Source organism: Priestia sp. D51 (assembly GCF_053345675.1).
The window spans coordinates 1-57,671 of sequence record NZ_JBLTIR010000011.1 but is presented as its reverse complement, the minus strand read 5'-3'; the positions used below and the strand labels follow the sequence as shown (position 1 = coordinate 57,671).

The 57,671-nt window shown below is 35.4% G+C and carries 60 protein-coding genes and 2 pseudogenes (1 of these 62 running past the window's edge); 33 read left to right on the top strand and 29 right to left on the bottom strand.

What is annotated here, in order from left to right:
• The 19 genes from ACNHOZ_RS25820 to ACNHOZ_RS25730 form a co-directional block, all read left to right on the top strand.
• Window positions 1–2,174, top strand: partial view of a VirD4-like conjugal transfer protein, CD1115 family gene (locus tag ACNHOZ_RS25820; RefSeq protein WP_447697361.1) — the 3' portion only. Its footprint begins 409 nt before the window's first position; 2,174 of the gene's 2,583 nt are visible here — the last part of the coding sequence; its start codon lies off the left edge, out of view; it ends in the stop codon at window positions 2,172–2,174.
• 20 nt (window positions 2,175–2,194) lie between these two features.
• Window positions 2,195–2,401: a hypothetical protein gene (locus ACNHOZ_RS25815; protein ID WP_029325363.1), complete on the top strand. Its 207-nt coding sequence runs from the start codon at window positions 2,195–2,197 to the stop codon at window positions 2,399–2,401.
• Window positions 2,402–2,424: 23 nt separating this feature from the next.
• Window positions 2,425–5,235, top strand: a complete 2,811-nt coding sequence (locus ACNHOZ_RS25810) for a pLS20_p028 family conjugation system transmembrane protein (protein ID WP_447697360.1) — start codon at window positions 2,425–2,427, stop codon at window positions 5,233–5,235.
• Window positions 5,236–5,274: 39 nt separating this feature from the next.
• On the top strand, window positions 5,275–5,565 hold the full coding sequence (locus ACNHOZ_RS25805; RefSeq protein WP_447697359.1) for a DUF5592 family protein: 291 nt from the start codon (window positions 5,275–5,277) through the stop codon (window positions 5,563–5,565).
• Window positions 5,566–5,580: 15 nt separating this feature from the next.
• Window positions 5,581–6,294 (top strand): hypothetical protein, encoded by a 714-nt coding sequence (locus tag ACNHOZ_RS25800; RefSeq protein ID WP_447697358.1) that lies wholly within the window; start codon window positions 5,581–5,583, stop codon window positions 6,292–6,294.
• A gap of 17 nt (window positions 6,295–6,311) precedes the next feature.
• Entirely contained in the window at window positions 6,312–8,246 is a 1,935-nt protein-coding gene (locus ACNHOZ_RS25795) for a VirB4 family type IV secretion system protein (RefSeq protein WP_447697357.1), read from the top strand.
• Window positions 8,247–8,249: 3 nt separating this feature from the next.
• Window positions 8,250–8,885: a lysozyme family protein gene (locus ACNHOZ_RS25790; protein WP_447697356.1), complete on the top strand. Its 636-nt coding sequence runs from the start codon at window positions 8,250–8,252 to the stop codon at window positions 8,883–8,885.
• Between the two features lie 572 nt (window positions 8,886–9,457).
• Window positions 9,458–11,281: a reverse transcriptase domain-containing protein gene (locus ACNHOZ_RS25785; RefSeq protein ID WP_447697355.1), complete on the top strand. Its 1,824-nt coding sequence runs from the start codon at window positions 9,458–9,460 to the stop codon at window positions 11,279–11,281.
• A 116-nt stretch (window positions 11,282–11,397) separates the two neighbouring features.
• Window positions 11,398–11,880, top strand: a complete 483-nt coding sequence (locus ACNHOZ_RS25780; RefSeq protein ID WP_447697354.1) for a C40 family peptidase — start codon at window positions 11,398–11,400, stop codon at window positions 11,878–11,880.
• Window positions 11,881–11,894: 14 nt separating this feature from the next.
• Window positions 11,895–12,476, top strand: a complete 582-nt coding sequence (locus ACNHOZ_RS25775) for a MerR family transcriptional regulator (RefSeq protein ID WP_154974466.1) — start codon at window positions 11,895–11,897, stop codon at window positions 12,474–12,476.
• Between the two features lie 10 nt (window positions 12,477–12,486).
• Window positions 12,487–13,374, top strand: coding sequence for a hypothetical protein (locus ACNHOZ_RS25770; protein WP_394530858.1), 888 nt, complete (start codon window positions 12,487–12,489; stop codon window positions 13,372–13,374).
• A 257-nt stretch (window positions 13,375–13,631) separates the two neighbouring features.
• Entirely contained in the window at window positions 13,632–13,889 is a 258-nt protein-coding gene (locus tag ACNHOZ_RS25765; RefSeq protein ID WP_154992482.1) for a hypothetical protein, read from the top strand.
• On the top strand, window positions 13,886–15,082 hold the full coding sequence (mobP2, locus tag ACNHOZ_RS25760) for a MobP2 family relaxase (RefSeq protein ID WP_394530857.1): 1,197 nt from the start codon (window positions 13,886–13,888) through the stop codon (window positions 15,080–15,082). Before ACNHOZ_RS25765 ends, mobP2 begins: the two co-directional genes overlap by 4 nt.
• Window positions 15,083–15,517: a hypothetical protein gene (locus tag ACNHOZ_RS25755; RefSeq protein WP_116516758.1), complete on the top strand. Its 435-nt coding sequence runs from the start codon at window positions 15,083–15,085 to the stop codon at window positions 15,515–15,517. It begins immediately after the preceding gene.
• 50 nt (window positions 15,518–15,567) lie between these two features.
• Window positions 15,568–15,843, top strand: a complete 276-nt coding sequence (locus ACNHOZ_RS25750; protein ID WP_047751926.1) for a hypothetical protein — start codon at window positions 15,568–15,570, stop codon at window positions 15,841–15,843.
• Window positions 15,836–18,073 carry an ArdC-like ssDNA-binding domain-containing protein gene (locus tag ACNHOZ_RS25745; RefSeq protein WP_394530856.1) on the top strand — a complete coding sequence of 746 codons (2,238 nt, stop codon included), beginning with the start codon at window positions 15,836–15,838 and terminating at the stop codon, window positions 18,071–18,073. Before ACNHOZ_RS25750 ends, ACNHOZ_RS25745 begins: the two co-directional genes overlap by 8 nt.
• A gap of 117 nt (window positions 18,074–18,190) precedes the next feature.
• Window positions 18,191–19,144, top strand: a complete 954-nt coding sequence (locus ACNHOZ_RS25740; protein WP_447697353.1) for a toprim domain-containing protein — start codon at window positions 18,191–18,193, stop codon at window positions 19,142–19,144.
• Window positions 19,137–19,802 carry a restriction endonuclease gene (locus ACNHOZ_RS25735; protein WP_447697352.1) on the top strand — a complete coding sequence of 222 codons (666 nt, stop codon included), beginning with the start codon at window positions 19,137–19,139 and terminating at the stop codon, window positions 19,800–19,802. The genes ACNHOZ_RS25740 and ACNHOZ_RS25735 overlap by 8 nt, the downstream gene beginning before the upstream one ends.
• Before the next feature lie 223 nt (window positions 19,803–20,025).
• Entirely contained in the window at window positions 20,026–20,586 is a 561-nt protein-coding gene (locus ACNHOZ_RS25730) for a L,D-transpeptidase (RefSeq protein ID WP_447697351.1), read from the top strand.
• A 107-nt stretch (window positions 20,587–20,693) separates the two neighbouring features.
• Here the strand turns inward: ACNHOZ_RS25730 and ACNHOZ_RS25725 are convergent, their stop codons facing one another.
• From ACNHOZ_RS25725 to ACNHOZ_RS25715, 3 genes are all read right to left on the bottom strand, one after another.
• Window positions 20,694–21,038 (bottom strand): hypothetical protein, encoded by a 345-nt coding sequence (locus tag ACNHOZ_RS25725; protein ID WP_217599637.1) that lies wholly within the window; start codon window positions 21,036–21,038, stop codon window positions 20,694–20,696.
• Between the two features lie 94 nt (window positions 21,039–21,132).
• Window positions 21,133–21,348: a helix-turn-helix domain-containing protein gene (locus ACNHOZ_RS25720; RefSeq protein ID WP_098315267.1), complete on the bottom strand. Its 216-nt coding sequence runs from the start codon at window positions 21,346–21,348 to the stop codon at window positions 21,133–21,135.
• A 10-nt stretch (window positions 21,349–21,358) separates the two neighbouring features.
• Window positions 21,359–21,835: a DUF2975 domain-containing protein gene (locus ACNHOZ_RS25715; RefSeq protein ID WP_217599638.1), complete on the bottom strand. Its 477-nt coding sequence runs from the start codon at window positions 21,833–21,835 to the stop codon at window positions 21,359–21,361.
• A gap of 400 nt (window positions 21,836–22,235) precedes the next feature.
• Between ACNHOZ_RS25715 and ACNHOZ_RS25710 the strand changes: the two genes are divergently transcribed.
• Window positions 22,236–22,472, top strand: a complete 237-nt coding sequence (locus ACNHOZ_RS25710; RefSeq protein ID WP_217599639.1) for a hypothetical protein — start codon at window positions 22,236–22,238, stop codon at window positions 22,470–22,472.
• A gap of 176 nt (window positions 22,473–22,648) precedes the next feature.
• Window positions 22,649–22,930 (top strand): AbrB/MazE/SpoVT family DNA-binding domain-containing protein, encoded by a 282-nt coding sequence (locus ACNHOZ_RS25705; protein WP_447697350.1) that lies wholly within the window; start codon window positions 22,649–22,651, stop codon window positions 22,928–22,930.
• Window positions 22,931–23,036: 106 nt separating this feature from the next.
• On the opposite strand, the gene ACNHOZ_RS25700 is transcribed toward ACNHOZ_RS25705, so the two are convergent.
• Window positions 23,037–23,309 (bottom strand): HU family DNA-binding protein, encoded by a 273-nt coding sequence (locus ACNHOZ_RS25700; protein ID WP_447697349.1) that lies wholly within the window; start codon window positions 23,307–23,309, stop codon window positions 23,037–23,039.
• A 536-nt stretch (window positions 23,310–23,845) separates the two neighbouring features.
• Between ACNHOZ_RS25700 and ACNHOZ_RS25695 the strand changes: the two genes are divergently transcribed.
• Window positions 23,846–24,100 (top strand): hypothetical protein, encoded by a 255-nt coding sequence (locus tag ACNHOZ_RS25695; RefSeq protein ID WP_049164752.1) that lies wholly within the window; start codon window positions 23,846–23,848, stop codon window positions 24,098–24,100.
• Between the two features lie 39 nt (window positions 24,101–24,139).
• The gene (locus ACNHOZ_RS25690) at window positions 24,140–25,330 is read left to right on the top strand and encodes an FtsW/RodA/SpoVE family cell cycle protein (RefSeq protein ID WP_155008796.1); all 1,191 of its coding nucleotides are present in this window, start codon (window positions 24,140–24,142) and stop codon (window positions 25,328–25,330) included.
• A 259-nt stretch (window positions 25,331–25,589) separates the two neighbouring features.
• On the opposite strand, the gene ACNHOZ_RS25685 is transcribed toward ACNHOZ_RS25690, so the two are convergent.
• From ACNHOZ_RS25685 to ACNHOZ_RS25650, 8 genes are all read right to left on the bottom strand, one after another.
• Window positions 25,590–26,957 (bottom strand): nucleoside recognition domain-containing protein, encoded by a 1,368-nt coding sequence (locus tag ACNHOZ_RS25685; RefSeq protein ID WP_372454552.1) that lies wholly within the window; start codon window positions 26,955–26,957, stop codon window positions 25,590–25,592.
• Window positions 26,958–26,970: 13 nt separating this feature from the next.
• Window positions 26,971–27,702 (bottom strand): FeoB small GTPase domain-containing protein, encoded by a 732-nt coding sequence (locus tag ACNHOZ_RS25680; protein ID WP_154974487.1) that lies wholly within the window; start codon window positions 27,700–27,702, stop codon window positions 26,971–26,973.
• A complete protein-coding gene (locus tag ACNHOZ_RS25675) occupies window positions 27,695–27,952 on the bottom strand; it encodes a FeoA family protein (protein WP_155008795.1) in 258 nt (85 codons plus the stop codon). The genes ACNHOZ_RS25680 and ACNHOZ_RS25675 overlap by 8 nt, the downstream gene beginning before the upstream one ends.
• Before the next feature lie 280 nt (window positions 27,953–28,232).
• A complete protein-coding gene (locus ACNHOZ_RS25670) occupies window positions 28,233–28,460 on the bottom strand; it encodes a hypothetical protein (RefSeq protein ID WP_098113975.1) in 228 nt (75 codons plus the stop codon).
• Between the two features lie 65 nt (window positions 28,461–28,525).
• On the bottom strand, window positions 28,526–29,116 hold the full coding sequence (locus ACNHOZ_RS25665; RefSeq protein ID WP_154974492.1) for an HMA2 domain-containing protein: 591 nt from the start codon (window positions 29,114–29,116) through the stop codon (window positions 28,526–28,528).
• Window positions 29,088–31,202: a heavy metal translocating P-type ATPase gene (locus ACNHOZ_RS25660; RefSeq protein WP_235907436.1), complete on the bottom strand. Its 2,115-nt coding sequence runs from the start codon at window positions 31,200–31,202 to the stop codon at window positions 29,088–29,090. Before ACNHOZ_RS25660 ends, ACNHOZ_RS25665 begins: the two co-directional genes overlap by 29 nt.
• Window positions 31,203–31,205: 3 nt before the next feature.
• Window positions 31,206–31,742 (bottom strand): HMA2 domain-containing protein, encoded by a 537-nt coding sequence (locus tag ACNHOZ_RS25655; RefSeq protein WP_235907432.1) that lies wholly within the window; start codon window positions 31,740–31,742, stop codon window positions 31,206–31,208.
• 12 nt (window positions 31,743–31,754) lie between these two features.
• Window positions 31,755–32,039 (bottom strand): HMA2 domain-containing protein, encoded by a 285-nt coding sequence (locus ACNHOZ_RS25650; RefSeq protein ID WP_154989057.1) that lies wholly within the window; start codon window positions 32,037–32,039, stop codon window positions 31,755–31,757.
• A 398-nt stretch (window positions 32,040–32,437) separates the two neighbouring features.
• Between ACNHOZ_RS25650 and ACNHOZ_RS25645 the strand changes: the two genes are divergently transcribed.
• Entirely contained in the window at window positions 32,438–33,424 is a 987-nt protein-coding gene (locus ACNHOZ_RS25645; protein ID WP_221817021.1) for a permease, read from the top strand.
• A 10-nt stretch (window positions 33,425–33,434) separates the two neighbouring features.
• A complete protein-coding gene (locus ACNHOZ_RS25640; RefSeq protein ID WP_447697348.1) occupies window positions 33,435–34,397 on the top strand; it encodes a TIGR03943 family putative permease subunit in 963 nt (320 codons plus the stop codon).
• 331 nt (window positions 34,398–34,728) lie between these two features.
• Here the strand turns inward: ACNHOZ_RS25640 and ACNHOZ_RS25635 are convergent, their stop codons facing one another.
• On the bottom strand, window positions 34,729–35,100 hold the full coding sequence (locus ACNHOZ_RS25635; RefSeq protein WP_154974500.1) for a DUF1304 domain-containing protein: 372 nt from the start codon (window positions 35,098–35,100) through the stop codon (window positions 34,729–34,731).
• 797 nt (window positions 35,101–35,897) lie between these two features.
• Here ACNHOZ_RS25635 and ACNHOZ_RS25630 point away from each other — a divergent pair.
• Window positions 35,898–36,098, top strand: coding sequence for a hypothetical protein (locus ACNHOZ_RS25630; RefSeq protein WP_080963444.1), 201 nt, complete (start codon window positions 35,898–35,900; stop codon window positions 36,096–36,098).
• A 381-nt stretch (window positions 36,099–36,479) separates the two neighbouring features.
• On the opposite strand, the gene ACNHOZ_RS25625 is transcribed toward ACNHOZ_RS25630, so the two are convergent.
• Window positions 36,480–36,827, bottom strand: a complete 348-nt coding sequence (locus ACNHOZ_RS25625) for a hypothetical protein (RefSeq protein WP_047751948.1) — start codon at window positions 36,825–36,827, stop codon at window positions 36,480–36,482.
• Window positions 36,828–37,414: 587 nt separating this feature from the next.
• On the opposite strand from ACNHOZ_RS25625, the gene ACNHOZ_RS25620 reads away from it, so the two are divergent.
• The gene (locus ACNHOZ_RS25620; RefSeq protein WP_299634175.1) at window positions 37,415–38,056 is read left to right on the top strand and encodes a hypothetical protein; all 642 of its coding nucleotides are present in this window, start codon (window positions 37,415–37,417) and stop codon (window positions 38,054–38,056) included.
• Between the two features lie 132 nt (window positions 38,057–38,188).
• On the opposite strand, the gene ACNHOZ_RS25615 is transcribed toward ACNHOZ_RS25620, so the two are convergent.
• From ACNHOZ_RS25615 to ACNHOZ_RS25595, 5 genes and pseudogenes are all read right to left on the bottom strand, one after another.
• Window positions 38,189–38,989, bottom strand: a complete 801-nt coding sequence (locus ACNHOZ_RS25615; protein WP_221817023.1) for an ABC transporter ATP-binding protein — start codon at window positions 38,987–38,989, stop codon at window positions 38,189–38,191.
• Between the two features lie 14 nt (window positions 38,990–39,003).
• Entirely contained in the window at window positions 39,004–39,990 is a 987-nt protein-coding gene (locus tag ACNHOZ_RS25610) for a FecCD family ABC transporter permease (RefSeq protein ID WP_154974509.1), read from the bottom strand.
• On the bottom strand, window positions 39,987–40,994 hold the full coding sequence (locus tag ACNHOZ_RS25605; RefSeq protein WP_447697375.1) for a FecCD family ABC transporter permease: 1,008 nt from the start codon (window positions 40,992–40,994) through the stop codon (window positions 39,987–39,989). Before ACNHOZ_RS25605 ends, ACNHOZ_RS25610 begins: the two co-directional genes overlap by 4 nt.
• Before the next feature lie 80 nt (window positions 40,995–41,074).
• Window positions 41,075–42,025, bottom strand: a complete 951-nt coding sequence (locus tag ACNHOZ_RS25600; protein WP_221817024.1) for an ABC transporter substrate-binding protein — start codon at window positions 42,023–42,025, stop codon at window positions 41,075–41,077.
• 344 nt (window positions 42,026–42,369) lie between these two features.
• Window positions 42,370–42,597: pseudogene (locus tag ACNHOZ_RS25595) on the bottom strand (His/Gly/Thr/Pro-type tRNA ligase C-terminal domain-containing protein); the annotation flags it as partial.
• A gap of 144 nt (window positions 42,598–42,741) precedes the next feature.
• Between ACNHOZ_RS25595 and ACNHOZ_RS25590 the strand changes: the two are divergent.
• Window positions 42,742–43,008: a hypothetical protein gene (locus ACNHOZ_RS25590; protein WP_447697347.1), complete on the top strand. Its 267-nt coding sequence runs from the start codon at window positions 42,742–42,744 to the stop codon at window positions 43,006–43,008.
• A gap of 404 nt (window positions 43,009–43,412) precedes the next feature.
• Here ACNHOZ_RS25590 and ACNHOZ_RS25585 read toward each other — a convergent pair whose 3' ends face one another.
• Window positions 43,413–43,991, bottom strand: a complete 579-nt coding sequence (locus ACNHOZ_RS25585) for a TetR/AcrR family transcriptional regulator (RefSeq protein ID WP_447697346.1) — start codon at window positions 43,989–43,991, stop codon at window positions 43,413–43,415.
• Window positions 43,992–44,304: 313 nt separating this feature from the next.
• On the opposite strand from ACNHOZ_RS25585, the gene ACNHOZ_RS25580 reads away from it, so the two are divergent.
• Window positions 44,305–44,508: a cold-shock protein gene (locus ACNHOZ_RS25580; protein WP_447697345.1), complete on the top strand. Its 204-nt coding sequence runs from the start codon at window positions 44,305–44,307 to the stop codon at window positions 44,506–44,508.
• 754 nt (window positions 44,509–45,262) lie between these two features.
• Here ACNHOZ_RS25580 and ACNHOZ_RS25575 read toward each other — a convergent pair.
• On the bottom strand, window positions 45,263–45,706 hold the full coding sequence (locus ACNHOZ_RS25575; RefSeq protein ID WP_447697344.1) for a hypothetical protein: 444 nt from the start codon (window positions 45,704–45,706) through the stop codon (window positions 45,263–45,265).
• 1,348 nt (window positions 45,707–47,054) lie between these two features.
• Here ACNHOZ_RS25575 and ACNHOZ_RS25570 point away from each other — a divergent pair.
• Together ACNHOZ_RS25570 and ACNHOZ_RS25565 are read left to right on the top strand one after the other, a co-directional pair.
• Complete coding sequence (locus ACNHOZ_RS25570) at window positions 47,055–47,237, top strand: hypothetical protein (RefSeq protein ID WP_098113480.1); 183 nt, start codon at window positions 47,055–47,057, stop codon at window positions 47,235–47,237.
• Between the two features lie 175 nt (window positions 47,238–47,412).
• On the top strand, window positions 47,413–47,592 hold the full coding sequence (locus tag ACNHOZ_RS25565; RefSeq protein ID WP_202188196.1) for an aspartyl-phosphate phosphatase Spo0E family protein: 180 nt from the start codon (window positions 47,413–47,415) through the stop codon (window positions 47,590–47,592).
• Between the two features lie 322 nt (window positions 47,593–47,914).
• Here ACNHOZ_RS25565 and ACNHOZ_RS25560 read toward each other — a convergent pair whose 3' ends face one another.
• The 7 genes from ACNHOZ_RS25560 to ACNHOZ_RS25530 form a co-directional block, all read right to left on the bottom strand.
• Window positions 47,915–48,079 carry an IDEAL domain-containing protein gene (locus ACNHOZ_RS25560; protein ID WP_306460857.1) on the bottom strand — a complete coding sequence of 55 codons (165 nt, stop codon included), beginning with the start codon at window positions 48,077–48,079 and terminating at the stop codon, window positions 47,915–47,917.
• 155 nt (window positions 48,080–48,234) lie between these two features.
• Window positions 48,235–48,606, bottom strand: a complete 372-nt coding sequence (locus ACNHOZ_RS25555; RefSeq protein ID WP_098113481.1) for a DUF1304 domain-containing protein — start codon at window positions 48,604–48,606, stop codon at window positions 48,235–48,237.
• A gap of 389 nt (window positions 48,607–48,995) precedes the next feature.
• Entirely contained in the window at window positions 48,996–50,096 is a 1,101-nt protein-coding gene (locus ACNHOZ_RS25550; protein ID WP_098113482.1) for a GerAB/ArcD/ProY family transporter, read from the bottom strand.
• 12 nt (window positions 50,097–50,108) lie between these two features.
• Window positions 50,109–51,227, bottom strand: coding sequence for a GerAB/ArcD/ProY family transporter (locus ACNHOZ_RS25545; RefSeq protein WP_098113483.1), 1,119 nt, complete (start codon window positions 51,225–51,227; stop codon window positions 50,109–50,111).
• Between the two features lie 93 nt (window positions 51,228–51,320).
• Window positions 51,321–52,430, bottom strand: a complete 1,110-nt coding sequence (locus ACNHOZ_RS25540; protein ID WP_098113484.1) for a GerAB/ArcD/ProY family transporter — start codon at window positions 52,428–52,430, stop codon at window positions 51,321–51,323.
• 21 nt (window positions 52,431–52,451) lie between these two features.
• Window positions 52,452–53,681: a Ger(x)C family spore germination protein gene (locus ACNHOZ_RS25535; protein WP_447697374.1), complete on the bottom strand. Its 1,230-nt coding sequence runs from the start codon at window positions 53,679–53,681 to the stop codon at window positions 52,452–52,454.
• Complete coding sequence (locus tag ACNHOZ_RS25530) at window positions 53,671–55,293, bottom strand: spore germination protein (protein WP_447697343.1); 1,623 nt, start codon at window positions 55,291–55,293, stop codon at window positions 53,671–53,673. Before ACNHOZ_RS25530 ends, ACNHOZ_RS25535 begins: the two co-directional genes overlap by 11 nt.
• Before the next feature lie 132 nt (window positions 55,294–55,425).
• Here ACNHOZ_RS25530 and ACNHOZ_RS25525 point away from each other — a divergent pair, with 132 nt between their 5' ends.
• Window positions 55,426–55,659 (top strand): hypothetical protein, encoded by a 234-nt coding sequence (locus tag ACNHOZ_RS25525; protein WP_447697342.1) that lies wholly within the window; start codon window positions 55,426–55,428, stop codon window positions 55,657–55,659.
• 58 nt (window positions 55,660–55,717) lie between these two features.
• Here the strand turns inward: ACNHOZ_RS25525 and ACNHOZ_RS25520 are convergent, their stop codons facing one another.
• Window positions 55,718–56,512, bottom strand: a complete 795-nt coding sequence (locus tag ACNHOZ_RS25520) for a hypothetical protein (RefSeq protein WP_098113487.1) — start codon at window positions 56,510–56,512, stop codon at window positions 55,718–55,720.
• A gap of 438 nt (window positions 56,513–56,950) precedes the next feature.
• On the opposite strand from ACNHOZ_RS25520, the pseudogene ACNHOZ_RS25515 reads away from it, so the two are divergent.
• Window positions 56,951–57,275, top strand: a pseudogene (locus ACNHOZ_RS25515) (tRNA-binding protein).
• Window positions 57,276–57,671: the final 396 nt, after the last annotated feature.

Here is a 57,671-nt window from a genome sequence, read left to right as displayed (position 1 = left end):
CTGTTTCACGTATTCAAACCTATGACCTCATTCAGAATTGGAAGGAATATAAAGCTTTAAAGGGAATAGAGAAGCTTCTCAAAGCCCATAAGCTTTTTTCAAAAAGAGGATATTTACTTATCGATGATTCACCCGTTAATAATTTGATCATTGGGATTACACGATCGGGGAAAGGGGAAACGTTTGTTTTTCCAACAATCGACGTATATTCTAGGGCTGAAAAGCAACCTGCTCTTGTACTCAATGATCCAAAAGCTGAGATCCTTGCAGCTTCTAAAGAGATTCTTGAAAAGAGAGGGTATCATATTGAAGTTTTAAACTTACTAAATCCATTAGAATCAATGAGCTATAACCTTTTAGAAATGATAAAAGAAACGTATAAAGACGGTGATTATTCTACTGCCCAAGCATTGTGTAATACGTTATCCTATACGCTTTACTATAATCCAAATGCCAAAGATCCGTTCTGGCAACAATGTGCCATGAGTTTATGTAATGCCATGATTCTTGCTGTAACGGATAAGTGTATTAAAGAAAAGGAAGAGCATAAAATTACGATGTACACAGTAGCGAATATGTTGTCGGAGTTAGGCTCTAAAGAGGTTGTGATTAATAAAAAAGGAGATACTCAAAATGCGTTGGATTTGTATTTTGATGGGCTTCCCACAGAAAGTGTAGCCAAAATGCAGTATGCGACATCGAACTTCTCAAAAGGCACGACAAGAGGAGGGATTTTCACTCAAACAATGAATGGTTTATCCATTTTTACGTTTGATGAAATTGCCAAGATGACCTCTAAAAACAGCGTCGATTTAAAACGTGTGGGTTTTGGAAAAACAATCAAAGGAACAGCAGCACCTCTTACTCGCTTAGAGATCATCTTTCCAGACGGTCAAACGGAAACCATTAAAACGGATGGAAAAGGATTATTCGAACTCAACTTTACAAGTGATTTGAAGCAAAATGATGAAATTATTCTAACCGAAAAGTTGAGTGATAAAATTGTTACTTCGTCCAGACTACAATCGGTTATTTCTATTAACAGAATCACGAAAGAGACAGGAGCTACTGCATTTACAGTTGAAAAGCAGCATCCAACCATTCATGTAAAGGAAGTGACGTATTTTACAAAACCAATTGCTATATTCATGGTCACACCTGACTATGATTCAAGTAATCATGTGATAGCGTCGATTTTTGTTCGTCAGTTGTATTATATACTTGCCAAAAATGCTTCATTAGCAAGAGGAAACAAGTGTCATCGAGAAGTCATTTTTTTACTTGATGAGTTCGGAAATATGCCTGCGATTGAAGGAATGTCGAACATTATCACCGTTTGTTTAGGTCGAAATATACGTTTTAATTTAGTTATTCAAGCATATCCGCAGCTGAAAAATAAGTATGGAGATGACGCAGCAACAATTGAAGGGAACTGTGGGAATACGATCTACGTTCTCACAAACAACTATGATACAGCACAAGAGGTTTCGAAAAAGCTTGGAGAAAGCACGATTAACTCAACATCTCGAAGTGGAAAAGGACTTTCTACTGATAAGAGCAAGACTGAAGGTGTCGATAACAAGCATCTTTTAACACCTAATGAGTTAATGGAATTAAAAGAAGGAGAAAGTGTCGTCATTCGAGTTGTCAAAAGACAAGATAAAAAACGTCGTAGAGTCAAAGCACATCCCATCTATAATACTGGAAAAACATCGTTGAAATACCGTTGGGAATACCTTGGAGATTATTTTAACACAGATCGTTCGATTCTAGATATTGATATTTCGTCTTTACATGAACAAGTCAATCCAAGATCCTTGGTGATTCATAATTTCTTTCCTTTTCAATCACAAGCTCCATCAGTGGAAAAAGAAGAGGAACTAGCCGACGATCCGTTTGCTTCTCTAACGTATGAGAACTATAAAACTAAGACAGTCAAAGAGTTTTTCGGTGGAGATAAGAACGTTTCTACTGCTCTAAAAGAACACTTACCAAAAGCGATGAATAAAACGGTAGAAGAGATTGAACAGCAGTCCATGAGTGATTTTGAAGAGGAATTAACGATGTTAGGAGTTAGTGACCAATTGAATAAAAATGTCCACAAACTTCTTGAGGTAAAAATAAATACCATCATTAAGAAGTTACAACATGAGATGGAAAAACAAGAAGCTTAATATCAAAAGGGGGAGAAAGAATGACAAGTATTTCAAAGGAATTAGAGCGTATTTTAGAGGACTATGCACCGATTGTAAAGGAAGGACATCAAGTGTTAATTGGTTTACTAGATGGCACTATACATTTGGAAAAAGGGCAGGAAGGAGAAGCACCTGTACAAATTCGTGTTTCTCCTCTGGATGAAAGATTAGAGATAACCGTTGATACGTTGTTTCAAGGCATGTAATACCTTCGTAAGGAGATGAGCAGATGAAGGATGAAGAAATTCTTAAAAAGCTACGTGAGTTTTCAGAGTACTTAGATGTTGGAAATATCGTCACCTATATGTTACGGAAAGTTGGGTGGGCGTGTATTCAGCTTCTTTCGTTTCTAGTGGATGGATTGGAAGGAATTACAGATAGTATTTTAGGAATCAAATCGTTCTTTAATTCACCCGAAATTCAAGACTTTATTACCAAGATTCAACCCTTTTTATATGTGTTACTGGCTTTTTCCTTTCTGTATATCGGCTATATGTTGATTATTCAAAAGAAAGTCAATCGTGAACAGATTATGATTAACATTTTTATCTCAATGGCAGTCTTACTTTTATTAAATACAAGTATGTTAAAGGCAGATAAATTCACCGATCAAGCCATTGAAGCCGTTGATTTGAATGAAAAAGGCACCGTCAGTGAAAAGATTATTAAAAGTAATATAACAGATGTAGCGCAATTCGATCTTACAAAATGGAAGAGTCCCAAATTAAAAGAATCGAATAAAGTGCCACAAAAAAATATTATGATGATTGATATTACAGAAAAGATAGATGAAGATTTTAAAATGAATGAGAAAGATAAGCTATCGGATGATGGACAAAAAATCATTACACATAAGGCAGATATTACACCTGATGGAAAAGAAGGATTAGTTGAATTAAACAATGGATGGTTTGATTTCTTTCCTGAGCTTTACTATCGATGGTCATGGAACTTCTGGACAATTGCTATTTCCCTTTTTGTCATAGGGATGACGTTGTTATTTACGTCTATTAAGTTGGCAAAATTATGTTATGAGCTAGGATTCAATGCGATTTTAGCCCAACTAGTCGCGCCTGCCGATGTAGCAGATGGGCAGAAGTTAAAAGCCGTTCTAAAAAATATCCTGAACACATTCCTTGTGACGATTATGATCTTCATATCCATGAAGGTCTATTTGATGGGAACGGTCTTTATTAGCGATAAATTAGAAGGTATTCCATACCTGATCGCATTGATTGCCTTTAGTATTGCTGTTGTAGATGGGCCTGTAATGTGTGAACGTCTCTTTGGCATCGATGCCGGACTCAAAAGTGGTTGGGGCGCTCTGGCAGGAGGGTTTGCGATGGCAAAAGGACTTGAAAGTGGCATCAACATGATGGGCAGAACAGCAAAAGGAGGAGCCAATCTTGCCAAAGGTATTGGTGGTGTTGGAAAAAGCCTTGGTAGTGGTGCTCTTCAGACAGCAGCAGGAGTTGGAGGTTTTGGTAAAGGGTTAGCTACACAAGGAAATAAAGAAAAACAACCAGCTCTGCATGAAGAAATGAAAAAGGCAGGAATGGCAGGTGAGAAAGGAAACGCTGCCTCTAAAGGTCAAAACGCAGGAAATGAGCAAAAGGCTCAACAACAGGGATTATCCTCTACTGAAAAACAAGAAGGGGGTAAAAATACTGAAGGAAATTCTTTAGAAGGAAAAGGATCAGGTCAAGGCACATCTTTACAAGATGAAATGGAGGCAGCAGGTGTTGCTACTGATAGTCAGGGATCAACTTCCTCTGTAGAAGGTGGAAATGCATCTCTCCATGATGAAATGGAGGCTTCTGGCTATAGTGAAAGTGCAAATGAAGGCATTGGATCTTCTGTAGAAGGTGGAAGTGCTTCTCTACATGATGAAATGGAGGCTTCTGGTTACAGTGAAAGTGCAAATGAAGGTACTGGATCTTCTGTAGAAAGTGGAAGTGCTTCTTTACATGATGAAATGGAGGCTTCTGGTCATAGTGGAAGCACAAATGGAGGCAGCTCTTCTGTAGGAAAAGTAAGTACTCCTCTTCATGGTGAAATGAAGGCTTCTGGTCATAGTGGAAGTACAAATGGAGGCAGCTCTTCTGTAGGAAAGGCAAGTACTCCTCTTCATGGTGAAATGGAGGCTTCTGGTCATAGTGGAAGCACAAATGGAGGAAGCTCTTCTGTAGGAAAAGCAAGTACTCCTCTTCATGGTGAAATGGAGGCTTCTGGTCATAGTGGAAGCACAAATGGAGGCAGCTCTTCTGTAGGAAAAGCAAGTACTCCTCTTCATGGTGAAATGGAGGCTTCCGGTCATAGTGGAAGTACAAATGGAGGCAGCTCCTCTGTAGGAAGTGTGAGTACGCCTGTTCATGAAGAAATTCAAACTTCCGGTTACGGTGGAAGTACAAGTGAAGGCAGCTCTTCTGTAGGAAGTGTGAGTACGCCTGTTCATGAAGAAATCCAAACTTCCGGTTACGGCGGAAGTACAAGTGAAGGCAGCTCTTCTGTAGGAAGTGTGAGTACGCCTGTTCATGAAGAAATTCAAACTTCCGGTTACGGCGGAAGTACAAGTGAAGGCAGCTCTTCTGTAGGAAGTGTGAGTACGCCTGTTCATGAAGAAATTCAAACTTCCGGTTACGGCGGAAGTACAAGCGAAGGCGGATCTTCTGTAGAAAGTGTAAGCTACCCTACACCAACAAGAGAACCTTCTGTTTCTATGCCGACAGGGATGGATCAAGCACAAGCACAAGTGGCAGCTACACAGGAACCTCGACAAGGAAAACAACGGATTGAAAAAGACACAGTTCCTACTTCAACAGACGATATTCCAATGCCAGATCAGAACCGGATAGAAATACGCAATATTGCACAAGTGGTAAAAGATAACTTTAAGGGAGGGGTAGGAAAGGTAAAAGAACGTATTGATAATTCGCAAACAATCCATAAAACAAAACGTTCTTATCAAATTGGACGAAATACAGGGCGAGATTTACGAAACCTTGGATCAAAGAAACGAAATAAACCAGAAGAGAAGTAACAAGCGTTACTTCTCTTTTGTATGGGAAGGAGAAGAGTCATGGAAAACTATAACATTCCAAAAGAAATCTCAACGGAATTAAAGATTAATAAATCTCTGTATCTCTTTGATTTGTTGTTCATTATTGGCTTACTTATGGTCACAATGATGTTACGTTTTTTTATTCATCCTACACTTCAAATTCCCTTTTATATCTTCATGGGCATATTTGGGGTATTGATGATCGTTAGACCGAGTACGAACCCTAAAAAACGAATGTATGAGGCGCTATTGCTTACATTGGTACGAAAGAAGAGCACGTATTGTGCGATAGATCGAGATCAAGAATAAAGGAGGGTATGATAGATGGCATTATTTGATGAAAGAATCCTAGAAAAAGAGAAACCTATTTTAAAAGAAAAAAAGACAAGTAACTCCCTTCTCTTTGATGAAAAGGAACTGGATAAACGGATCGCTCAAACAAAGAAAAAGAATCCTTTTTCTCTGTTACAAACTCCAAAGGCTGAAAAGGAAAAAAAGAAAGAGAAACTACCGGAGGTAAAGAAAAGTGTAGCTGACATTATTCCCATCATCGATCAAACAAATAGTGGGTTATTTCAACTAAAAGATGATGGTGGCTTTTTTGGGATCTGGCAGCTTCAAAGTACAGATATCAATGCCATGCATGACCAAGAGGCAGGACGCAATATTTATACGCTGGCCAAAACGTACCAGGGCGATAAAGATCCGTTTAAAATTATCTCGTTAAACTTGCCTGTTTCAACACAAAAGCAACAACAGTATCTTGAAAAGAAAATTCTAGAAGCAAACAATGCGTTATCCCTTCGGTTCTTACGAAAGAAATTAAAAGAACTTCAATATTTAGAATGGGGGCGAACCAATCGAGAATACTTTCTTTTTCTATATGGACCGACTGAACTCGCTGTAAAAGAGCGAAAAGATCAATTTATGCGAGATATTCAACTGGCTGTCCCTCTGTTACCTGTTTCGGATGAAAAACAAATTAACCTTCTTTACAAACTCTACAATCAAAACGCCAAGCTTGGTAATAAACAATAAGAAAGGATGATAAAACCATGATAACTTTACCTTTTCGTAAAAAAGAGAAAACACCTCAAGAGATCAAGCAGAAAAAAGGATACAATCCCTATTTTGTTGCACAGATTCAACCACAAGGAGGCGTGAGCTTTAAAGAAAACCTTGTTCGAAATGGCGATGGGTATTCGACGTGTATTCATATCTATGAGTACCCAACGAACGTGAATGATTTTTGGTTGGAACCGATTATGAACATGCCAAATGCCATTACTACCTTAGATGTGGTAAGCGATGAGCGAAAACAAGTCGTAGAAGCGATCAATAAAAATATGTCAGAACAAAATGCACGGCATGTGAATGCCAAAGAAAACATTGATCGTATGGATGCCCAAGAACAGTATTTAGATATGAAAGAGTTATACCGTCAAGTCACAAATGGAGAAGTAATCAAACGGATACACCTTCGCATTTATATTGCAGAAAAAACGATTCCTGACTTAGAAAAGCGATTAAAAGAAGTCATTCATCACCTTGAAACGCATAACTTCAGAGGATCCATTTTTTTAAATGAACAAGAGTATGAGTGGGAATCATTAGTGACGCATTTTGATATACAGAAGAAATACCCTAATAAGCGAAAAGGAAAGGAAATCCCCGCATTAGCACTAGCCGGAGGGTTTCCTTTTCATTTTACTCACTTAGATGATCCATACGGCACGTATCAAGGAACAACCCGTACAGGTGGCAGCGTCATCTTTGATTTGTTTCATAAAGATCAACAACGAAAAAGTTATAATGCGGTGTTGATGGGCTTAATGGGCGCAGGTAAGTCCACGTTTTTAAAGAAAGTCACCACAGATAATGCCATTAAAGGCTATAAGATTCGAGGCTTTGATATTGTAGGAGAGTTCGAAAGTCTCGTCAGAGAATTAGGAGGTAAACAGATTGCGCTAGATGGATCAGAAGGGCAAATTAATCCCTTACAAGTGTTTAAAACGCATGTACATGAGATTAATAGCTTTACGCAGCATTTATCCAAACTAACCGTTTTCTATCGCTATATTGCACCAGAAGCAAAAGATGATGAATTAAAAGAGTATGAAAAGTTACTTCGTAAACTCTATATCCAAAAGAAGTTATGGAATGATGAAAAAGGCGCAAGCAATCATATTACGGGACTTTCACCAGAAGCCTATCCAACCTTTAGTGAGTTTCTACAGCTCATTCGGAAAGAGCTATATGCAAATGAGAAAACAAGAGAGCATCATCCAAACTTAGGGGAGTATCGGAAACGTCGTCTTGAACTAATCGAGCTTAACATTGAAAACTTGGTTGAAACGTACGCTCATTTGTTTGATGGCATTTCAACCATTGAAGATTTTAATGATGAACAAGTCGTATTCTTCTCGATCCGTCATTTATCGAAATTAAAAGATGAAATTGCACAAGCACAGCTTTTCAACGTCATGAGTTTATTGTGGGATGGGATGCTGCAGAATGGAGAAGTACAACTGGCAGCCTTTACGAAAGGGACATTGACCTTTGAAGATGCTGTTCGTTATCTCATTGTTATTGATGAGGCTCATCATTTGATTAACACGAAAAAAGGAAATGAACATACCTTAGATTTCTTAACCGAGTTTAGTCGAGAAGCACGAAAATACTTTGCAGGCTTGATTTATGCGAGTCACTTAATTAGTGATTTTGTTCCAGATGGTTCGGAACAAACAGCGATTGAAAAAATTAAAAAACTCTTTGATTTAACGCAATATAAATTCATCATGCAGCAAGATGATAACAACTTAGATACCATTCAACGAGTGTTTAAAACAGGGATTACTGATAGTGAATTGGCTGAGATTCCGAAGCTGCCAATTGGGGATGTGCTGCTTTGTATTAAGTCCGTAAAGAATATTCTCTTTCATATTGAAATCGATGAGGAAGAAAAAGTGCTGTATGGTGGAGGTGCGTAAGCCTTGCATATCGTTTTACAGCTCATTCCAAAAAAATATTTGATTGGAGGCACGTTGATCCTGTTAGGATTATCGGGCCTCTTAATCATGAGTACGATTGTAGCCATTACAGGTGAATTTGAAAAAGACAGTCAACAAAGTGAGGTAACAGAGATTGAAGGCGGAGGCATTGGTGTAGGAACAGCTAATGTGTCACCAGAGGTCATGAAGTATCAACCCTTACTTGAAGAGTACGCACAAAAACATGGGCTAGACGCTTCGTATGTGCCAATTATGATGGCATTGATGATGCAAGAAAGTGGAGGAAGAGGAAACGATCCGATGCAAAGTAGTGAGTCGTTTTGTGGATCAGTTGGATGTATTTCTAGTCCTGAATTATCGGTCGATAAAGGAGTTTTACATTTTAAAAGTGTCCTAGAAAAGGCTCATTATGATTTGAAGCTTTGCCTTCAGTCGTACAACTTTGGTGGTGGCTTTATCAATTTTGTTATGAAAAATGGGGGCAAATATACACCAGAATTAGCCATTAAATTTTCTCAAATCCAATATCAAAAGGTAAAACATACAGGGATTTATCACTGTGTACGTCCTGAAATGGTACCGTATCAAGCTTGCTACGGCGACTCAGTGCGCCCGTAATGGGTGATAAGAGAACATGGTGATTGCAAACCATTAGGTCTTCCCTAACTGACCTAGCATCACTTGACTAACCTTGGATGGAAACTGAAAGGGGACAATAGCATGTCAAGAAAGCCGCAAGTTGACTAAGCATCAAGTCAAGACTGAACGGCAAGATGTGAAGTATGGATAAGGATGAAAGCTAAACTGCTTTAACGATAGCACAAGGAAGGCTACCGTAACTCATTTCGGAAAGATGCTTATATACGAAATGTGGTAAATGATATAGCGATAGTTGTGTCGTCGTTATATATAGGGACATTTATCATCCTTCATTATAGATGGAAACGTGTGAAAGTCGCATCCGAAACCATACGAGCAAGTCTCTTATCTCCTAAACGGGGATTACCTAAGTTAGGGTGCCAGAAGGCTATTGAGGATGATTTCAAGGTTCTGCCAAGAAGTGTGGCTCATGAATACCTAATAAGGTAACGGAGCCTTCGTAGTAGTCTGAGCTAGGGAAAGCCTAGTACATGGCGAAGGAAGGCAGTCTGTCAGCTTAAAAACGAACTTGGGGAGGTGCGAAAGGCATCATGCAAAGTCCAACAGTAGTATTAAGCAACCTGCAAAAACAGAGTCAAAAGCCAAATTACAAATTTAGAAGACTTTACAGAAATCTATACAATCCTGAATTTTATCTCACGGCATACGACAATCTTAGTAAAAATGATGGTGCTCTTACAATGGGTGTTGATAAACGCACTATTGATGGTTTCTCAATAGAAGATATTGAAAAACTTATACCCACTCTTAAGGACAGAAGTTATCAACCCTTTCCTTCTAAAAGAGTGTATATCCCGAAGAAAAACGGCAAAAAGAGACCGTTAGGTCTACCAAGCTTCACAGACAAATTGGTGCAGGAAGTAGTGAGAATGATATTAGAGGCTATTTATGAACCAACGTTCTCGGCGTCATCTCATGCTTATCAAAAGAAGAAAAGTTGCCATACTGCACTTCAGGAAATTCAACGAACATTTACAGGAAGCCGGTGGTTTGTCGAAGGGGATATCAAAGGTTTTTTCGATAATATTGACCATCATACTCTCGTTAATATCTTGCGAAAACGTATTGATGATGAGGCATTTATTGAACTGGTATGGAAATTTCTTCGTGCTGGATATATGGAGGAGTGGAAGTTTCATAATACATTTAGTGGGGCACCACAAGGTGGTATTATCAGTCCTCTCCTTTCAAACATCTACCTGAATGAGTTGGACCAATATATGAAAAAGTCCATAGAAGAATTTAGAAAAGGTAGAAAAAGAAAAGATAATCCAGAATACGTAAGAAAATATACTCAAATGAGAAACGCAATTCGAAAATATAAATTGGCATTAGAGAATGAACTCTATGATGAAGCTCAGCAGCAGTTAAATAAGGCAAAAGAAATAAGGAAAGAATTGCGTTACATTTCTTTTAGTAATCCAATGGATTCCACTTATAGACGTCTTACTTATGTACGATATGCTGATGATTTTCTTATTGGTGTAATCGGATCAAAGGAAGATGCCAGAGGTATCAAAGAAGCTTTAACAAATTACCTAATGAAGACACTTAAGTTGGAACTATCTCAGGAAAAAACATTAATTACACACGCATCCGAAAAGCATGCGAATTTTCTTGGTTATAAAGTTCGTGTTTTCTCAGGGAGTGAGCCTCGAAGAGACGCCATTGGAAGAGTATGTAGATACCTAAATGGAAAAGTTCAATTGAAAATGCCTCATGAAGCTTGGGTTAATAAATTAAAGCAATACCAAGCCATTACAATGAGTACCGATGGTACTTGGATGCCAAGAGAGAGAGTATACTTCATGCACAATGAAGATTTAGAGATTGTTTCGCAATATAACAGTGAGATAAGAGGATTGTACAATTACTATCGGCTAGCAGAAAACGTGAGTAACCATATGCATCGTTTCGCTTACTTTATGTACTACTCTATGTTAAGAACCTTTGCATGTAAGTATAGAGTAACCACAAAGAAGATTCGCAAACGTTATGAGAGAAATAAACGATTTACTATCACTTATAAAACAACTCGTGGAGAAAGAAAACTATCTTTCATCGAAAGAAGTTTTCCACGACAAAAGAGTCTAAAAGAAGCAGAATTAGACCTTTTACCAAACAATCGTTATGTACAAAGTACAACTAAACTCTCTGACCGAATCAAGGCGGAACAATGTGAATTGTGTGGGAAGACAAATACAACTATTCACATGCATCACGTTAAAAGATTAAAAGATATAAGGAATAAGCCGAACAAGTCTTCTTTAGAAAAACGAATGGTCGCGAGGAATCGCAAGACTATTGCGTTATGTAAAGAATGCCATATTAAAAGGCATAAAGGTGAAGTCTAGCAGGTGACAGATGGAGAGCCGGATACATCGAGAGATGTAAGTCCGGTTCGGTGAGGAGCATTCGAAAACCTACTACAGAAATGTAGAAAGGCGTTGGATGCTTACTCTACAAGTATGTGGATGCGGTCTTAAAATATTATACGGGAACGATCACAGCTGACGGAAAGCCAGCTGCTCCTGTGAGTGGAGGAAGTGGTGGGAAATCGGGAGTGAAAGTGATTGACGCAGGCAAAACGTTGATTGGTAAAACACGCTATGTATTTGGTGGTGGACGCTCTCAATCTGATATTAACGCAGGACGTTTTGATTGTTCAAGTTTCGTCAGATGGGCATTCGAACAGGTAGGAATGAATGTTGGTCCAATGTCAGGCGTAACAACCGATACACTCAAAACACAGGGGCAAGCAATCAATCCAAAAGACATGAAGCCTGGAGATGTAGTGTTTTTTGATACCTATAAAATAGACGGCCATGTCGGAATATATGTTGGAAATAATCAGTTTTTAGGCTGCCAAGGAAAAACAGGTGTAGCCATCGCAAGTATGGCAAAAGGAACGTATTTTGGTGAACGATTCAATGGAAGAGTAAAACGATTTTAAAAGGAGAAAAGGCGATGAAAAATAAAGCAGCACTACTATTTGGAGCGCTTGCCGTTGTGGTGGCAGGCGTGACCATTTTCAATATCTACCTTAACCATAATATCTCCAACACAACAGCTTCGAAACAAATTCAAGTCACGAATGAGAGCTTACAAGAAGAAAATAAAGAGTTAAAAAAACAACTAAGTGAAGTTCGCCCTTCTGCCCAAGAACAACAAAAACGAGATTACTTGAATACGGTTAATCAATTCATCGATGTGTCTTATCATCGTGAAAAAGAAGGATTTGAGGAACGAAAGAAGGTTGCAAAATCCATCATGGACAAAGAGCTTTATGAGCAATTTTATCCTTCTGAAAAGTTCGTATATGGAGATAGTTACACTTCGATTCCAAACGATGTACAGCTTTATGTACAACAATATGATGGAGGGCAAGAAGAGGTTGAAGTCATTGCAGAATTTACAAATCATCTTGTCATAAAAGATGAAAACGTCGACGATCAGACGCATGACATTATTAAAGTTTCTCTACGAAAAGAAGAGAATAAATGGATGGTTTATAGTATCGAAGAATTGAAAACAGAAATCATGAAATGAGGTGGTAGAAGTGGCACTTAAAAAGCAATTGGAAGATTATCGATTTAATTTAAATCGTAATCGGTCATGGAAGTATACAGCGATGTTGATCTTTTTCTTTATCGGTTTTTTATCCTTACTGACATCGAAATTTTATTTAAAAACAGAAGATCCTTTGTATCATACGAATACCTATGAGGCGGTTTCTTCTAACATAACAGGAACCGTCACGATTGAAAATCGTGTGTATCATCCGGCTAATGCCTCACTGGATATGGTCATCAAAATGGATCAAACAGATGAAGAAGAAGTAAGTTTTGTTGCACAAGAAAAAGCGAACCCAAACATCAAATTACCTGTTCATTTATTGTATGAAGATGATGGCTATTACGTCGTAAGAATCAGCGATTTGTCTCCAAATTGGGAAGCACTTGCCTTTGATCTTTATCAAGAAAATGAAGAGAAAGAAACGGTAAACGTGGATGATGTAACGAATGATTCAGAAACAGATTCAACAGAGGAAATAGACGCTCATGCGTTAATTACAACGCTCTATTCTGACCAACGAAAAACGAAAAGTGAAGAAGGAAAAGGAACAAAAACCAAACAAGATTATGCACTTTTAGTCAATGAGTTAGAAAAAGATTTTGTCAAAAAGAAAATGAAAAACTATGAAAAAGCCATCACGGTAGAAGCCAAACATAAGCGTCAAACTCAACAAGAAATGAACGAATTACAACGTGATATGAAGTACCAAGTACAGGAGGAAAAAGCCGATACTGAATCAAAAATTGGGATGAAAAAGGATGCCATTCAATCGAGTGATGCAAGCATTCAGCTCTATAAAGATGAACAAAAAAGTTTACAAGAAAAGCTTCAAAAATTGAATGAAAAGCAACAAGATTTAGCCATGAAGTGAAAAACACAGGGGGACGCAAAGGGGACATGGCTCCAAAATAGGGGGACATAAAGGGGACATCGGGATTTTAAAAGGGGACGTAAAAGGGACGTACACCAAAAAAAGGGGACGTAAAGGGGACATTTAGCGATTTTCTTTGTACCCACGGTTTTGCTAGGCTCTGCCTAGCCCCACACCTATGGTGGGGGCAAAAACCCCTTATGCTCTTCTCTCTTTTTAGGGGGGAGAGCACTACTACAAAAGAGAGGTCGGATAAAATGGAAATTAAAATTCGATATATTGATCCAGTTGCACTAAAAAAAATTGATAAAATCGCAAAAGAAAAAAAGATTTCTCGACAGGAATTCTTAAAAGGTCAGATTGAAACACTCGCTGTTTTTCAAGAACAAAAAGATCGTGAAGCAGAGCTAGAACTTCTCATTGATCGAAATATAAAGATGATGGAAAGGTGTGCAGTCGCAATTGAAACAATCAATGGATTTATTAGAGATATGACAGGAGAAGATGAGGAATGAGTACGCCTCCTGTTATTCCAGGGGTGGTGTTGAAAACAAAATTTGTTACATCTGATAAAAAGGCTTTTCAAGATTATGTTGATTATGTAGATCGTGATGATGCGAAAAAAGAACAGGAAGCCCACGAGAAACTATTTACTCTTTATCAAGATTATATGGATAACCCTGATAAGACATCTTCTTTGTTTACCCAACAGTCGAATCAATTGAATAACGAGGAGAAAAAGAAATTAAAAAAGTTGTTTGAAAAAGCACAGAAAAATAACAGTATTATGTGGCAAGATGTCATTACATTTCATAATCCTTGGCTCCAAGAAAATGGTTTATATGATGCTGATACTCATACAGTGGATGAGAAAAAAATAATGGAGATTACCCGTCAGTCTATGAAGGAAATGCTTAAAAGGGAAAGGCTAAATGAGTCGGCTGTTTGGTCAGCTGCCATTCACTACAATACGGGAAACATTCATATTCATATTGCGACAGTAGAACCACAACCTACTCGTGAACGAGGCAAAAGAAAGCCTAAAACATTGGATGCGATGAAGTCAACAGTCGTGAATCAAATTTTAAATCGAGGTGAGCAGCACCAGAAAATAAATGAGCTAATTCGAAAGGATATGGTCGGGAAAAAGAAGCAGGATTCTTCATTAAGGTGGAAGAATCGTGACATTCAACCATTGTTTCTACAAATCTATAATCATCTTCCAGAAGATAAAAGGCAGTGGCAATATAGTTACCGAACATTAAAGCCAATGAAGCCATTTATTGATGTGTTGAGTCAAAAATATATTGAAAAGTATCATCGTAATGAGTACCAACAATTACTTGGAAAATTAGATAAGGAAGTAGAGGAATTAAAGAAAGCATATGGAGAAGGAAAGGTTGATGAGAAACGATATAAGGACTATAAGCAAACGAAAATTGATGATCTTTATAAGCGAATGGGCAATGCTTTCTTAAAAGAAATGAAAGATTATGATAAGCAGCAGCAACAGATTAAAAGAATGGTAGAGAGCAGGAAACAATCAAAGCGTCCTGAAAGTTTTAATCAACATGTCTCCATGCATTTTGCATTAAAAAAGATGGAGCGAGCGTTTAAATCAGAATATGAAAGTTGGAAAAACCAAAAACATTATGAGCAATTGCAAAAAGATATTGAACATCGTCATGAGGAAGAGAGGAGTTATTAAATGAATAAACAACGCATGAAATTATCGTTAAATGAAGAAACAAAAAAATACATCCAAACATATATGGAAGAAAAGAATATTGGGTTTACGGGTGAGGCTATTGCTCAAATTTGCAAAGAACATAAAGAAGCAAGAAGTAATGAATGGTCATTGAAATACATTTCTGAAGTGGTGAGTAACAACTTACATCAGGTTTTAAAAGAGGAGTTAACAAAGATTCGTCTTGGAGCAAACAGTGCTGATAAAAACACACAAATTTTAATTGAATATATGAACGGTCTTTTCTTCCATCATGGTTTTGATGGATTAATGACCACCGATTTACAAGAGTTAGATAGCACAAAGGTTGCGAAGGAAGCTGTTGAGAAGCGTATTGCAAATCAACGTCAAAAACGGATTGATTGGGAAGAGTCCAAAGGGAAACAACCATCTTAATGATGGATTTATATAAAGGTAGTTTTAAACATGTAGAGGAGGAATCAGATATGTTTTTTAACAAGGATTTAGTGTTAGCTTCGATTAAAGCTGTAGGAGAGGATCATGCCATTGTACAGTATCAAGACAAAGAAGTAGAGGTGAATTTAAGTCCAGAAGAAGCGAAAGAGTTTCATCAATATGTGGTGCATCAAGAAAATATGTTGGTGCCCATGAATATTAAAACACAGAAGCTTTTTGTGGATTTAGAGGAGCCTTGGTATGAACAAGAATTAGAAGAGCTCAAGGGGATCTCCTATGAAGAAGAGGAGGGAGAAAATGAGTAAAACCTATGCGAAAAAATCCATCGAAGATAAGCGTAAAGAGGTGGAAGAGTTAACGAATGGGATGGAGAAAAAGGTGGAGCAGCATTTTCATTCTGCCGAAGAATTAAAAGACTACTTATCTTTTATGGGTAAGTTTTATCAGTACTCCATGTTGAATTCGGCTCTCATCCAAAAACAGTTTAGAGGTGCGCAAGCTGTTGGGTCATTTAAGTTTTGGAAAGATAAAGGGTTCTCTGTCAATAAAGGAGAGAATGGTATTAAAATTCTTGTACCAAACAAAACCGTTCCCAAATTTAAGGATGAAAAAGGAAAATGGAAGTCGGTTAATAAAGCCACTCCTCAAGAAAAAAAACTCATTCAAGAGGGGAAAAATGAAGTCACTCAAGGTCAACTATATTTTTCAGTCGGCAATACGTTTGATATTAGTCAAACGAATGCGAAAGCAAGTGATTTACCTAAGATATTTCCCAATCGTTGGTTAGAAGGAAACGTGGAGGACTACACGGTGCTTTATAAAGGGATGGAAGCCATTGCGAAAAAAAACGGTATTTCCATCATTGCACCTAAAGAAGAACTGGGCAGCGCAAAAGGCGCGTGTTATCCACTAACGAAGGAGGTTGCGTTAAATCCTCGTAACTCTGAACGTCAAAATGTAAAGACGCTTCTTCACGAAATGACGCATGCTAAGCTGCATACGGCTGAATCAAGAGCAAACTATACGGATGCGGAAAGAGAATTTCAAGCAGAAATGACAGCTTATACGGTTTCTTCTTATTTTGGGATTGATACGAGTGAGTATTCGCTTAATTACCTGTCACACTGGACAAAAGGAAAGAGCTTTGAAGATAAAACTAAGCTTTTAAAAGAAGTACATGAAACGTCCTTTGGCTTTATTGAAACAATAGAAGAAACGTTGGTAAAAGAACGAGAAAAAAATCATTCTTCAGAAAAAAAGGATGAAAAACAGCAGCAGACAGATCCTCTTTCTTCTGAAAATGAGAAGGGGATCATCAATGGTCAAGTTCAAGAACCACCTCTTACTTTTCAAGAACGTGTTGAATTGGATAATCAAATGCAATTCCAAACACCTACAGATGCCATCCAAGAGAAAAAAGAAGAACAGGAAATCAAAAGGAAAGGGAGCTTAAAAAGCTCTCTTTTTTATCGTCCAAATACTACTTTAACGGAGGAATATATGATGAAAAGAATTACGTCTCTTTCAAATGACCAATTTAAAGCGCTTATTTCCAATAAACGAGAATTAAAAAAGTTTATGAAGCACCCACAAAATGAAAAAATCCAGGCAGATTGGGCCAACATCAGTGAGAAACAGCTGCAAGACATTCCTTCTGATGCTGTTTACTTAACACAATCAGCTCTAGGAGAGGAAAAACCGAAGGTTTTACTTGTTTCTACGGATGAAAAAGGGCAAAAACAAGCCTATAAAAGTGAAGCAACAGTGGATTTTTTGAGAAGTCATGATGTGAATCCTGTTTTAGAGAAAGATCGAGAAACGCAGCTTAAAACAAGCTATCTTACATTTTTACAAGCCCGTGAAAAAGAAAAGCCTCAAGATATTGATAGCATGTTAGCCCGTGTAAATGCAGAAAACGATTATGTGATGTTGAAATCAAGTGCTTTAAAGGAAAAACAGTTCTCCCCTGACCAATTGAAAGGAATGGAAAATGAACTTTCTCATCAGTTTCAAGCACGAAAACAGGCACAGGAAAAGGATCAATATCAAGAAGATTACAAACAAGAAGTACTAGAAGTTATGCAGCAGCCTAGTGAAGAAACACAGTATAAGCAGCTATTTAAACAAAGCTTGTTGGCCCAATTAGGCATATCAGATGAAAAAGATTCTTCTAAAGAAGTGAAAAAGGAAGCTGAATCAGAAAAGGCTCCTGTCGAAAAGCAGCTCAAGCAAGAAACATCTCAAGAGAAAGAACAGCGTTTGGCCAAAATGAAGGAATTTGAACAAAAGCATTCCTTTGACAAGGTGTACAAATTGAAAAAAGAAGTGCTGCAGGAATTAAAAGAGCTGGATTTGACTGATTCTCAACGTGAGAAATTAACGAAGCTCGAAAAGGCTTTGGACACAGAGAAAAAGGATCACGACAAGCAGAAAAAAGAAGAGAAATCACAAAATGGATTCACAAAGTTTTTTGCACGGAATAATGGAGCATTTTCTTCAAAAAAACGGGACCAGACACAAGAAACGGAACGATAAAATAAGCAAAAGGTGAAAAGAGATGGGATGAGGGCTGAAAAGCCCTCTTTTTTCATAGATTGAAAGAGAAGGAGGGATTAGGTGGGAGAACGAAAACACGTCAATGAGGGGGAAATCATGAAAGCACGAGATGTTGATTTGTTGTCGTATCTGGAAGCCAAAGGCGAAACCTTTGTAAAAGAAGGAAAGTACTATCGTCATACGGAACATGATAGCTTACTCATTAAAGGAAATATGTATGCTTGGAACAGCCGGAATGAAACAGGGTATGGAGCGATCAGTTTCGCTCGCATGTATTATGGGATGTCGTTTCCACAAGCTGTATTAGATATCAACAAAGGCAATTATAAAGAGCTTTCTCAGTCGCAAGAGCAACCGTCGGTTTCACCATCAAAAGAGCCTTTTCGCTATCCAGTAGAGTTAGAAGTAAAGGATCAAAGCAAAATAAAGGATTATCTCATAAAAGAACGTAAAATAGATTCTCGGTTAGTTGACTGGCTTCTTCAAAAAGATTTAATCGCCCAGGACAAACGGAACAATGTCGTGTTTAAATGGCGTGAACATGGAGGTAAAGGAAAAGTAATTGGGGCGGATCGGCAAGGAACAGCTTCTATAAGTAATAAGCGTGGTTCCTTTAAACAAGTCTTACCGAACGATAACCCACATACAGGCTTTTCAGTTGACGTTGGTCGCCCAAATAAAATTCATTTTTTTGAAAGTCCAATTGATTTGCTTTCTTATTGGAGTATACAAGAAAACCAATTGCAGAATACACGCCTTATTAGTATGAATGGCTTAAAGCCTAAAACTGTTGCACAGTCTTATATCGAAGCTCGAAAAGAAGGCTTAGGCATCAAAGAAATGGTGTTAGCTGTCGACAATGACCAAGGTGGAAAAGAATTTATTGACAAAATGAACCAAATCGTTAATGCTGATTTAATAAGAGCAGATATTCCAAAAGGAGCGAAAGATTGGAACGAAGAATTAAAGAAGAATGGAAAAAGCATTCAACCTGTAGCATCACGTCTCCGGAATAAACAAACTGAACAGGAGCTTTCAATGAATGGATAAAGTGTTTCAAGGTGTATTTTACCTCTTTCTTATCATGATTTTAGTGAAACTTTCTCAATTTGCTTACCGTGTCCTTCGTGAACGGAGGTATATGAAAGAGTTAGCCCAGTCGGGTATGCCCTATATTGATAAAATGGATGGTTATCAGTTTGAAATTTATTTGCAGGCCCTTTTCCAACAGTTAGGATATAAACCTCAAGTAACTAAAAAGTCTGGTGACTTTGGGGCTGATTTAGTGATGAAAGGCAAAGAAAAAATTGTCATTCAAGCTAAACGATATGGAATTAAAAATCGGGTCAGTATTTCAGCTATACAAGAAGTATATGGGGCAAAAGCGTATTATAAAGCGAATCAGGCGTGGGTTGTGACCAATAGCTATTTTACGAAACAAGCAAAAGAGCTGGCAGCTGCATGTGATGTGACCTTATTGGATCGGGCGGATCTTCAAAAGTTTATTAATGAAGTAAATCCTGTTTTTAAGGCACGGGAAATCTTTGAAAATATCACACCAGAACCTCGTAAATGTCCAAAGTGTGGGCAAGATCTAGTCGTACGAGATGGGAATGGCACTCGCTTTTTTGGCTGTTCATCTTTCCCTTCTTGTCGTCATACAGAGAAAATTAATAAGGAAGTAAGTAAGAGCAGACCTTCAGGATAGCAAGGTCTGTTTTTTCTTGCTCTAAATTGGTACTGAAATTTGCATCGAATGAGCAGTTATACGCAAAACAAAAGTTAACTTCGTCAGAGAGCGTTTCTCTGCATGTCAAAATCGTCAATTAACTAGGTTTTTTATTTATAAATAATTGTGACGAAACAGCACTTTCTAATTAGAAGGTGCTGTTTACGTTTTCTATAAAAATATAAAAAAGAGGAGAGTTTTTATGAAGAACATTTTCATGAAATCAATGACCGTTCTTACATTATTAATGGTCGCATTATGTGGAGTAAATCAAGGGAAAACAGAAGCAGCAAGTAAACCAGCGAATAAAGATTTAATCATTATTAGCAAATACTACAATAAGCTTGCTTATTTCCATGATGGAAAATTAGAAATGGTAGAACCAGTTGCGACAGGTAAGACATGGGAGAAAACGCCGGTTGGTTTCTTTAAAATCGTCAATAAAATTAAAGATCGTCCTTATTATACGGGTCATATTCCTGGAGGAGATCCTCGAAATCCATTAGGAAAACGTTGGTTAGGATTGAATGCAAACGGTACGTATGGTGATACATACGGCATTCACGGCAATAACAATGAAAGTAGCATTGGAAAATATGTGAGTCAAGGTTGCGTGAGAATGCATAATACAGACATCGAAAAGCTTTATGATAAAGTTCAAGTAGGCACACCGGTTGCGATTACGTATTCTTATAAAAGCTTCGTTGATCTTACGAGCGTATATGGATATAAATTCAAAGGCTACAAGATGAAAAATAATTAATATCTGAGCAGCATTCCATGGTTTTTTTATCATGGAATGCTGCTTTTTAGCTTAAAGTTCTATTTAAGACCAATTAAAATACTTAAAAAAAGACATATCAATAATGGTTACATAGATGTGATGAACAACAATAGAAGCATAAAAATTGCTAATAAAAGACTGATGAAAATATTTAGCATAGATAGAATTACATTATTTTTAAATTTTCGTATTCCGACGATAAGACCGGATACAACTATGGTCCACCAAAGGATATCAAAGAATAATTCATTAAATTTTGCTGTAATTTCAGTGAAAAATAATACGATGAGTAGCAATTGTAGTAAAAGTACTCCAATTCCCAATAACGATGGTGTATTTTGAGTATTTCTACGATAAAAAAGTACCCCAACTACTACAAAAACCAACATAAGAAATAAAACAAAGAGCATAACTAGACCGATAAAACTCATTAAATTTCTCCTCTGTTTGATATTTGTCTTTGACTAACTAACCTCCTTAAGCAAACCCGTTAAATTTCGTTCTAATGCTTTATTTGTGACTATTTTAAGCATCTTCTTCATCTTTGTATTCTAAAATATCGCCAGGCTGACATTCTAAGGCTTTGCAAATAGCCTCTAAAGTTGAAAATCTAACTGCTTTTGCCTTGCCATTTTTTAAGATAGAAAGATTGGCCATCGTTATTCCTACCTTCTCTGAAAGTTCCGTCACACTCATTTTTCTTTTAGCCAACATGACATCAATATTAATTATAATTGCCACTTTATCCACCTCAAACTGTGTAATCGTTCTCCGATTTTATATCAATCGCTTGCTGTAAAAGTCTTTTAAGGACCGCAGCAAAGACTGCAATTACCAACGAAGCAAAGATAGGTACCATTCCAACTATTATAAGGCCTGGCGCATCGTCTTTATCTGCTATTAAAAAAACGAATGGCATCATTATCACATACAGGCCACTAATTACAATTGCATAATATTTTATTTTCTTTAATGCTATTACAGAAATGCTAGAAAACGCTTTGTTCTTGTCAATATAGATAAGAAGTCGAAAAGCCTGATACAACGTAAGGAAATAAGGGATAACTGAAAGATACATAATGCTTACAGCAGGATATAGTATGTAGGAGTAGTCTGAATTTGCTGTATTGTTAGCTAAATAAAATAAACCAAATATGCCTAAAGCAAGAACCGGAGCTCCCATGAGAAAAAGAGCTATTTTTAAAAATATTGTTGAACTTTGTTTCATAATAAACACCTCATTTATTAAATTTCAAATACGAATTTAACATATAATTTATCGTTTTACAATAAAAATATATCATTTTACATTTTATTCTTATTGTTTCTATAAAATGACTCTAACTTTAAAGTGGCAGAAATATTCTTTTATACAAAGGAAGGATTTAATAAACTAGAAAATGTATAGACGGAAATTCCATAAAATAAACAGGAGACTCTTAGACTTTTACAGCTATACATACTAAATTGTTTAGATTTAAATGAAAATGGTACATACGGCGTTTATGAAAACAACAATAAAAGCAGTATCTCGTGTCAAAACACAAGGTGCTGCTTATTTTTTGTATTATTACCGTATAGACCTTATTATAGAATTATATGAAATATATGGGTAAGGAGGAATAGGATTGAGAGCCAAAACCGAAAAAGCCAATCATGTAGTGATGTTTACAGCAACTGGTGAGTTTTATGCACATGAGGTGCCCGGTGAGCTAACAATTGGCTTCTTTGCTTGTCCATCTTGTGGAGTAAAAGTGTACCATAAAAAGGATCACTTCTTTTCCCGTGATCATGAGCGTACGTGTACGTATGTGAAAGAACAATTTAAAAGAAACAGCGAAAGAAATGTAAGGGGACAGTATTAAATGATTTGTACAACTCTTTATTCTCGTGCTAAATTACTTTCTTAAAAAAGAAGAATTAACAAAACACCTTTGCTTTACTATAAGAATGAACAATTGATGCAGCAAAAAATTTAATTCTATAAAAGTAATATCTAGAGTTCATGTCCTTTATTTTATCTTTGGAGGTTAGGAAAAGTATGAAAACAACGGGTATTGTGCGAAAGGTAGACGAGTTGGGCCGTGTTGTAATTCCTGTGGAGTTACGGAAGGTTCTTACTATCAAAGAAAAAAATCCTGTAGAAATATTTGTTGATGGCAATCACATTATTCTTCAGAAATACAAAGCCCAAAATGAATGTATGATTACCGGTGAAGTGACCTCACAAAACAGGGAATATGCAAAAGGAATTGTGTTAAGCCCGCGAGGTGCGGAAATTCTAAAGCATGAGATTGAATTTAAATTTGGTATTAAAGCGTAATATAGACGTGTATTCCATAGGAAGTCTATGTTTCACCCTTTGCATTTGGATTTATGTAAACTCTCCAGAATCTTGTTCTGGAGAGTTTATATAAATCCTCTTTACTTTATTTTACAGCTTCTTTAAATTCTTTACCTGGCTTGAAGGCTGGAGCCTTTGTAGCTGGAATAACAATTTGTTCACCTGTTTGTGGATTACGTCCTGTACGCTCTCCACGTTCACGTACTTCAAATGTACCAAATCCAGCAATTTGAATTTTCTCTTCGTTTGCCAGTGTGGAAGAAATCGTTGCAAATAGTCCATCAATGGCTTTCTTTGTGTCTTGTTTTGTTAATTCTGATTTCGACGCGACAGCATCAATTAATTCAGCTTTTTTCATATCTACTTACCTCATTCTCTACTATGTATAGTGGTGTATAGACAAGAAATATATCACAGCCTAATCAAAAAAGTCAAACGTATGTTCTTGTATGTCTCCTATATTCTAAAAAATAGTATATTTTAATGTAAAATAACTAAAATTCATAGTTCGTAAAGTTATACCTTTACGGACTGCATCTTTAAATGTATGTTAAGACGCTGAATCAGTTGTTTAGCATCGTATCATATCTGAATCCAAAATCATTTCCTAAACTGTGATATGTATAAAAGGTTTACTTTTGATGCACTAAGCTATAATAAGAAGGCTTTTTAAACTCCTGATGGTAAAAGGAGTTTTTTTCGCTTGCTTTGATATACGAGTATGTTGACTGCTAACGAACAACCTATATACAAAATGACTATTATATGTTTGGCTAACATACTTTGCTTATTTAAGGAATTATTATGGTATAATTATAACTTCGTTTACATTTATGGTTAATACATGGTAATTAACCATATGATAGGAATTTTATTTGGCGGTAGGAGTGTTATATGAAGTACGTAGAAGTTGTCACGGAAAGTAGAATAAGAACAATATCTTTAGTACTACTACTTATTTTTATGAGTTTAGGGTGGTATTTAGATAGTTCTTTTTGGTACAAGGCAGTCATCATGGTTGTCTCAGTTGCATTTATCTTACATAGTTTACATTATTATTTAGCAGGAAGGAACAAAACAGTAGGTACTATGGCTATAGTAGCAAGTTCAACCTTTGGGTTGTTTAATTTATTGAGAGTTTTTCTCTAAAAACATATTTTTTATATTGCAAGGAATGAGGATCTTTCTATGTTTAAAAAGGTTTTAAAGTGTTATGACTACAAGTTTATCATAGCCTTAGTTGTTTTAAGTATTATTGGTTTAATTATGGTTTACAGTGCTAGTATGGTAACAGCTATCGCTCGATATGGATTCACGGGTGATTACTTTTATCAAAAACAAAAGTTTGCACTTTTAGCAGGGCTTTTCTTTTTCTGCGTCACAGCCGTTATTCCTTATAAGATGTACCAAGAAAAAAGGTTCTTGATGCTTGCATTAGGAGGAATCACTACCCTTTTAGTTCTGGTACTTGTATTCGGACATACGGCAGGAAACGCAACAAGTTGGCTTGTACTTGGTCCAGTTAGGATACAGCCATTAGAATTAACAAAACTCGTCATTATTGTCTATTTAGCAGCTGTTTTTACAAATAAACAGGAATATATAAATGACTTAAAGCGTGCAATTATTCCACCTATTATTATCGTCTTTTTCCTTTGCATTTTAATTGCCATGCAACCTGATTATGGTGGAATTCTGCTTATTTTAGGCATCGTTGCAGCGATTGTCTTATGTTCTGGTATTTCTAGAAAATCAATGCTGAAAATTGCGATGCTAGGGGTAGTAGGCATAGGGATTATGCTTGTCGTTTTATTAGTAACTGGCCATATTGATACAGTCTTCTCTCCTGTACGTATCTCTCGTTTTACAGGATACCTACATCCATTTGAAAATCAGCAAGGCGATGGATATCAGCTTGTTAATTCTTATTTGGCTATAGGAACCGGGGGGTTACAAGGTTTAGGTCTAGGACAGGGTGTACAAAAAGCTGGTTATCTACCTGAATCTCATACAGATTTTATTATGGCTGTTATTGCAGAGGAATTAGGTTTTTGGGGTGTACTTATCGTTCTGGGTTTATTATTTTTTATTGTTATTAAAGGTCTAAGAATTGCACAGAAGTGCAAAGAACCTTTTGGAGCATTAATGGCTATAGGTATTTCAGTTATGATTGGTATTCAAGTATTTGTGAATCTTGGCGCAGTAACGGGTATTTTACCTATTACAGGTGTAACTTTACCGTTTGTGAGTTATGGTGGATCTTCACTCACATTACTGATGTTATCTATGGGCGTATTAACAAATATCTCTATGTTTAATAAGTTCGAAGAAAAGTATAAGGTTGAATTAGTTAAACAACGTAAGCTAAAGAGTGTTTAAATCGAGTAGAAAGGCGTCTTATTTTATAAGACGTCTTTTTCTAATTTGAGATAGTATGTTTTAAAAATGTATACTACAGCGTAAAAAACAGAAAACCACCTTCTCTCTAAGACGGTTTTCTGTTTATGAGACTTTATCCTATGATGCCTTTTGGCATCTTACTTAGTATGCTCCCTATTATAAATGTTATTCAATGTGGGCAAATAAAATATAAAAACTAGACATTATCTCTCAACTCATTGATTTGTATATGTTCCGACTAAATTAAATTGAAACTTTTAACGATTTGAGCAACTACAAAAGTAACTCCAGTGGCTATAACTGTGGGTATTGCAAAGGCAAGAAACGTCCACTTTATGTTCTTTGTTTCTTTATAAATATTCACAAGGGTTGTTCCGCATGGATAATGTAGAAGCGAAAACAGCATCATGTTAAGAGCCGTTAGCCACGTCCAGTGGTGATCCAGAAAAATTTGCTTGAGTCTTGTTGCATCTTCAATTTCAATTAATGATCCTGTTGATAAATACGCCATTAGTAAAACTGGTACAACAATTTCATTAGCCGGCAAGCCAATAATAAAAGCAGCTAGTATGTACCCGTCTAGTCCCAGCATCTTGGCGAATGGATCAAGAAACTGAACGAAGTGCATTAAAATACTTGTGTCATTGACATAGATGTTGGCCAGTATCCATGTTAGAACTGCTGCAGGTGCTGCAACAATAATCGCGCGTTTTAACACAAACAGCGATTTATCCAGCGTCGCACGCACAATTGTATCTACAAATTTTGGCTTACGGTAAGGCGGGAGCTCGAGCGTATAGTGGGTTGGTACTCCGCGCAGCGCTGTTTTAGACAGTGTCCACGATACGAACAACGTCACCACAATTCCAAATAACACGGTTCCCACTACAACAAGCGCCGTTACGAATGTTTTAGCACTCCCTGTAAAGCCTGTTGCCATAAATAAAGAAGCTAACAAAATCAGCGTAGGCCATCTGCCGTTACACGGAACAAAGTTATTTGTTAAAATCGCCATCATACGTTCACGCGGCGATTCAATAATACGTGTTGACATAATCGCTGCGGCGTTACATCCAAACCCCATCGCCATCGTCAGGGACTGCTTGCCGTGTGCGCCTGCTCGCTTGAACAAACGATCCATATTAAACGCGACGCGAGGCAAGTAGCCGTAGTTTTCTAAAAGGGCAAACACCGGGAAAAAGATGGCCATTGGAGGCAGCATGACGCTAATAACCCATCCCGTACCGCGAAACAGTCCTAGTACAAGAATTCCGTGCAGCCATTCTGGCGTGTGCATCGCTTGAAAGAAAGCTGTTAAATATCCTTCCGCCCAGCCAAAACCTTGTGCGATTAATCCAGAAGGAACGTTTGCTCCGGCTATGGTGATATAAAAGATCACCGATAAAATACCAAGCATAATCGGAAAGCCCCAAATTGGCGAAGTGAAGACTTTATCTAGCTTTTCCGTACGCTGAAGCTTTGAACGGTCTTCGTACACAACGGCTTTTTTACATATTTGCTGTGAAGACTGATAAATACTTGCGACCATATTTGAACGATGATCTTTTTCTTTTGCCTGCTGCGCATAGCGCGTTAGCTGTTCCATCGCTAATGAGTTTTCAGGAGTTAACGGATTTCCCATATGCGCTGTTCCTCCTTTCTGTGTGACTGATATCTTGCTTCTGGCGCTGCTGAATGGTTTCTAAAAATGACGTGTCTCCATCAAGAACTCGTAAAGCAATCCAGCGGAGAGGAAACTGGTTTCCAACAATAGAAGCAACTTGAGGCTCTAGCTCCTTTAGTGACGCTTCAATTTCTTTTGTATACTGCACCTGGTAAGGAGTAAGCTTTACTTCCCCGCGCACGACTCCTTCAATCGCATCCAGCAAATTCGTAATTCCTTTTTTATTGCGAGCTGATATAGGCACAACCGGTACCCCTAACGATTCAGCCAGCTTTTTTTCGTTAATCACAATTCCTTTTTTCTTTGCTTCATCCATTAAGTTCACACAAATTACGACGTTTTCCGTCATTTCCATTACCTGCAGAGCTAGATTAAGATTTCGTTCCATCGCCGTTGCATCGACCACAACAACCGTCACGTCAGGTCTTTCAAATAAAATATAATCGCGCGCTACTTCTTCGTCCGCCGAGTTTGAATAAAGTGAATACGTTCCAGGCAGATCGACGATTGTGTAGAGCTGCTCGTGATGTTCAAACGTCCCTTCTGCCTTGGCCACGGTTTTTCCTGTCCAGTTTCCCGTGTGCTGCTTGAGACCGGTTAACCCGTTAAATAACGTACTTTTTCCTGTATTCGGATTTCCTGCTAGTGCAATGCGATACTTACTCATCGTCGTCACCTACTTTTTTTACGTACATTTTTGAGCTTTCTTCTTTTCTGAGACCAATCGTTGTATGACTGACTTGATAAGCAACAGGATCTCCTAACGGACTTTTCTGAAGTACCCTAATTATGGCTCCTGGAATAAAGCCTAAATCTAACAAGCGTCGCTTTAAGGAACCTTCAACTTCAATTCGCTCTAGCTGCACCGTTTCACCTGTTGTAAATGTAGACAACGGACCAGTTTTTACATCAACCATCTAATTTTCTTCCTTTCTTATTTTTTTATCTTAGGTTATTTTGTTTCGCAAAGGAAACTTTATGAACAAAAAGTGGTTTATATTTAGAATTTTCAGAAATAAAAATTTATAAATCCTTAATTTTATTGATAATCCTTTGCTTGTGGAATATAATGTATATAAATAGTTTACCTAAGGAAACTTTTTAACCTAAGGTAAATATTTATTATTTAAACTAGCCCCCATTAGAAGATAAAAAGAATGAGAGGTAGCCTGGAACTATCTCTCACTCTTTTTATCATTATTTTACTTGTAATTCAGCAATCATGTCCTCTAAACGTTCTTTCTGCGCTTGAAGCTCTTCCATAGAAGGTTGATAAGATGTAATTGCTTGTTGTTGGCTACCAAAACTTTGTTTAGGTTGGACAAGGCGTTGTAATTGTCCCCCATTTTGTTCATATAGACGATAACCTACTGCACCTACCACTGTTCCTGATACAAATCCCATTAGAAAATCGCGATTAATCATTATAAAACTCCCCCATAATCCTAAGTTTTTTATATCAATTCATACAAAAGGTATGAATGAATATCTTACGTAATTGTAGATAACTTTTGTGATTGCACTTTCTGCTTTTCATGTAACAATTCCAACACATTTACAATCCATGTAATCATCGCTACATAGAGCATATTTGATGGCCCTAGAGATAACATCGTAACAATTCCAGTTAAAATATCTGGGTGCCTCATTTTATTGCTCGTGCCGTGGGATAAGACCGTATAGCCTGTCGCAACTACTGCTCCATATACGAGTGCATCTGGTTTATAAAAAGATGCTTTTCGAATACCTGCCAGTAGAAGTAATCCCCCGGAAAACAATGTACGTAGCCAATCATTTCGTGTGGCAGGATCCATTTGAATCATAATATCATCTAATGGATCTAAACGCGTTTGCTGAAAAAAGATAGATACATAACGAAAAATGGTATTGCGAGAAAGTTGTGAGACATCATAGTAAATAAGCATGGTTTGAATGATGGGTTCTATTCTCACACTCGTTATACCTTTTAAAGCAGAAAACATATGCTCTATTTCCACATGATTTTTCTTATCTCTCAATGCTGGGATATGAAATCGAATACGACCTGGTATATCATGCAGAACGTAGAATTTGGGATTCATTGGTTTCCCTCCCTACCCATAAAATTCTTGCACTATTTATTACTACACCAATAGTGGCCGCATTATGAATAGCTGCTCCCACGATTGGAGAGAAGATACCTAAAGCACCGAATAAAATTGCAATACCATTAATAGCAAACGTGGCAATAAAGTTTTGTTTAATAATGTTCATGGTCTTTTTAGATAGTCCAACTAACTCAGAAAGCATTTCTGGGTTATCAGACGTAATAATAACGTCACTGGCTTCTGAAGCAATGTCTGTTCGTTTAGCCCCCATCGTTACACCTACATGGGCATGAGCTAGAGCTGGAGCATCATTGATGCCATCACCTACCATCATGACAGCCCCTGTTCTCCCATACCTTTTTACATAAAAGGCTTTATCTTCTGGCAAAGCCTCTGCATGATACCAGTTCAGTTTTAAGCGACGCGCCATTTCTCTTGCGACCGTTCTTTTGTCTCCAGTAAGCATAATGATGTCGTTAATACCTTGATGTCGAAGATTGTTCACTGCGCGGTGCATACCGGAACGTATTTTATCAAAAATGCTGACTATTCCTACGAGTGTTTGATCGTAGGCTACGTAAATAACATTTTCATCGTTTTGCATGTGTTGAAGCAAAGTAGTGGTTTTGATCTTTAATTCATTCATAAAGCGTAAACTGCCAACGACTACTCTTTTGCCGTCTAACCAAGTAGAAATCCCTTTTCCTACCGCAGTTTCTATTTGAGCATTCTTGTCTCTAGTAGGAATTAAAATGTTCCAGTCTTTCGCTTGCTTCATAATTGCATCAGCAATAGGATGGGTAGAATTTTTCTCAGCTGCTGCAGCTAAACGAATGACATCTTCTTGATTAAAACCTTTAGCAGCAATTACTTGCTGAACCACAGGCGTGCCTTCTGTAATAGTTCCGGTCTTATCAAGAATAACTGTATTTAGTTTAGACATCTTTTCAATATGATCACTGCCTTTAACAATAGCCCCTTCTTTTGCAGCACGTCCGATGGACGCGTATAAAGCTGTGGCTGTTGATAATTTAATTCCACAAATAAAATCAATAACTAACATACTCATCGCTCTGTTAAGATTTCGAGTGAAGAAAAACGTAACTAGCGCCAAACCAAAAGAGACAGGAACCATTTTTTCAGCTATTGTATCGGCTATATTTTGAATAGGAGCACGTTTCTCTTGTGCTTCCTCCAACAGTTTCACAATTTTAGAGAGGGCTGTATCTTCTCCTACTTTTTCGACTGTCACAGTGATATGTCCACTTTGCAAGACACTTCCAGCATACACATTATCTCCGCCACTTATCTCTCGTGGCATATACTCCCCAGTAATGGAAGCTTCATCTGCTGTACCGTTTCCCTCTATTATAATGCCATCTACAGGGATTTTTTCTCCAGTAAAAATGACAACCTGATCGCCAACTTGAATTTTCTCGACTAAAACCTTTTCTTCAACGCCCTTTTCTTTTACTCTCCAAGCATATGAGATATCTAATTTTAGGACAGAGTGAATATAATGCTTGGTTTGTTCAGACGTGTAGTCTGTTAATAGCTCACTAATTGTAGACATCAAAGTGATAATTAAAGCCGATCCTGGATTCTTCATATATAAAGAAGCAAATATAGAGGCAGCAGTTAATGTATTAGCATTCCCTTTTCGCTCTTTTAGGACATGAACAACACCGTCTTTAATGACCTCATAGGAAGTACTGATAGCAGTAAGAGAGCTAATCCAATAAGAAACTGCCTTTACTATAGGAGAGTATGAAGAACGTTGCAGGTACCAGTTAATTAAAAATACGGTTCCACAAGCTATAACAGGGACGAACTTTTTCCATGAAGATGTTACTTGACTGATTGTATGTCTATATTTCCTAATGAAAGACTTTAGATTATCCAAAGAAAGGTTAATATGATGATAGATAAGTAGACTTCCGGTTACTTGTTTATAGTTTACAGAATATACGCCTGGGAAAGAGCGTAGCCAAGCTTCAATACGACTTATTTCTAAATGTTTAGGTATATAAAATCGGGTTCTTCCAGGAAGAGAATGAGCTACCTTTACCCCAAACATCATCACCTATTCTTTTCCCCCCTTCTCCTTAATGATATTGTATGACCAATAAAGTAGGCTTGCAGAGAAAGCAGGCGCACTTCCAAACGTCTGAATTCCTTTTCCTAATAAAAAGAGAACAAATAAACTATCAAAGTCAGCAAAACCGTTGGTTTGCTTTTTAATTCCTTTATCTACAAATCTAAGTGTGTTAGTCATACCATTCATTAATGTCGCATCTTTGTTTAAGATGGCATTAGATGCGATTTGTACAATATAGCTCATGAGTTCGTCTAGCTCTTCTTGGTTGATATGCGGAACAACAAATTGAAGCACTAAACTTCCGGTTAGCTCTGAAGCTTTCGATGTTAGGATAAGAGGGTGTTTTTTTACCTCTTCCGTTAAAGTCTTTGCAATAATACGATGCTTCCAACTGTCGCATTGTATGCGCAGGCGACCTGGCATGGCATGTATTACTTTTATTTTTTGATCACGGAATTGAGACATAATTTTTGGGGCAATAAAGGAAGCACCTAAACCTATTACAGTGGGAAGCATGCTCATTCCTTCCTCTCCTTAAGATCTATATTCTTTTTGATATATTTGTTCAATAAGGTAAAACCACTCTTCAATTTCTTTGTTATTTGTCATGTGAGAAGCCTTATATGTAATAAGTAAACTTCCGGTATCTGGTGTAAATATAGCGTCGTAGACAAGGGGTTGAGATTTCAAATTTAAAATAATTAATTCGACTAGCTTACTATTATCTTTCCAAACAGTTGAACGAAGTCTAATTCTTCCTGGAATGAAGTGCACAAGATTAATCTGTAACTTATTTAATTTCTTCTCTGCAAATTTCATTAATACCTTCTCTTTAATACTCATTAATATCCAAATACCACCAATCATTTTTCTTTATTTTACCAACTTATATATTTTATAACAATATAATTATTAAAATACTGTAAATTTTATTACGTACAAGTAAGTACTAAAATTTACAGTATTCTAGTACTGATTCTCAACAATAAGATAAGAAATTGCAAAACTAAACGTATCTGTATTTCTCAGTTCTATACCTTATGCTTTTTACATAATATACAACAAATCGTAAACATTACGTTTTGTTGAAGGGATAATTATTGTTTTTGAGGTTTTTATCTTTTAAATATTTTTTATATTAACTCTTTCTTATTAGCTGCATAATGTGTTTAAACTCTATCATATAGTTTTAGTAATTGGAGGTGAAATGATAGATCATGACAACTCTATCACAGTTAAGTAAAGACCTAATAGGTGTGCTGTTACTAGTACTTTTTGGTTATTGTTTTTTCTTTGTCGATATAAATACGCACGATTTAGCTATCCCAGCATCTCTATTAAATGTAAACTCCATTTTTTTAAGCATTGTACTTGAGGCTATACCCTTCATTTTAATCGGAGTATTTGCATCTGCCCTGATTCAAGTATTTGTCTCAGAAGAATTCATTCAACGTCTAATTCCAAAAAATCCGTATATAGCTCTTTTACCAGCTGTTCTAGTAAGTGCTCTTTTACCTGTTTGTGAATGTGCCATTATTCCAGTTGTAAGGCGTTTATTAAAAAAAGGAATGCCTCTTCATATCGGTATTGTCATTCTAGTTGGTGCACCTATTTTAAATCCTGTTGTCTTTGCTGCTACTTTTTATGCCTTTCAATCAAATACATCCATCGTCTACAGCCGTATGGGACTAGCTGTTGTTGCTTGTTTATTAATTGGTCTATCCGTTTATTTCTTTTTTAAAAATTCGAATCAGCTACGACATGTACACGTTCATGAACATGAGGACGCAAAAGTAGGTAATAAGTTAAAGCAAACGTTGTATCATGCTAGTGATGAATTTTTCGATATGGGTAAATATTTATTATTCGGGGCGCTTGTGGCAAGTCTATTTCAAACCTTTTTAGATAGACAACTATTAACGAACCTTGCAAGCAATGACTATATGTCTTCTGCCGTTATGATGGGATTTGCTTATGTACTGTCACTTTGTTCAGAAGCAGATGCTTTTGTTGCTTCATCTTTTTCTCATACATTTTCACCTACAGCTCTTCTTGCTTTTCTACTATATGGACCAATGATGGATTTTAAAAACACCATTCTGCTACTAGCTTTTTTCAAAAAACGTTTTGCATGTAGTCTAATTCTTATCATTACTGTGAGTGTGTATCTCATCACCATCACTTATGGAATAGTTAGTAGATAGGAGAAATGATATGAAGAAAATTGATCAGCAATTTATCATTTATATAAGGGGGATATTACTAATTGGTTTTTCCCTCCTTATGTTTAAACTCATATTAACAGGTAAAATCATTCAATTTATTGCGCCTAAAATGATGCCTTTTATATGGTTTTCTTCTGGTACCTTTTTTTTGTTAGGTATTATACAAATTTGGCGAAGTAGCATAAATAAAGATTTATCTTGTGAATGCGGTCATGATCATACGGAAAAAGGAAAAATTCGAACAGCGTTGATTTACTCTTTATTTCTATTGCCTATTATGACGGGCTTTTTATTTTCTAATCATACACTTGATAGTTCGGTTGCAGTAAAAAGAGGGTTAAGTTTCTCAGTTGCGAAACTTGATACTCAACAACAAACCGAAGATGATAAAAACATTGAAGCCACTAATTCAGAACTAGGAAAAGATACGAATGATTTATTATCTGGAATTTCAGATGAAACACCAAAGAACGTTCCAACAAGACACCAAAATAGTCTTGCTGCTAAAGTGGCACCTGAAGGTTTTTATAAAATACTTGAAAAGAAACTGCTCGAACAACCGAAAATTTCTATAAATGACACGGATTATATTCCAGTCATGAACATTATTGAAAACAACACAGATCAGTTTATTGGAAAGAAAATTGAGGTCAATGGCTTTGTATATCGTGAAAAAGGATTTAAAGATAATCAATTCGTTGTTGCTCGCTTTGGCATATCTTGTTGTGCAGCAGATGCATCTGTATACGGCTTATTATCTACACTAGAAAATGCCTCAACATTAAAAAAAGATACTTGGGTTCATATAAAAGGAATTATACAAAAAACTACGTATAACGAAGAAAATGTCCCCTATATTCAGGTTCAACAGATTGAGTCCATTGACCAGCCTGACAATCCGTACGTATATGAACTTTATCAAGGTGAACAACTAATAGGCCCTGAAGAATGAAAAGACTATAAGATATATGTATGCTACCAAGGGCCAACTACACGTAATTTATTTGTTACGTTAGATACTTGGGAAGTACAATGTTGTCTAAAAACCTATACTTTTACGGACTTTTGTATTCAAAATTATTAATGTTAAAGTAATTATTATCGTTAACAAAATAAAAAATAATATAAATTATTTGTGTCAGAAATCATAACAAAGTTATAGCTTGCTTATATCAGTTTTTAGTAATATAAAATTAGTTGATTAAAGATTCAGAAGTCCTTCTTTTCATAAAGACAGCACCCAAATAGTTAGGTGCTGTCTTTATGCAGATTGGGCGGACATCCTATATAACAGACCAAAGAGTAATCAGTGCTAAAATAGCCGGAAGTCCTTGTTTTATAATAATTGACTTGTTGGATGTAAAACCACCGTAAATGGCTGCCACCACCACACAAATTACGAAAAACAATTGAATCATATAGCCAACTGAATTGGATCCTAGTATGAGCCCCCAAATGAGTCCCGCGGCTAAAAATCCATTATATAATCCTTGATTTGCAAACATAACAGCTACATTCCGATCTCCTTCTAAGTGCTTAGGTAATTTGAATGCTCGTTTTGCTATCTTTGAATGAATAAAAAACATTTCAAGAATCATAATGAATAAATGTTCTAAAGCTACAATTCCAACTAAAACTGCTGAAAATATTTCCATGTGCCATTTCCACCTTCTGTTTTCTGATTTTTTTGCATGTGCGAAAACTCATGAATGAACATAATGAGTTTTTTCTAAAATAAAATTTTCTAGCAGTTCCTTTTGGCATTAAAATAACTTGCTTTAAAATCAAGTTATTTATTCAGTCATTTCCAAATTGTAACCACATTAAATGCTAAACTATGAGAATTATGCCTTTCGTTTGCTATTTTCCCCATTGAAATTAGCTTGGAGGTAAAGATCTTTATCTAGGCAGAATATTTTTAAGATTAACTCTTTTTCTTATCCCCGAGATACGGCAATCACAGTCGAGGCCGTGTTGACTTATTCAGTGTTGAACTTTGCAAACTCAATTAATTTTTTTATTTCTCTTCCTGTTTTGATAATTGACTACAAATATTATAAAAAATAAATGGTTGAAAATTAAATTCCACAAAAGCATTTGATGTATCAATTAATATAATGTAACTATAGGGTAATTACAAGTTCAAGTGTAATTTAAAGAATATCAAAAATATTAATAACTAATAAGTTATTAATTGACTTATAGAATTGGTTTAAGTTAACATTGAACAAACTTAATACTCCAAAGGGGAGTAGCTGTACAACAAAAGTCGTCACTACGAAACAACATGTTTCCGGCTTTGTTGGCAATCTTAATTGTTAGCAAGACCTTTGCCTATTTTTTTAGTGGGGTGAAGTCTTTGTTTGTACATCAAGCGCTTTTATCTACTAAAAGGATAAAAGCGCTTTTTGTTTTTTATAGATTTAAAATGACTATGAGGAGTGGTTAAATCATGTTCAAGAAACTGTTTGATTCACTAATGAATAATAAGCACAAGCGTTACAGTAGCAGTGATTATAAAAGAGGAAGATCAAAGCCTTTTAAGAGTTATAGCAGTAGTGATGATTATAGGAAAAGACGTGGTCATCACGGAAGTTATGGACATCATCATTATAAGAGGAAAAGAAAGAGTGGAAGTTTCTTTAGCAGTTAAATAAGAAAAGGGTACCTCGTTCTAATGGCATTGGAGAAGGAGGTACCCTTTCAAAAAATCTATAACTGAAAATAAAGCATATCATATTCTTACCATAAACAGTAGAGTTCTACTGTCTGAGCATATGTATTAAAAGGTTTGGTTGTTAAGCATCTCTTTAACCAACAATCATTAGCATGTTCTTCATCTATAAAAAGCTGCACACCTCATAATAGTGATTTTTCTTATCACCCTTGTGCATGAGTTGCACGAAAAGGCATTTTTTTTTACTATGATCAAAAAGAGTGATTGTAGTAACTAAAGCTTTACTACAATGTTCTCTAAAAAGAAGTTGTCTATTGTTTAAGTTTACCAATATAGATTTTAAAACCGTTTAAGGTTCTATTTTATTTTTGAAACAATAATGCCTACAATCATAATAAAAAAACCCAATGCTGTTTTCCAAGTAGGAACCTCTTTAAAAAATAGATAACCCATTAATATTGAAATCACTATCTCTATTCCTTTAGATGTAACTAAAACAAATGTTAAATTCTGAATCGCTTTAAATCCAAATTTGATGCCGTATCCGATGAGCATATTGGCTATTAAAAATAGTGGGAAGGCAAAAAGTTGATACTTTAAAGTCGTCCAAAAGGCCGGATCAATATGCTTACTTTGATACGAAAATAACAGGTTTATTAGAAATAAACCCGAAAATAAAAAGGTAGCACCATAAAAATAACTCATACATATACACTCTCATCATAATCATATTTGTTAGTAGTTTACCCAACGATTGTTTCTTTATGCTATAAAAATTGCATTAGGTAAAAATGGTAGCCTTGATACAAAAAACTATGCTCCTTAAATAATAGTTAGGAGGTTATTTCTTATAAATGATCTTGAAAAATTAGGTTATAATCTAACGGTCTTCTTTGTAAATTGACTATCATCAGATTAAAAACAAGAAAAGCCCTCAAATTATGAGGACTTCCTTTGCCTATGAAATAAGAAATGGAATTTTTATTCGCATCTACAAAACGTATTGTAACATGTATTAGGTATAAAAAATGAGCTATTCAGACCCTGAAAAAGGTATTCTAGGATTTTAATTGGGTTTAATAGGGAAAATGTTGTTATATAGTGGAAATTTAGTTATCGTTAAATAAAAAAGAAACAACTTAGAGAAATAGGTGCTTGGATAATTGTACACATATAAATATAACAATACTTTACGGTATAAAACGCTTTTAATTTTATAATCGTAATTTCGTTTGTTTTTTTAAAGAATAGGAAATATAAATAAAAACAGATAAAAAGGAGAAATAATCTATATGAACAAAAAAATGGTAGTTCTTTGTATTTCATTAGCAGGTGCTTTAGCTACAGGTTCTCTCGCAGGATGCTCTAACAAAAATGATTCATCGCAAAATGCATCACAAAGTAAGAATGGCTCTTCGGAAGATAAATTAAATTTACAACAGTACTCCAAGGATCCAGATAGTAAACAGCAAGGTGAAGATTTTGATTTAATAGGAACATTAGACAAAGAAACGAATAGTGAGTTAACAATTGTTATTGATGGTGAAAAAGTAAAGATACCTAAAAGTAAGTCGTTTAAAAAAGAAGAAGATACACCTAAGGATATTGATGGAAAACAAGTAAACGTAGAGATTGATGCTAAAGATAACAATGCAGAAAGTCTAGAGTTAACTCCTCAAGCAAAAGCAGATTCAAATGGTATATACGAAAAAGATGCTGATGGAGATTATAGCATAATTGGAAAATTAATCAATGAAACCGATAATGATGTAACAATAGAAGTGTCTAGTGGAAAAAAGACTTATAAAAAATCTAAAGACTTTGAGCAAGATGACGACAATATGTCTGGAGATAGTAAAAATAAAGTTGTGCGATTAGAATTAAAGAAGAATGATGAAGTTGAAAGTCTCGAGTTAGATCCAGAGGATCAGTAAATGGAACAGAAAATTTAAGTAACCTATTTGTTATAAGAACCATAACAATTTCCATAGGTCCCTTTTATATAAAAAGAGCTACTGAATGACTATATTGGACACAGTAGCTTCTTTCTACGTATATTATTTTGTCTATTTAGTGAAATTTTTCTTATAAATCCCTGTTGGTATACATAAAGGTGAATGATCTACGGGATTGTCTATTATTTTACATGAAAGTCCGAATACCTCTTCTATCATTTCTTCAGTAAAGACTTGCTTCGGAGATCCTTCTGTATAAATCTTTCCACTTGAGATACTAATTAAGTGATCAGCGTAACGAGCAGCCTGGTTCAAATCATGTAGAACCATTACAATTGTTCGGTCCTGTTGCTTATTTAGGTTACGCAATAATTCGAGTACTTCAATTTGGTGAGCCAAGTCTAAATATGTTGTCGGCTCATCCAAAAGTAATAATTCCGTTCCTTGTGCTAAAGCCATAGCAATCCATGCACGTTGACGCTGCCCTCCAGATAAAGCATCTAAAGTTCGGTCACTTAAATATTCCATCTTAGTAGATTTCAAAGCGTCACTTACAGTTTTGTGATCTTCATTAGAATAACGTGCAAACAGTCCTTTATGGGGATGACGTCCGTAATAACAAAGCTCTTTAACCGTTAGATCTTCAGGTGCGTCAGGAGACTGAGGCAAGATAGCTAATTGTTTTGCGACCTCTTTTGAAGAGTGCTGGTGAATATCTTTTCCATTTAAATAAATACAACCTTGTGTTGGTTTTAATAGACGTGCTAAAGATCGAAGAATTGTTGATTTTCCACAACCATTTGAGCCAATAATGATACTTATTTTGCCTTCTGGAATATGAAGATCAATATTATTAATGATCGACGTTGAATCGTATGAGATCGAAAGCTTCTCTGCAGTTAATTTTGTCATACATACTCTTCCTCTCACTTATTTTTTTGTTCGCGTCGCAGTAAGTATAAGAAATAAGGAGCTCCTATAATCGCTGTTACGATACCAGCTGGAATTTCGATTGGAGGAACTATACCTCTCCCTACAGTGTCAGCCAGAAGTAAAAACAAGGATCCAATTAGTGCTGATACAGGTAATAAGAATTTTGAACGACTACCTACTAACCTTCTCCCTACGTGAGGAGAAATAAGTCCAATAAAGCCTATTGATCCAACAACGGCTACTGATGCCCCTATTAAAATCACGGCTATACTCAATAAAGTATAACGAACATATTTTATTCTTTCTCCTAATCCGACTGCCATTTCATCTCCCAAATTCAAAATATCTAACTTAGAAGTAAAAATAACAATTAAAGGAATAAGGACAAGACAAGGAATTAAAAACCACATTTCATTCCAGCCTCTTCCCCATAAGCTTCCAGTTAACCATAAAAGCGTTGTGTTGACGTTATCTGGAAACTTAATCATAAAATACTGAATGCCGGCTTGGCAGATAGCCCCTAAAGCAACGCCTATTAACGCTAATGAATGAGTTTTTGTACCTTGTGTATATGAGAATAGCATAAGAGCAATTGCAATTACTGCAGCTCCTAAAAAAGCTGAAAATGGTAATGCTACCATAGAAGCCCCTGGAAAAATAATTAAAACAGCAACTGCGAATAAACCTGACCCTTTTGTTACACCGATTACATCTGGAGACGCTAATGGATTTTTTAAAATTCCTTGCAAGATAGCTCCAGAGACAGCTAAAGATGCTCCAACTATAACAGCAAGAAGCATTCGTGGAATTCGATAATTAAATAAAATAAAATGATTACTTTGTGATGATCCTATAAGATTAGTAAAAACTTCAACTGGTGAAGTGTATACAGCTCCAATACCCAAACTTATGAATGCCATCATAACTAGGATGAGGAGGAGTATACTGAGTATGCCATAAGGATGTTTTTTTGCGTTCATTGTTTAATCTTCCTCCCCTTTCTAGCAAGATATAAAAAGAAAGGTGCCCCAATAAGAGCTGTTACAATCCCTACCGGTGATTCGAACGGGTATGCAATAAAACGTGAAAGTATGTCTGCATAAACAAGTAGAGTCCCACCTAAAAGTGCGGAAAATGGTAAGATACGTTGATAATCTCCTCCCACTAACTTTCGTGCAATATGAGGAACCATCAGACCAATAAAGCCTATTGGACCAGCAACAGAAACGGACGAACCAGCAAGGATAATAACAATTACTCCAGCAACAAGCCTTATCCACTGTACTTTTTCACCTAAACCGGTTGCCATATTTTCCCCTAGAACTAATATAGAAATTGAGCGCCCCATGATGAAAGCTGCTAAAAGTCCAAATACAGACCATGGAAGTAATACTAAAACATGAGACCAGTTCTTTCCATTAATTGACCCTACAAGCCAATATAAAACGTCCGTAGCATCTTCATTTAACACAATTACTCCCTGTGTAAGGGAAGATAAAAATAGATGAACAGCCATACCAGCAAGAGCTAACTTAATATGTGTTACTTTCCCCCCAGACGCGAATAAGTAGACGGTTATTCCACCTAATGCAGATCCTAAGAATGAAAAATAAACAGTTGTTTTTGAATATAATTCTGGAAATAAGATTGTTGCCACAACAATAGCTAAAGAAGCTCCGGCATTTACGCCGAATACTTGAGGAGAAGCTAGAGAGTTTCTAGTAATAGCTTGCATCAGTGCTCCAGCTACAGCAAGACTAGCCCCAATTAGTGCTGCAAGAACGGCTCGCGGTAGTCTCAGAGTTTGAATAATCGTTGTTTGTTTGGAATCGTCTGGGTGCAATAGGGCTCTTATTACATCAGTTATACTAATAGAAGAAGAACCTACAGAAACGTGAATAAATATTCCAGCTATCAATAAAAAAACACCAATAAATCCTGTTATGTATCTACTTGTTCGTTGTTTCTTGATATTCATGTTTATTCACAACACACTTTCTCATATACTTTGCTATACAAATAGAAGCAAGAATAGAAAACTATTCTCACTTCATAGTTACAGCTTTACTTTTGTTGATCATGTAAAAGCTTAACTGTATCCTTTCCAATTGCTTCTGAAGAAACAACACCTCGGAATCTTGTCCATAAGTTACGATCTACTACGAATACCTTATGATTTTTAACAGCTTTTAAGTTCTTCCATAGAGGATTTGATTTCCATTCATCTGTTAATAATTTTCCTTCATTATTAGCTAGAATTAAAATATCTGGATTAATGTCTGACAACTGTTCTAAATTCATTTCAGCGTAAGCCTCTTTACTTTGTACAGCATCTTTAAAACCAAGCTTTTCAAGGAATCCACCGTCATATGAAGCAGAGGTATGAGCTTGGAATGAAGTGTCTCGAACTACAGCTGGTAAGATTGTCTGACCATTTTCCTCTTTTACTTCCTTTTTTAATTTCGCAATGGTTTCCTCATGTTTATTTAATCGCTCTTCTGCTTTTTTATCTTTTCCAGTTGCTTTCGCAATTGTTTTAAAAGCATCTATATTCTCTTCATATGTAGATTCACGACTATTCAACTCAATCGTTGGAGCAATTTGTTCTAAGTCTTTATAAATTGCTTTATGACGTTGAACATCTGCAATAATTAAGTCAGGCTTTAGTGAGCTGATTACTTCCAGGTTTGGTTGTTGACGTGTCCCAACAGAAGTATACTTCATTTTTCCATTTACCAACTGTTCAATCATATCTTTTTTGTTGTCATCAGCTATTCCAACAGGCTTAATACCTAAACCGTGAAGTGCATCAACAAACGACAATTCAAGAACAACAATTCTTTTTGGATTTTTAGGAACCTTAGTAGTGCCTAATTCATGTTTAACAGCTACCTTTTGATTGTTAGAAGATTTTTCATTAGTAGAATCCTGCTTTGCCCCACATCCTGCTAACACTAATAATATAGAAAGGATTGCCATTACACTTACTATTTTCAATTTCTTTCGAGCTTTCATTTTCTCATTTCCTCCTATTAAATCCACTAAAATGATAATGATTATCATTAACGTAATGTTCTAAGCATATCTTTTCGTATTTATATAGTCAATAGATTTCCAGTAATAATTTACTCTCTTTCATAGGTTATGAACCTTTTAAAGTAAAGTTTCATTATCTTAAAATGGATAATACTTTCACAAACTTTGCATTTTAAAACGTTAAGTGAATAAAAGACCTAGTTTCTTCATTAAATAAAAGGTCTACTCATTGTCTTTTTCTACTTTAAAAAGCATTGACGAAAGCTATGCTATGGACATTAAAAGAAGGCTTCTTATTATATGTTAAGGAGCCTTCTTTGTTATTATTTAAGTTTCTTAGAAGTAATTTCATCCTGAAGGTTTTCAATAAAGCTAGTTATGTTGCATGTTTCGGATTTCTCTTCTCCATGCTTTCGTACATTGACGGAGTTGCTCTCCATTTCTTTATCTCCTAGTACTAAGATATAAGGAACCTTAGCCACTTGAGCTTCGCGAATTTTATATCCGAGCTTTTGTTCTCGATTATCTAACTCTACTCGAATGCCCTTTTGCCCTTGAGCCGTATGACGGGAAATCTGTCACGTACGGTTCTTAGGGGGGCGGGCGCTCGTGAGAGTGCCTGCCTACCCGACGTAACTGATTTTTTACCCAAACTATTACTTTAATGTTATTTTTAGTGATAGGGAGAGTGAGATATGAATTTCAAAAAAAGCCAATCTTATATTGATTTGACAATAAGGAATTGGGATAACACAGAGTTTGGCAGTACATTGAGAGAAATGTGTGAATCAGCTAGAGAGTATGAAAATGATCAAGTTGAAGTTCATCAAGTAGTAAATTTAGGGAAACGTAAAGGAGAATGGCATTACTTAATTATCTTAAATATTAGTCAAGATTTAGACAATTTAGGTGCACTTGTAGAAAGTAATTATAGGGAACCAAAGCCCCTTTATTCTACATAGAATAAAGGGGCTTTGGTTCCTGTAATGCAATTTATGTTTGTATATGGTATACAGATTAAAACAGAAAAACCACCGGACCTAATCAGTGGCTTTTTCTATCCTTGTAAGGAATGGAGAGCTATTTTATGATGACTCACGGCGTCTTTGGTAGTTTGCTCAAAGTTTTAATTATAATGCATACTATTTCTTCTCATTTTCAAACGGCTTTGTATTTGTAACTAACAAGAGTCCTAATCCTAAAAGGATTACATAGATTGTAAGTGAAATAGGACTCGGAAGCTGGAACAAATTAAAGATTGCCCCGTGACCAAGGAACAGATTGATCAAAGGCCTTAAAATCCCTTGAACTGAAAATATAAAAAAAATAACTCCTGCTAGTCTGAGCAAATCATTTTTACTCATTTTTACTCACTTCTTTCGGTCGCTTTATTAAATATTCCTTTTATTTCGTTTATTGTCGAATCAATATCAGTTATTTCACCCTTTGCAATTGTTAAACTAAAATTATCGATAATGCTTCTAACAGCTCTGGCCATTATTTCGGGAGGGAATTTCCTAAAACTTTTGTCAACATCTTGGCCATATTGAAATATCTCAATCAATGGCATGAATATGTTTTTATTTTCATCCATAAAAGTCAATTTTCCATCTTCATTTCTTGCATTTAACATTATTTCAGTTACTGCCAATATTCCTTCTTTGTTTTCAGATGCAAATTTTAGGTTAGACTCAATGTATGATTCTAAAGTGCTTTTTGCATCCTTACTCAAGTCCATGTGCTCTCCCATATAAGTGGCTGCTTTTTCATAAAATTGGGTAATTAGTGTTTCTAATAACATCTGTTTTTGAGGAAAGTGGTAATTAACAACTCCTTTACTTATGTTTAATTCTTTAGCAATATTTCCTACCGAAAAATTAGCATAGCCATATTTAGAGATGAACTCCATCGATTTTTGAATGATTTTATCTTTTGTTTTTGTCATGAGATCATTATAGTACGTTCGTACTGTTTTATCAACTATGATGCAGGAATTCAGTGCCTATTTGAGAATTATCTTTTTAGTAAACGGAAAATAACATCAAAATCTAACTTCGCTAACTTTCCTTTAATAAATAGGGTCTTGAACATATTATTTCCGATAAGGTACATTATGGTAACTAAAAATGTATAGGGTATTCATCATCAAAATAGAAAAAAACCTGGCGTATGGGTTTTTTTTTAGTTACATAAAGCATTTTATTTTTGTGTTCATATATAATTAATTGCTAAATAAAATTTTTAGGAGATTATTTATATTGGAAAGTAAAACAGGCACAGTAAAATATTTTGATGATGACAAAGGTTTTGGATTTATTTCACCTGATAATGGTGGTGAAGACCTATTTGTTTATTTTAGTTCTATTCATAACGCCAACTCTTTAAAAGTAGGACAAAAAGTTTCTTATGTAGAATATATGGGTCAAAAAGAGCCACAAGCAGAATATGTAGTAGTGCTCTAATCGTATATTTTTTATAATAAAAAAGACATTCCTCTACTATTCTGATATGCTTTTTTTCTGTTTTTAGATAAATAACTTATACATAATACGTTTTATGTTAACTTCGCACACATAAGATCTATACTTACGAAACAGAAAAACTGCCATCGGGGAGGAGGCAGTTTTTCTGTTTTGGATGTTATACAATTTTGGCCGTAAAGAGATACTCCAGAGCGTACGAAGCATCTTGGATAGTTTGCTCGTGTTGTTCTGCATTATTCGTTTTATAAATAAAAGCAGCAAAAACTCCTGACTAACAATCAAGAGTTTTTGCTGAGATAAATGAATGTTGTTCTTTTCAGGTGATGCTTGAAACATCTAAAATAGGCGAGCTTATACTTTTATATTATAATTACCGTTAGATCTCATAGTTGTACCAAATTCAACGTAAGGCACTTTTCTATAGTTTTTTGGATAGTAATATTGTCGTTTGTATTTGGTAAGAAGGACGTGGAGTATGTAAGCAAAGAGGCTGGTGAAACATATAAAACCCACTCCAGAAGCAATTGTATTTATGAATAAGTCATCTACATTAAAGCTTCTGTATGTAAATCCTATAATTGAACAAATACAACTCTTCTTTCCTGCTATTATTAATAAGGTGGTAAGCATACATTCCTCACGATTTCCTTATTACCTAAGGGTTTCTTTTCTGATAATACCATGTATCTTTAATTTTAAATGTATGGCCCAATAAACGTAGAATTGATTTACATTAAGTACCCAAAATGGTGATGTATGATTGTGTTTGACAGATTTTTTTCAACCACACTGTAAACTCCTCAATCATGTTAATTAACTCACGAATGTACTTTTTTTTGTGACGATTAAACTGTTTGTACGTTTCCTCCACTTTATTAAAATCAATCCATTTCTTTAGTTTAATCATAGGAGGGTCGCTACCCAAAAAACATGCGAGTTCTTGCAGCTGATTACTGATACGTAGCCATGTTTCTGTTTTAATTTCTGTCACTTCCGTAGGTTGATACTGTGGCACATACTTGCAAATCGTGGTGTAGAAATAAGCAAAAGCTTCATCAGCAATATAGACCGAGTCTTTATTCCAATACTTTGCATTGTACTCACCTGGCTTTATTTCTACATAATAAGCATTTTCCACTTTCTCCACATTTGTTATCATTTCAAAAGGGGATTCCATAGCAGCACCTCTTTATTTAATAACGTTAGTATACCCTTTTTCACAAAAACCTCACACACTCGTTCCAACAACACATGTTAGGTTTCAGTTTATAATTGTATAGAGAAGAAAAACTTGAACTTATTAGCCCAAGCTCTTTTGTGCTCAAAATAAGTTTTATGTTAAATGGTTCTGTACATCTTACACACTCACAAGACAAAAGCTCCCTATTTCCGTAGGGAGCTTTTTGCTACAAGAATTATCACATAAGTTGATGCGTTGCGACATCTTTGGTAGTTTACTCTTAGAAAAGTGTTTCCATTCAGAAAATAAATTAATTTATGATCTTGATGTCCATTTCTATAAGCATTTCACTTCCCAACAGGAATAGGATTGTATCCATTCAAGTGAGCAAGATCTGTGTAGATAGAAAACGCTAGGAGACTGATACAAATAACTCCACCGATTAAGAAAAACAGATAATTGAAAAATAGTTTCATCTATAAGTCATTCCTTCCAACTAAAAAAGCACCTTCTCTTTAAGGTGCTTTTTTAGCTCTTATCATCAATACTTTACATTGTAATTTTGAAGCATTACTCATTCTTGAGTAGCTTGCTCTCTACAAGATATTTCTATTCAAAAATAGAAATATCTTTTTAAATCGTTAAAACAAAAAAACTCTCAGTTAAGGATATCCCAAGAGTTTTTTTGCTTATAACGAAATACTTTAAGTTATAACGTATAGAGACTTTATGCCATCATAAGTATCATGCTCAAGTATCAATGAAATTATGTAATAGAGGACTATAGTTACACATCGTATTGTTAAATGCCAATGTTTATATGAGTGTATTTATACCTTATGTAAGTTGAAGAACAGAAAAACTACTTTAACTAATTGTTTGATTAATTTTTTAAGGTAGTTTTTCTGCTTTACGCTCTTCAGTTTGAAACAGTGAGAATTACCAAATAGACGCTTCACAGCGTCTTTTCTAGTTCAAAGAATAAATGGTAGATGAACATAATATCTATACTTTTAGCTATTCTAATCTCTTTTCTATTAATTGATCTGTTGTTAAGAAAGTAAAAAAAGTGCTCGCAGTTTAAATAAAACTGCGAGCACTTTAGGAATTTAGAATGTTACTCTGCAAAAAAAAGAAAAAGTTAAAGTGTGATTTAGGTTATTTTCATAAGAAAATAGGTTAGCTATGCTAGTATATCATAATGAGATAAAGCTTGTAAGACAAATTGCAATGATTTTTATAGTTAAGTGTATATAAAATAACTTGAAAAGGGAGAATTTACCTCTTTTATATATTCATACTCCGTAGTATAGTTAGGGAAATTTGATTTGAAGGATTGAAATGATTGAAAGAAAAAGAACTTAAAGATGTTACTCAACACATCAATGATCTCTTTACTAAGTTAATTAATGGAATGATTACGGAAGGCGAGTTCATAGAACTGTCTGATGAACTTTATAAAAAGCAAACAAGATTGAGATATACAATTGAATTAGAAAAAGGGTTATATCATAGGAAATATTATTAATAAATATAAAAAAGCGACCTTGCCTCTCATGCTGTTGACTGGGAGAAAGGTTGCTTTTTATTTATCAATCATTTCTCCAATTAGTCTTTTGTAATATATTGGTCGTTGATACAAATGCAGAATACATTTATTGTTATATTAATGGAAAAATTAACATTAATGGTAAGAGGTGATGATGGATTGGATGGGTGGGTACAAGATACTTATAAAACAGAGGTTAATTACTGAAATAGAGGTTATGAGAGAGAGAATGATTGTTACAGCTTTAGAAGAAGGTATGGATAGTCATAATACGATTAGAATGAGTAAACTATTGGATCAACTGTTAAACGAATTAGATAAGTTGGATAAATAGACCTTAGCCTCTTACATAAAGTAAAAAGCAACCTCGGCATTGGCAAGCGAGGTTGCTTTTTTATAAGGGTTTGTTCATACGTATTCGAAGTATGAAGCATATATAGATTACCACGTTTCATAATGAGATACTATTTCTAATGTGTTTCTGCTTATAAATAAAAGTGTTCCTTTTAGACCCCTTACTTTATAAGAGGGGTTTTTTTTCGTGTGTTCCAGAAAAAACATTATGTTACCTTCTGTTGTATATATTTTCTTACTTTTGAGGAAATTAAAGCATCTAATTTTAGGCTAACTAGTTTCTTCTATTTATATCGTTTTTGCTAAGATACGGATTTAAGTTCTTCTGTTAAGCGAAAAAAAGCTTCTTTATCTTTATTTTTTAAGGACTGATCGATTTCTCCAAGAATTTTACTTTTTTTGAAGTTTTTCATCATTTGGTTTAGAAACAATTCAGCCAACATTTCATCACGTATATTATTCTCCACCGAACGTCAACCCCTTTATCTTTTTCTGTTTTGCCAACAGTATTCCCTTTCATACTCTTTTTAAGCAAGGTTAATAAAAGAAGCGAGACATATAGTTATATGTAATATACATGATTAAGGTCATATATTCCTTTGTTCCTAACAAAAAAATGTCACTATATAACGAGCAAAAGAGTAATCAGTGCTAAAATAGCCGGAAGTCCTTGTTTTATGATAATTGACTTGTTAGATGTAAAACCACCGTAAATGGCTGCTACTACCACACAAATTATGAAAAACAACTGAACCATATAGCCAACTGAATTGAATCCTAGTATGAGTCCCCAAACGAGTCCTGCGGCTAAAAATCCATTATATAATCCTTGATTTGCAAACATAATAGCTACATTTCGATCTCCTTCCAAGTGCTTAGGTAACTGGAATGCTCGCTTTGCTACCTTTGAACGTATAAAAAACATTTCAAGAATCATAATGAATAAATGTTCTAATGCTACAACTCCAACTAAAACTGCTGAAAATATTTCCATGTGTCATTTTCCCCATTGAAACTAGACTTTTGGTGGGCTCATGGTCTTGCATTATAGGCTGTACATGCACTAGGAAATATCTTCTTTTTCACCAGATATAACAATAAACCTTTGTCATCAAAAAATTTGTCTATATTAGAAATGGTCAAAAAAGAGACCCTATTGACATTCAGTTTTTCCTGAATTTAAAGTACGCATATCCACTTAGTGTGATAGCTACTATCACGATAGAACTAAGAGGAAATAGAATTGTATTAATAAAATGATCGTAAAACCAAGTATACAAAAAAGGCACCTCACATAATTTAAATTTATTTTTATCAATCCTAGCCTGTAATAAGTAGTTACGTTGTAAGCTTTTTATATCCAGAAGTTAATAAACAAATTTATTATGCTTTCTGATTCCTTCTATTTTTCAAGAGTGCAACAAGAAAAAGTAGCACAGGAATAATCGCTATGAAAGGAATTTGTATAAAAAACATCTCTATCCCTATGCCTTCATACAGATGCTCCTGAAAGTTACTAGAAATTGTAAGGGACATAAAAAGAACTATTATCCCAATAGGGTAAGAAAGCTGAGATGGTGATTTAATTTTAAATAAATTGGCTGTTCCTATCATAGCAGAATAGAATAAAATACTAATTTTAGAGAAGCCACCGATGACTAAAGCAAGCATAAAAAATACATCAAGCCGTTCTAAAAAATCTGCCACCTGAATGCTTTGTACAGTACTAAGAAGTGGGAATTGTGAGCGTGCAGTTAAATCGACTCCTAATACACTAATATTAATAAGCATGGTAATAGTTAGATTAATACCACTCAATCCCGTTGCACATAACATGGTCGCTTTTGCCTTCTTAGGATTGTTTAAGTAAGGTAAAATCATGGAAAATACAATTGCTTCACCAAAGGGGAAATACAAAGTTTGAACAAGAACAACTTTTAGCACTGGAAAAATCCCCTTTTCAAGTACTGGTTGTAAGTTTTTAAAGTCAATTAAACCTGAACATACAATTAGGAAAAATCCTGTGACAGCAAGTACATACATAAATATGAAAAATACTTCTCCTGATCTAGCTACTACTTCAATTCCTTTCCGAACAGTATAAATGATAACTAGAATGAGTAAAGCATTTGCAATAAACAGAGGCGTATCGGAGTAAGAAAATGTTAACAACATCTCTCCAAGGTCTCGTAAAACTCTTGCCATATTATATATGAAATAGAACATATAAAGAAAGGCTAATACGCTTCCTATAGTTTTTCCTAAAATTTTTTGCATATATTCTGTAGGCAAAAGGCTTGGATAATAAGAGTATAGTTTGCAGTAAATTAGAAACAGAATTAAACTACCCAACATTCCAAGTAGGATAGAAAGCCATGCATCCTGGTTTGCTTGTATTGCGACAGGTAGTAACAAAGAAGTTCCTAGTTCGAATAGAACCATTAAAATAAATAGCTGACTAGCACTAATCCTTGCTTTTTCCATCCAAGCTTCCTCCTATTCTGGACTGAAATTGTTTTTAACACGCTTCCTCCTATTTTTAAAGAAAGCTACAATAAGAAGCAAAGGAGGAATAATTGTAAGGAGAGGGATATGTACAACAAACATTGCAATCTTTAATCCTTCATGATTATGTTCTTGCGCATTACTTGCAATGGCAATAGATAAAAAAAGAATGATTAGCCCAAAAGGATAAGATAAACTCGAAGGTGATTTAACCTTAAATAAATTAGCTGCTCCTGTTACAGCTGCATAAAACAATAAGCAGATCTTGAAGAAGATAGTAATAATTAAAGCTAACATAAAAAACACATCAAGACGCTCTAAAAAGTCTGCAACTTGGATGGTCTGGACCGTACTAAGAAGTGGAAACTGTGAGCGTGCAGTCAAATTAACTCCCAGTACACAAACATTAATGAGCATCGTGATAATGAGATTAACCCCACTTAATGCAGTAGCACAAAACATTGTGAGCCTAGCTTTTTTGGGGTTGTTTAAATACGGCAAAATCATTGTAATTACAATGATTTCGGAAAATGGAAAATACAAAGTCTGAGTCATCACTACTTTCAAAACAGGAAATAAGCCGGCCTCCAAAATAGGTTGTAAATTTTTAAAATCAATTAATCCTGAGGATATAATTAGGATAAATCCTGCAATAGCAAGAAAGTACATAAAAATAAAAAGCAACTCTCCTGACCGTGCAATAACCTCAATTCCTTTTCTAACAGTATAAATAATGACGAGGATTAATAAAGCATTCGCAATAAATAAAGGCGTATCTGGATAAGCAAAGGCCAACAACATCTCACCAAAATCACGTAGAACCCTTGAGGCATCGTACATGAAGTAAAGGATATAGACAAATGCCAAGGCGAATCCTAAGGGTTTTCCTAAAATCTTTTGTACGTATTCGGTAAGCAAAAGATCAGGGTAATAGAGATACAGTCTATGATAGACTAACAATAGAACAAAGCTGAATATCATTCCTAGTAAAATGGCAAGCCAAGCGTCCTGTTTTGCATCAATTGCAAGAGGTACTAATAAAGCACTTCCAAGCTCGAATAGGACCATTAAGATAAAAAGCTGACTAGCGCTAATTTTTGCTTTTTCCATCTACTTGGCCTCCTTTTAAAATTCTTTTTATTAACAAATAATAAATTCTCTATAAAAGTAACAGTAGTCTAAAAATCCTTTTTTTTTAGTTAATTAAACATTTTTTCCCCTTTGCTGATTTCTGTTTTTAAGAAAAGCTACAAAAAGAAGAATAGGAGGAATTATGATAAAGAGAGGAATATGCAGAACAGTTTTAACTATATGTAACCCCTCATGAAGGTGTTCTTGAACATTGCTTGCAATGGTAATAGATAAAAGTAACACAATAATACCTAAAGGATATGAAAGCCTTGAAGGGGAGTTAATTTTGAATAAATTGGCTGTACCAATGGTAGATGCATAAAATAACACAGTAATTTTAATAAAAATGCCTATGATCATGCCAACCATGAAAAATACCTCAAGCCGTTCTAAAAAATTGGCTACTTGGATGCTTTCAATCGTACTAAGAAGTGGAAACTCGGAACGTTCGGTCAGGTTAACACCCAGTACACTCACATTGATAAGCATTGTAATAGCTAAATTGATTCCACTTAACCCCGTTGCACATAGCATTGTCACTTTTGCTTTTCTGGAATCATTTAAGTACGGTAAAATCATCGTAAATACCACGGCTTCAGTAAAAGGAAAATATAGAGTTTCAGATAATGCAACTTTTAATGGGCTTAACAAGCCTTCTTCCAAAATAGGTTGTAGATTTTTAATTTCAATTAAGCCAGAAGTTAAAATTAAGATAAATCCCGCAATTGCAAGGACATACATAAAAATAAAAAGTAGTTCTCCTGAACGAGCAATGACCTCAATTCCCTTTCTGACGGTATAAATGATGATAAGCATTAGTAGAGCGTTAGCAATGAATAAAGGTGTGTCTGGATAAGCAAAAGTTAACAGCATCTCACCAAAATCACGTAGAACTCTTGAGGCATCATACATAAAATAAAGAATGTAGATAAATGCAAGTACAGTACCTATCACCTTTCCTAAGATTTTTCGCATATATTCTGTAGGTAAGAGGGTGGGATAATAGGTGTAAAGCTTATGATAAACTAGAAATAAAGCAAGACTTCCAACCATTCCAAATAAGATTGCAAGCCAAGCATCCTGTTTTGCATCGATGGCAAGAGGTACTAGTAAAGCGCTCCCTAATTCAAATAGGACCATTAAAATAAAGAGCTGAATGGCGCTAATTTTCGATTTTTCCATTTAACTGGTACCTCCTTTTCTTTACTTTTGCTTTTCTTTTACTCCAGAAAGGAAAGATTTATTTCGCAAGCCAGCTCGACGTATGTAAGCTTCCACTGTAATATCCACTTCTAACTTTGGAAAGTACACATCATTCCATTCTTGTTTAAATTTCTTAAATTGATTTGGCCTAGTACGATGAATTACCTCTCCAAATCCTAAGATATCTGTTCTGTTTTTTTGGGCACGTTCAATAGCCATCTTTAGATCTTTTTCGATTTTTTTTCCGATAGATTGTTCCATTTTTTTAATAACCTTTGGATTTTTAATATCAACAGGTACCTCCATATCACCAATATCTCCTTCAACACGTGTATGAACGGAAATATGAGGTTGGCCATTCTTGACTTGGGCAGAGATGCTTGTTTTTTGTCTTACAGTTTGATAAGCAATAGCTTCTTTTTTTCCTTTCCAATCAATATTAATATCAGTTCCTTGAATTTTATCAAGAATCCATACGGTCCCTATTGCTGGTTTTCCATATAACCAATCGACTAGTTTTCCCTCTTTTAATACTGCAATCCCGGAAGCGCGAAGTGTTGCTTCTGGTGCACTTTCCTGAAGGTTATCTAGTTTTTGCGCCTGCTGAGGATTACCAACTAGACGAAATCCTGATACGACTGTTCCTCTTCCAGGAGATTCAAGGCTCTTCATCACTTCTTGAAGTGACGTCTTCACATTTTCTCCCCATTTTCTTTGTGTGAATTCTAAGGTTTTTAATATTTTATTTGCTGGAATTTTATCAACTGGAGTTAATGTTTTCACAACGTCAGCTGCGGAAGAATGATTGGCAATTACTAGTGTTGATGTATTCCGAAACTCTGGGTCTCGATCTAGGCCATCAATCAATGTATCGAGGCCTTCTTCTTTAGCTAGCTTTTCTCCAACTACAACCAAGTTCGTATGAGCATAATACAATCTCCGGGAAATCCTTCCTGAAGCTCGTCTACTTGCTTCGACTAAATTGTCTCCTGAAGCTGAATAGATAGTAATAGGAGGGCTTTGTGTACCTCCCCCTCCTCCTTGCATACCTCCTGCCACATTACCTGGGTTAATAATTTGGAGCGTTATGTGGTATCTTCCATCTTTTGTTTTATCGATTCCCATAGCTGCGACAATAGCAAGGTCTGTTAATTCTTTTTTACTCCAGCAGCTTGTAAGTATTAAAGTCATTGTCATGATCGTTAAAAGAAAAATACCTTTACGCTTCATCATTTTCACCCTCTTCAAAATCACGATTTACCATACCACGAGATGCAGGAGGACGTGGTTGTTGATTTGCAGCTTCTCGGACTGTGTTGGTAGTCACCAATCGTGGTCTTTGTCTCAACGTCCACCATGGTAACCTTAAAATAGTGTCACCGTTGTCTACCAGGGTAAAAGGGGCAAACGGGGACATGTAAGGAATTCCAAATGATCTTAGACTGCATAAATGGACAACCATCATTAAAAGACATAAAATAATGCCATAGAAACCAAATGTTGCTGCACCAATCATAAATAAAAAACGAATTAAGCGAGCTGAAATGGCCATATTAAAAGAAGGTGTAGCAAAACTTGCAATGGCTGTAATCGATACAATAATGACCATTGCGGGGGACACAATACTTGCTTGAACAGCTGCTTGACCAATTACGAGAGCTCCAACAATCGAGACGGCTGAACCAATGGCTTTTGGCAAACGTATACCTGCTTCTCGTAAAATCTCAAAGGTTAATTCCATTAGTAAAGCTTCTACGAAGGCTGGAAAGGGAACGGCCTCTCTTTGTGCTGCGATTGCGACAATAAGAGTTGTTGGTACCATTTCTTGATGAAAAGTTGTAACTGCCACGTATGTAGCTGGCGCAATTAGCGAAATCATAAACATCAAAATACGCAAAAGACGAATAGAAGTCGCAATATCAAAACGCGCATAATAATCTTCAGCCGATTGGAAAAACTGTATAAACACAGCTGGTGCAATAAGTACAAAAGGGGTTCCATCCACAAATATAGCAATGCGTCCTTCCAACAGATTTCCTGCTACAACGTCAGGTCTTTCCGTGTTGTATACAGTTGGAAAAGGAGTAGCTGTTTGATCCTCTATCAGTTGTTCAATATAACCTGACTCCAAGATGCTATCAATGTCAATTCGTTCTAATCGCTCACGAACTTCATTAACAACTTTATTATTGGCAATGCCATGTATGTACATGAACGTTACATCTGTCTTTGTTACACGTCCAACTTTTATAGATTCCATCCATAAATCGGGAGTCTTAATGATGCGACGTACCATAGCTGTATTTGTTCCCAGGGACTCTGTAAACGCTCCTTTTGGTCCTCGCACAACCATCTCGGTAGTAGATTCCGCAATAGAACGTTTCTCACCGCCTGCTGTACTAGCACTTAACGCTTGTTCCACCCCATCCACTAAGATAAGAGTATCTCCTGCCATTAAAGATCCAAATAAATCATCAAAATTAGTGATGGGAGATATGTTTCCAATCGTCATTATATCTTTAGAAAACAAATCTATCACATTGTATCGATTTATTTCGTTCTTATTATTATCTTTCATGATAGATTGCAACATGTACTCTTGAATCGATTGATTGTCTACAATTCCTTCTATATAGACAATTGCCGTTCTCATGTCATAATTTTCTCCTATTTTTATCTCTCGAGTAACGACATCTGAACTATTTCCAGTTTTTTGTTTGATTATGTTGAGATTGTCTGACAAAGAGATTTGTATCAATTCTTCTTGATGATTAGTATCTTGGTTCTCTTTATCCTGTGTTCGTTTCTTTTTTTGTTTACGATCTTTAAAAAACGAAGGCATAGATTTAAACACCCTTCTTTTAGTTTTTATTACTTTAACCATATAAGCTGTTTTTATGTAGAAATTAACAATAAATATTTACGTATCATTATGGAAAAAAGAGAAGACCCTATTAAATGGAGCGTGATAAATATGAAGATTTTAGGTATTAGTCTTTTAATGATGGGATGTTTAATTGGCTTTTCTTTAAGTATCGATATCATTCAAGGGAATGATTTCTCCCAAGCCTTGTATAAAGCCATTAATCCTTTTAGAGTGATGGAAGTCAGTGAATTATTTGTGCTTTTTCTTCTTCTTTCTCTTTTTGTTGCTGAATCTTTATATCTCTATATAAAGAAAAAAACCAAAGCCACTAATCAATCGTAATAGTTACGCATTATTATTTTTAACCTACGAAATGAACAGACTAATAAACTGATTTAAATTAGTTATCTAATGATCTTTTTATAGATAATGATTTTAAAGGTTTTTGGTATATAGTTGTCATTTGATTCTGTATCCAGTGTTTTACATTGTTCATTCTAGAATCAAAAGCCATTTGAAATAGACCCGTTAACTGAAACTCTGTGAAATCATTTCTTTTTAATTGAATAAAAGCCTCCTCATATGAAGAAAAATAGAGTTGTTTAAACAGAAAGTGTTCCATAGCTTCTCTAATATATTCTTCATTTTTCCAACAATTCATAGGAACGTGAGCAAATTGCCAAGGCCTAAAAGCACCAGGATAAATTGCTTCAACTATTTGAAAAGGAGAGTACCCTAAAAGAGTAAAGGCACCTCCTAAACCATGCTGTTTAAAAAAGTGAAAATTAACCTTAAAGGGTATTTCTTTCATAGAGAGTTCTAGCTTCTCCTCTATTACGTATTTTACTGCTTCAATAGCTCTTTGGTTCCCTTCTTCTCCATGCCAATAATTATCAGGAGCTTGTTGGAATTGCCATGGTTTAAATTGTCCGGGATAGGCATTATCGATAACTTCATAATAGTTCCATCCATATAGTGTTGCCGGTGGTCTTAGACGGTGTGACCACAATGTATTTGCACCTACCTGAAAAGGGATTTCATCAATGGGAATGGTTAGGTGCTTTTCAAGCAAATAGCACGTGATATAACGCATGTATTTTTTCCCCTCATTACCTACAAAGAAATAATTTGGGAATCTTTTTCTCCTTTTTGCTAGAACATCTTGATAAATTTCAATGACCTGTTCTTCATGCACTATCAAAAGCCCCTTTTGAAAAGTAATTTTTATTATTATGCATAATAATTCCATTTATATACAAATCGAGTTAAGTAATCACAAACTACATATCAAAAAGAAAAAACCACTGATAAAGGGGTCAGTAGCGTTCTCTTTAAAATATAGTAGTAGAAGATTGGTTATATAATGCCTCAAGGTGTATTAGGTATTTTGCTCATGGACAAGTATTTTGATTCAAAGAACAGGCTTATAATATGTGTATATAAGCGCTTTTTACTTCTCAACAGAAATAAGATTGGATCCATTAGGATTTCATTTGAATTAACCTTCCTTATAATTGGACCATCTATTCTTAGGAAAAGACAAAAAGCCCCTCTTTTGCTTATGATAGAATCATTACATCCCAAGGATTTTTATAACAGGTATTTCAAAATAATTGAAGAATGGGTGATAGCGATGGCAACAATCGATGACTTTTCAAAGTTAGATATCCGTGTTGGTACGGTAGTAAAAGCCGAGCCGTTTCCAGAAGCCAGGAAGCCAGTAATAAAACTAGAAATAGACTTTGGTGAGCTTGGAGTAAAATGTTCCTCAGATTACAAAACGCTATAAACCAGCACAACTGGTTGGATCTCAAGTAATTGCTGTGGTGAATTTTCCTCCTATGCGCATCGTAGGTTTTAAGTCTGAGGTACTAGTCATGGATGGGGTTTCAGAAGAAGGAGATGTGGTGCTATTAAAGCCTAGTGAGTTTATTAAAAACGGCACACCCATTGCTTAATCATGTTGCCATGTCTAGGTCTTTCAAAATAGATATTGACATATACATGAAAGTATAAAGTATTTTGCTAAATTAATTAGTTTTATTGTTTACTCCATAAAAAAAGAAATTGTTTTGTTATTCCAACAATACATATAAATTATACTAGTTTATAATTCATGATTTATATCTAAAAAGGATAACATCTTTTAAATAAGTTTAATTTTAAGTTATTAATGAAAGTAATGATTAACGTATTTTATAAAAAATAGCGTTAACTATTACACACCTTGTAGAAAAAGATCATATTTGTCGTCATCTAGAGTAAATAGTAAAACTATAATTTTTATAAGTAAGTTTATCTATTTACTCTTTTAAACAATATAAAATTGATATTTAATTAGCTTAATAATAACT

Bases quoted from the DNA above. Each gene is read 5' to 3' on its own strand.
- ACNHOZ_RS25615 (WP_221817023.1), bottom strand. From the start codon at position 38,989: ATGACAAAATTAACTGCAGAGAAGCTTTCGATCTCATACGATTCAACG.
- ACNHOZ_RS25795 (WP_447697357.1), top strand. From the start codon at position 6,312: ATGATAACTTTACCTTTTCGTAAAAAAGAGAAAACACCTCAAGAGATC.
- ACNHOZ_RS25810 (WP_447697360.1), top strand. From the start codon at position 2,425: ATGAAGGATGAAGAAATTCTTAAAAAGCTACGTGAGTTTTCAGAGTAC.
- ACNHOZ_RS25525 (WP_447697342.1), top strand. From the start codon at position 55,426: ATGAAGATTTTAGGTATTAGTCTTTTAATGATGGGATGTTTAATTGGC.
- ACNHOZ_RS25530 (WP_447697343.1), bottom strand. From the start codon at position 55,293: ATGCCTTCGTTTTTTAAAGATCGTAAACAAAAAAAGAAACGAACACAG.
- ACNHOZ_RS25610 (WP_154974509.1), bottom strand. From the start codon at position 39,990: ATGAACGCAAAAAAACATCCTTATGGCATACTCAGTATACTCCTCCTC.
- ACNHOZ_RS25725 (WP_217599637.1), bottom strand. From the start codon at position 21,038: ATGAGTTTTATCGGTCTAGTTATGCTCTTTGTTTTATTTCTTATGTTG.
- ACNHOZ_RS25650 (WP_154989057.1), bottom strand. From the start codon at position 32,039: ATGAAATTTGCAGAGAAGAAATTAAATAAGTTACAGATTAATCTTGTG.
- ACNHOZ_RS25705 (WP_447697350.1), top strand. From the start codon at position 22,649: ATGAAAACAACGGGTATTGTGCGAAAGGTAGACGAGTTGGGCCGTGTT.
- ACNHOZ_RS25645 (WP_221817021.1), top strand. From the start codon at position 32,438: ATGACAACTCTATCACAGTTAAGTAAAGACCTAATAGGTGTGCTGTTA.
- ACNHOZ_RS25600 (WP_221817024.1), bottom strand. From the start codon at position 42,025: ATGAAAGCTCGAAAGAAATTGAAAATAGTAAGTGTAATGGCAATCCTT.
- ACNHOZ_RS25655 (WP_235907432.1), bottom strand. From the start codon at position 31,742: ATGAGCATGCTTCCCACTGTAATAGGTTTAGGTGCTTCCTTTATTGCC.
- ACNHOZ_RS25630 (WP_080963444.1), top strand. From the start codon at position 35,898: ATGTTCAAGAAACTGTTTGATTCACTAATGAATAATAAGCACAAGCGT.
- ACNHOZ_RS25670 (WP_098113975.1), bottom strand. From the start codon at position 28,460: ATGATTAATCGCGATTTTCTAATGGGATTTGTATCAGGAACAGTGGTA.
- ACNHOZ_RS25675 (WP_155008795.1), bottom strand. From the start codon at position 27,952: ATGGTTGATGTAAAAACTGGTCCGTTGTCTACATTTACAACAGGTGAA.
- ACNHOZ_RS25535 (WP_447697374.1), bottom strand. From the start codon at position 53,681: ATGAAGCGTAAAGGTATTTTTCTTTTAACGATCATGACAATGACTTTA.
- ACNHOZ_RS25775 (WP_154974466.1), top strand. From the start codon at position 11,895: ATGAAAAATAAAGCAGCACTACTATTTGGAGCGCTTGCCGTTGTGGTG.
- ACNHOZ_RS25575 (WP_447697344.1), bottom strand. From the start codon at position 45,706: ATGGAATCCCCTTTTGAAATGATAACAAATGTGGAGAAAGTGGAAAAT.
- ACNHOZ_RS25585 (WP_447697346.1), bottom strand. From the start codon at position 43,991: ATGACAAAAACAAAAGATAAAATCATTCAAAAATCGATGGAGTTCATC.
- ACNHOZ_RS25735 (WP_447697352.1), top strand. From the start codon at position 19,137: ATGGATAAAGTGTTTCAAGGTGTATTTTACCTCTTTCTTATCATGATT.
- ACNHOZ_RS25640 (WP_447697348.1), top strand. From the start codon at position 33,435: ATGAAGAAAATTGATCAGCAATTTATCATTTATATAAGGGGGATATTA.
- ACNHOZ_RS25695 (WP_049164752.1), top strand. From the start codon at position 23,846: ATGAAGTACGTAGAAGTTGTCACGGAAAGTAGAATAAGAACAATATCT.
- ACNHOZ_RS25740 (WP_447697353.1), top strand. From the start codon at position 18,191: ATGAAAGCACGAGATGTTGATTTGTTGTCGTATCTGGAAGCCAAAGGC.
- ACNHOZ_RS25620 (WP_299634175.1), top strand. From the start codon at position 37,415: ATGAACAAAAAAATGGTAGTTCTTTGTATTTCATTAGCAGGTGCTTTA.
- ACNHOZ_RS25745 (WP_394530856.1), top strand. From the start codon at position 15,836: ATGAGTAAAACCTATGCGAAAAAATCCATCGAAGATAAGCGTAAAGAG.
- ACNHOZ_RS25665 (WP_154974492.1), bottom strand. From the start codon at position 29,116: ATGAATCCCAAATTCTACGTTCTGCATGATATACCAGGTCGTATTCGA.
- ACNHOZ_RS25750 (WP_047751926.1), top strand. From the start codon at position 15,568: ATGTTTTTTAACAAGGATTTAGTGTTAGCTTCGATTAAAGCTGTAGGA.
- ACNHOZ_RS25540 (WP_098113484.1), bottom strand. From the start codon at position 52,430: ATGGAAAAATCGAAAATTAGCGCCATTCAGCTCTTTATTTTAATGGTC.
- ACNHOZ_RS25805 (WP_447697359.1), top strand. From the start codon at position 5,275: ATGGAAAACTATAACATTCCAAAAGAAATCTCAACGGAATTAAAGATT.
- ACNHOZ_RS25785 (WP_447697355.1), top strand. From the start codon at position 9,458: ATGCAAAGTCCAACAGTAGTATTAAGCAACCTGCAAAAACAGAGTCAA.
- ACNHOZ_RS25635 (WP_154974500.1), bottom strand. From the start codon at position 35,100: ATGGAAATATTTTCAGCAGTTTTAGTTGGAATTGTAGCTTTAGAACAT.
- ACNHOZ_RS25755 (WP_116516758.1), top strand. From the start codon at position 15,083: ATGAATAAACAACGCATGAAATTATCGTTAAATGAAGAAACAAAAAAA.
- ACNHOZ_RS25815 (WP_029325363.1), top strand. From the start codon at position 2,195: ATGACAAGTATTTCAAAGGAATTAGAGCGTATTTTAGAGGACTATGCA.
- ACNHOZ_RS25550 (WP_098113482.1), bottom strand. From the start codon at position 50,096: ATGGAAAAAGCAAGGATTAGTGCTAGTCAGCTATTTATTTTAATGGTT.
- ACNHOZ_RS25625 (WP_047751948.1), bottom strand. From the start codon at position 36,827: ATGAGTTATTTTTATGGTGCTACCTTTTTATTTTCGGGTTTATTTCTA.
- ACNHOZ_RS25690 (WP_155008796.1), top strand. From the start codon at position 24,140: ATGTTTAAAAAGGTTTTAAAGTGTTATGACTACAAGTTTATCATAGCC.
- ACNHOZ_RS25555 (WP_098113481.1), bottom strand. From the start codon at position 48,606: ATGGAAATATTTTCAGCAGTTTTAGTTGGAGTTGTAGCATTAGAACAT.
- ACNHOZ_RS25565 (WP_202188196.1), top strand. From the start codon at position 47,413: ATGGATTGGATGGGTGGGTACAAGATACTTATAAAACAGAGGTTAATT.
- ACNHOZ_RS25545 (WP_098113483.1), bottom strand. From the start codon at position 51,227: ATGGAAAAAGCAAAAATTAGCGCTAGTCAGCTTTTTATCTTAATGGTC.
- ACNHOZ_RS25800 (WP_447697358.1), top strand. From the start codon at position 5,581: ATGGCATTATTTGATGAAAGAATCCTAGAAAAAGAGAAACCTATTTTA.
- mobP2 (WP_394530857.1), top strand. From the start codon at position 13,886: ATGAGTACGCCTCCTGTTATTCCAGGGGTGGTGTTGAAAACAAAATTT.
- ACNHOZ_RS25765 (WP_154992482.1), top strand. From the start codon at position 13,632: ATGGAAATTAAAATTCGATATATTGATCCAGTTGCACTAAAAAAAATT.
- ACNHOZ_RS25715 (WP_217599638.1), bottom strand. From the start codon at position 21,835: ATGAAACAAAGTTCAACAATATTTTTAAAAATAGCTCTTTTTCTCATG.
- ACNHOZ_RS25685 (WP_372454552.1), bottom strand. From the start codon at position 26,957: ATGGAACAGCTAACGCGCTATGCGCAGCAGGCAAAAGAAAAAGATCAT.
- ACNHOZ_RS25590 (WP_447697347.1), top strand. From the start codon at position 42,742: ATGAATTTCAAAAAAAGCCAATCTTATATTGATTTGACAATAAGGAAT.
- ACNHOZ_RS25700 (WP_447697349.1), bottom strand. From the start codon at position 23,309: ATGAAAAAAGCTGAATTAATTGATGCTGTCGCGTCGAAATCAGAATTA.
- ACNHOZ_RS25730 (WP_447697351.1), top strand. From the start codon at position 20,026: ATGAAGAACATTTTCATGAAATCAATGACCGTTCTTACATTATTAATG.
- ACNHOZ_RS25660 (WP_235907436.1), bottom strand. From the start codon at position 31,202: ATGATGTTTGGGGTAAAGGTAGCTCATTCTCTTCCTGGAAGAACCCGA.
- ACNHOZ_RS25680 (WP_154974487.1), bottom strand. From the start codon at position 27,702: ATGAGTAAGTATCGCATTGCACTAGCAGGAAATCCGAATACAGGAAAA.